The following is a 56,301-nucleotide window of genomic DNA, read 5'->3' as shown; positions in this document are numbered from 1 at the left end:
CTTCAAACGAACAACAGCAAGACAACAGATAAGGGTGGCCCATGGCTGGTGACGAGCGCGTCCTTGCAGGCGGGGCGAAGTACATCGACTTCCAGACCGACCCGTCGCGCTACCGACACTGGAAGCTCGACGCTGCGGGCGACGTCGCGACGCTGACCATGGACGTCGACGAGAACGCCGGCCTGTTCGAAGGCTACCAGCTCAAGCTCAATTCCTATGACCTCGGCGTCGACATCGAGCTTGCCGACGCCGTGCAGCGGCTGCGCTTCGAGCATCCCGAGGTCAAGGTGGTGGTGATGCGCTCGGGCAAGAACCGGGTGTTCTGCGCCGGCGCCAACATCCGCATGCTGGCGGGCTCGACCCATGCCCACAAGGTCAACTTCTGCAAATTCACCAACGAGACCCGCAACGGCCTGGAAGACTCCAGCGAGAATTCCGGGCAGAGCTTCATCACCGTCGTCAACGGTACCGCGGCCGGCGGCGGCTATGAACTGGCGCTCGCGACCGACCACATCATGATGGCCGACGACGGCGCTGCCGCCGTCGCGCTGCCGGAAGTGCCGCTGCTCGCGGTGCTGCCGGGCACCGGCGGGCTCACGCGCGTCGTCGACAAGCGCAAGGTGCGCCGCGACCATGCCGATTTCTTCTGCACCATCGAGGAAGGCATCAAGGGCAAGCGCGCCGTTTCCTGGCGCCTGGTCGACGAGATCGCGCCGAACTCCAAGCTCGAGGGCAAGCTGGCCGAGCGCGTCAAGGAATTCGCCGCGAAGTCGAAGCGCAACGGCGCCGGCAAAGGCATCGCGCTGGCGCCGCTGACGCGCACCATCGACGACAGCGCCATCCGCTATGGCTTCGTCAGCGTCGACATCGATCGCGCGGCGCGCATCGCCACCATCTCGATCAAGGCGCCGGAAACCACGGCGCCCGCCGACATCGACGGCATGATCGCGCAGGGCGCTGCGTTCTGGCCGCTGCAGGTCGCCCGCGAGCTCGATGACGCGATCCTGCATCTGCGCATCAACGAGCTCGAGATCGCGATGCTGGTGTTCAAGAGCCATGGCGACCGCGCCAATGTCGTGTCCTATGATGCGTTCCTGGAGGCCAACAAGGCGCACTGGCTGGTCAACGAGGTCAGGCATTACTGGAAGCGCGTGCTCAAGCGCATCGACGTCACCTCGCGCACGCTGGTGACGCTGGTCGAGCCCGGCTCCTGCTTCGTCGGCACGCTGGCCGAGCTCGTGTTCGCCGCCGACCGCTCCTACATGCTGATCGGCCAGAAGCAGGGCGACAACCGTCCGCCGCCGGCGATCGAGCTGACGGCGATGAATTTCGGGCCCTATCCGATGAGCCACGGCCTGACCCGGCTGCAATCGCGCTTCCAGGCCGATCCGTCGGATCTGGAGCGCGCGCAAGGCTCGATCGGCAAGGCGCTCGACGCGGAGGAGGCCGAGGAGGTCGGTCTCGTCACCTTCGCGCTCGACGACATCGACTGGGACGACGAGGTCCGCGTGTTCTTCGAGGAGCGCACCTCGTTCTCGCCCGACGGTCTCACCGGCATGGAAGCCAATCTGCGCTTCGTCGGCCCGGAGACCATGGAATCGAAGATCTTCTCCCGCCTCACGGCGTGGCAGAACTGGATATTCCAGCGGCCGAACGCGGTCGGTGAGGACGGCGCACTGCGCCGCTACGGCACCGGCCAGAAGGCGCAATTCGACATGACGCGAGTTTAAGGGAGCACGGCCATGAACATCATGAACGTCGATTACTCGACCAAGATTCCGAACAATGTGAATCTCGCCGAGGACCGCCAGGTGCTCAAGGCGCTGGAAGGCTGGCACCCCGGCTACATGGACTGGTGGAGCGACATGGGTCCGGACGGCTTCCAGGAATCGCTGGTCTATCTGCGCACCGCCTATTCGGTCGATCCGCGCGGCTGGGCCAAGTTCGACTACGTGCGGATGCCCGAATATCGCTGGGGCATCTTGCTCGCGCCGCAGGAAGAGAACCGCGTCATTCCGTTCGGCGAGGACTATGGCAAGCCGGCCTGGCAGGAAGTCCCCGGTGAGCACCGCGCCATGCTGCGCCGCCTGATCGTGATCCAGGGCGACACCGAGCCGGCCTCGGTCGAGCAGCAGCGCCATCTCGGCAAGACCGCGCCCTCGCTCTACGACATGCGCAACCTGTTCCAGGTCAATGTCGAGGAAGGCCGCCATCTCTGGGCGATGGTTTATCTGCTGCAGAAGTATTTCGGCCGCGACGGCCGCGAGGAGGCCGATGATTTGTTGCGCCGCCGCTCGGGCGACGCGGATTCTCCGCGCATGCTAGGGGCCTTCAACGAGGCGACGCCGGACTGGCTGTCGTTCTTCATGTTCACCTACTTCACCGACCGCGACGGCAAGATGCAGCTGCACTCGCTGGCGCAGTCGGGCTTCGATCCGCTGTCGCGCACCTGCCGCTTCATGCTGACCGAGGAAGCCCACCACATGTTCGTCGGCGAGACCGGCATCACCCGCGTCGTGCAGCGCACCTGCGATGCGATGAAGGAAGCCGGCATCATCGATCCGAACGACATCGCCAAGATCCGCGCGCTTGGCGTGATCGACCTGCCGACCATCCAGAAGAAGCTGAACCTGCATTATTCGCTGTCGCTCGATTTGTTCGGCTCGGAAGTGTCGACCAACGCGGCCAATGCCTTCAACGCCGGCATCAAAGGCCGCTACAAGGAGACCACGATCGACGACGACCACCAGCTCAAGAGCTCGACCTATCCGGTCATGAAGATGGTGGACGGCCAGATTAAGATGGTCGACGAGCCGGCGCTGACCGCGCTCAACATGCGGCTGCGCGACGACTACACGCAGGATTGCGTCAAGGGCATGCTGCGCTGGAACAAGGTGATCTCGACCGCCGGCATCGACTACAAGCTCGCGGTGCCGAACACTGCCTTCCACCGCCAGATCGGCGAGTTCAAGGACGTCCATGCGACGCCCGATGGCCTCTTGATCGACGACGCCACCTGGGCCAAGCGCAAGAACGACTGGCTGCCGTCGACCGCGGACGGCGACTTCATCGCCTCGCTGATGAAACCGGTGACCGAACCCGGCCAGTTCGCCTCCTGGATCTCGCCGCCCAAGGTCGGCATCGACAACAAGCCGGGCGACTTCGAGTATGTGAGGATCGAGAGCTGATCGGCGCGAGCATGATCCGGAAAAGTGTGAAGCGGTTTTCCGAAGAGATCATGCTCAAACAACGGATAGGTCATGATGCGAAAATCGCATCGTGACCTAACAGTTTCTTTCCGCAGGGAGAGAACAGGAAGGGGGCGAGCCGAAAAGGTCCCGGGGCTCGTCCCTTTCTTTTTGGTCAGATGCCGGTACGGAGGCGCGGCCTCAATCGTCATTTGTAGGTTCGTCGGGCCACATCTGCGCACCGTGAAGCACGCGCAAGATGCGAACAGTCTCACCGTCAACAAGGTGCGCCGTGACATAAGGTGTGCGCGGGATGACCAACTCGCGCGTGCCGGCAACACGCCCGGGCCGGCCACAGGAAAGTCGAGCAGGCGCCGCGCAGCATCGGCAATCTGTTCGTCAACATGGACCGCCGCGCGAGGATTCTCGGCCTCGATGTAGCTGAAAATGTCGTCGCGATCGGATAACGCGAAGCGCGACCAGACGAGTTTCACCGCTTACGCCCTGTCGCTTTTCGAAGCGCGGCGGCGCGGCGTTGCGCGAAATGCGCTTCGACCTCGGAATCATCGAGACCGGGCCGGGCATCCGCCAACGCCTGGTGCACCTTCTCGCGAAACCAGCTGTCGTAAGCCTGGCTGTTGCTCACGAGTTCCAGTGGAAGCATTCCTTCATTGGCCGTGCGTGTCAGCAGAATCCGCACGGCGTCGGATACCGTGAGGCCCATGTTCTCCAGAACCTCGGTGGCCTTTTCCTTTACGTCCGCATCGATGCGGGTTTGGACCAGGGCATTCGAAGCCATAGCGATCTCCTTCACTCGCATCCAATGTAATGCATTTGAATGACACGCGCCAGAGGCGTCACAGCCCTATGGAAGCGGTGAGCCAGCGACAAAAACGGCCCCGCCCTTCGGCGGAGCCGTTGCCGTAGGTCGGTCGCGCGGCCGCTTAGCCCGCGATCTCTAGCCCTGCCGTCGCATAGACCACGCCGCCATCAACCGCGACGGTGTTGCCCACGACATAGTCGCCGGCGCGCGAGGCGAGATAGATTGCGGTACCCGCCATATCCTCGTCGGTGCCGACGCGCTTCGCCGGCACGCGCTTGGCGACCTCGTCGGCGTGGTCGCGCGCGGCGCGGTTCATGTCCGACTTGAAGGCGCCGGGCGCGATCGCGGTGACGTTGATGTTGTCCTTGATCAGGCGGGTCGCCATGCGGCGCGTCAGATGGATCACCGCAGCCTTGCTGGCGGCATAGGAATAGGTCTCCATCGGGTTGACGAAGATGCCGTCGATCGAGGCGATGTTGATCACCTTGCCCGGCCTGTCGTGCGTCGCCGCCGCACGCAGCGGCTTGGCCAGGGCCTTGGTCAGGAAGAAGATCGACTTGACGTTGAGGTTCATCACCTTGTCCCAGCCGCTCTCCGGAAATTCGTCGAAGTCCGCGCCCCAGGCCGCGCCGGCATTGTTGACGAGGATGTCGAGCTTCGGCTCGCGCTTGATGATCTCGCCCGCGAGCTTGTCGCAGCCCTCGACGGTCGAGATGTCGATCGGCAGCGCGATGCATTCGCCGTCATAGGCGGCGGACAGCTCCTGCGCGGTCGCCTCGCAGGGACCTGCCTTGCGTGCGGTGATGTAGACCCTGGCGGCACCCTGCGCGAGGAAGCCGGCCGCGATCATCTTGCCGATGCCGCGCGATCCCCCGGTCACCAATGCGACGCGGCCCTTCAGCGAGAACAGATCCTTGAACATGCGCTCCTCCATTGCGTTGCCAGTGGTTCTGGGCGCGCCCGGGGAGCGAGTCAAGGAGAGGGAAGGGATCGGTAGCCCGGATGCAGCGGAGCGAAATCCGGCAAAATGCTATCCGCGGATGCGACTGTCCCGGATTGCGCTTCGCTGCATCCGGGCTACGAAGAGTAGCTTACGCCGCGTCGATGCGGCGAAAGCCGTTCCACACTGCGGTGGCGGCGCCTGATGTCAGCACCGGCAGCAGGCGCGCGTCCTGGTAATTGCCGTTCAGCGAGACCCGCTGCAACGCAGTCAGATGGTCGGCGCTTTCGGGAAACAGCATGCCGGGCCGCGTCGTCACCGCGGTCCGAAAGCCGATCGACCGGGCGAGGGCGAATTCACGCTGCCCGGCGGCGATCCGGTCGCCATAGGGATAGGCGAGATGCAATGCCGGCCGCTGCAGCGCATCCTCGATCCGCGCCCGGCTGGTCGCGAGCTCGAACGATGCGATGGTCTCGCTCTGCTTGGCGAGATTGCAATGGGTGATGGTGTGCGCGCCGATCGTCACCAGCGGATCCTCGGCGAAGCCGCGCAACTCGTCCCAGGACATGCAGAGCTCGCGCGCGATGCCGGTCTCGTCGACCCCGTGACGGGCGCACAGCGCGGATATCTCGGCCTGCATCGCCTGCTCGCCGGGCAGTGAACGCAGCCAGTCGTGGATGCGGCCGAAGGCAGTCCGCTTGGCCTGCGCTGTCGCGGTGTCGATCCGCGTCATGGTGCCGTCGATCGGCACCTCGATCGCGGACGCCGCCGCGATCACCCGCTCCAGCGCGATCCACCACAATCTGCCGCAGCCCTCGGCGAAATCGCTCGCGACATAGACCGTGAACGGGGCGCCGAACTCGCGCATCACAGGCAGCGCGAAATCGCGGTTGTCGCGATAGCCGTCGTCGAAGGTAAAGCAGGCGAAGCGCCGCGCGAAATTCCGTTCGGCGAGACGGCGATGCGCCTCGTCGATGCTGATTACGTCGACGTCGAGCGCGCGCAGATGCGTCAGCATCGCGCGCAGGAAGTCCGGCGTGACCTCGAGATGATGGTTCGGCTGGAACGCGTCGCCGCGCCGCGGGCGGACGTGGTGCAGCATGAAGATGGCGCCGACGCCGGCGAAGATCGGCCGCAGCAGGATATGCGCACCCGAGAAATACAACGCCTCCATGCCGGCACGGATCACGGTGTTGCGGAGTTGTTTCATGAGGGCGCGGGCCGGCCGATTTGCATTCCGCGGCAAACTTAGCGAAAGACCACTGAAGAAACTGTTATCCCGGTCCGACATGGCGCCCCCGCCATGGCGCGTCATTTGGGGTTTGACAGTCAGCCAAGGGTTTGTTTTCTCTCTGGTTCCCGACCCCGCAGGACGCTGAATGCACGGACTTTTCAAGTGGAGTAGCAAGTGGTGGCCTGGGGTGATTCCACTGGTCGTGCTTTGGGGTATCGCGGCCTGGACGAGCACCACAACGGTCGAAGCGGACCTTGCCGCGCGCTCTAATGCCGCACTGAAGGACACCGTCCTCGACAAGCGCCGCATCAGCGTCGAGGGCCGCGATGTGACGTTCGCGGCCAACGCCTTCTCTGAAGACGGCCGCCTCAGCGCGGTGGCGTCGGTCGAAGCCGTGCCCGGCGTGCGGCTGGTCAACGACGAGACCCGCCTTGTTCCCGAAGCCAAGCCCTTTGTCTGGTCCGCCGAACGCGACGTCGTGCGGGTCACGCTCGGCGGCAATGCGCCGCTGCCGTCGAGCAAGGGCAAGTTGACCGAAGCCGCGAAGGCCAGTCTCGGCGGCGTCGAGGTGGTGGATCAGATGGTGCTCGCCCGCGGCGCGCCGTTGCGGTTCGACGCGGCGGCGCTGCTGTTGCTCGACCAGATCGGCAAGCTGAAGGAAGGCAAGATCACGCTGACCGACAACAAGGTCAATCTCGCCGGCATGGCGCGCGAGCTCGGCGGACGCGAAGCGGTCGCCGCGGCGCTGAAGAACCTGCCGGAAGGCTATTCGATCGCCGCCAACGACATCAAGGCGCCGCCCTACGTGTTCCAGGCCTACAAGGACCCGGTCGCGGTGACGCTGACGCTGACCGGCTACGTGCCCGACAACAACGTGCATGCCGCGCTGGTCGCTGCCGCCGGCCGCAAGTTCTTCAGCGAGAAAGTGGTCGACAATCTCAAGGCCAGCATCGGCGCGCCGTCGGGTTTCGCGGCCGCGGTGGGGCCCGCGCTCGGCGCGCTGTCGCGGCTGTCGACCGGAACGCTGGTGGTATCGGACCGCGAGGTGAAGCTGTCGGGCGATGCGCTCTACGATGCCGCCGCCGGCCAGATCCGCGACGGGCTCGGCAAGGATTTTCCGCAGGGCTGGCAGTACAAGGCCGAGGTCACGGTCAAGCCGGCGGCGGCCCCCGTCGATCCCACGGTGTGCCAGCAGCTGTTTTCCGAAATTCTCTCGAAGGGCAAGATCCGCTTCGAGTCCGGCAAGGCCGACATCGTGCCGGATTCCGCCGGCCTGCTCGACCGCCTGATCGAGACCGCGTTGCGCTGCCCCAATGCGACGATCGAGATCGCCGGCCATACCGACAGCGACGGCGAGGAGGCCGCCAACCAGGCACTGTCGGAACGCCGCGCGCAGGCCGTGGTGGATTACCTCGTGCGCGCCGGGCTGCCTGCCAGCCGTTTCACGCCGATCGGCTATGGCAGCACGCAGCCGCTGGCCGGCAACGAGAGTGAAGACGGCAAGGCGCAGAACCGCCGCATCGAATTCGTGGTGAAGTAGCGATGACCGTGCTCGCGACATTCTTCTGGGGTTGGCTGCTCGGCGCGGCGCTGCTCGGCTTTTGCATGGGCTGGATCGCGGTGGTGCATCGGGCGCGGGGCGTCTCGAAGGTCTGGATGCGCTGGCTGGCGCTGCTCGCCGCCGCGCTGGTGGCGGCGTCGTTCGCGCGGATCGTGCCCGGTCGGTTCGGCTACTGGCTCGATCTCTTCCTGGTCATGTTCGCGCTCTATCTCGTCGGCTGCGCGATCGGCTCCTGGCTGCGCGACTGGGTGGTTTCGCGCAGCAAGCCCGCGAGCTGACCTCAATCCCCTGATCCGACAGGCCTGAGCGGCGTCGCCAAGCGCAGGGTGAACTGCATTCGTTTTAGCGCTTGACATCAATACGTACGTACGTATTAAATCCTGTCCATGCCAAAACCCTCTCTCCGCGATGCCATCCTCGACGCCGGCCTGACGGAAATGTTCCGGACCGGCTATCACGGCACCAGCGTGCGCGACGTCACCGCCGCCGCCGGCGCGCCGCAGGGCTCCTTCACCAACCATTTCCGCTCGAAGGAGCTGTTCGCATCCGAGGTGCTGGACCGCTACTTCGTCTATGTGCGCGGCCTCGTTGCCGAAGCGCTGGGCGACACGACGCTGACGCCGCGCGAAAGGCTGAGGAGCTATCTCGATCTGATCACCGGCAAGCTCGCGCATGACGGCTTCACCCGCGGCTGCCTGATCGGCGATTTCAGCCTCGAGGCGTCGGGCTCGAGCGAGATGCTGCGCGAGCAGCTCGACGACATCTTCCGGGAATGGCGCGCGCCGTTTGCGGCCTGCATCGCCGAGGCTCAGGCCACCGGCGAGATCGCCTCCGACTTCGATCCCGATCAGCTGGCCGATTTCCTGCTCGCATCCTGGCAGGGCGCGATGCTGCGCATGAAGGTCGAACGCAGCGAAGCGGCGCTGACGCGTTTCAAGACGATCGCATTCCAAACCGTGTTCAAGGAGTTGCCATGACCAGATCCCCCGATATCAGCCTGCATCATCGCGCCGTGCTTGGGTCTACGATGGCCTATCGCGAGACCGGCCGTAGCGACGCGCCGCACGTGCTGTTCCTGCACGGCAATCCGACGTCGTCCTACATCTGGCGCAACATCATGCCGCTGGTCGCCCCCGTCGGGCACTGCATCGCGCCCGACCTGATCGGCTACGGCCAGTCCGGCAAACCCGACATCGGCTATCGCTTCTTCGACCAGGCGGACTATCTCGATGCGCTGATCGACGAGCTGGGCATTGCCTCGGCCTATCTCGTCGCCCAGGATTGGGGCACGGCGCTCGCCTTCCACCTCGCGGCACGCCGTCCGCAACTGGTGCGCGGGCTCGCCTTCATGGAGTTCATCCGCCCGATGCGCGATTGGTCGGACTTCCACCAGCACGACGCCGCGCGGGAGACGTTCCGGAAATTCCGCACGCCGGGCGAGGGCGAAGCGATGATCCTCGACAACAATGCGTTCGTCGAACGCGTGCTGCCCGGCTCGATCCTGCGCACGCTCAGCGACGAGGAGATGGCTGCCTACCGCGCGCCGTTTGCGACGCGAGAGAGCCGCAAGCCGACCTTGATGCTGCCGCGCGAGCTGCCGATCGCCGGCGAGCCGGCCGATGTCGCCGAGGCGCTCACGGTGGCGCATGCGGCGCTCGCGGCATCGACCTATCCGAAGCTGCTGTTCGCGGCGACGCCCGGGGCGCTGGTGTCACCGGCCTTTGCCGCCGAATTCGCCAAGACGCTCAAGCATTGCGCGGTCATTCAACTCGGTGCGGGCGCGCACTATCTGCAGGAGGATCATCCGGAGGCGATCGGCCGTTCTGTGGCCGGCTGGATCGCCGGCGTCGAGGCCGCCTCCGCGCAGCGCCATGCCGCATGAGGGCACGGAGCGCGTGACATGAGGAATGTCTCCATCACCTATTGCCGGCCGTGCGGCTATGAGAAGCGTGCCAAAGAGGCCGCGGCGCTGTTGCGCGAGCGCCTCAGCGTCGATGCGACGCTGATCCCCGGCAAGGGCGGCATCTTCCAGGTCAAGCTCGGCGACGAGGTTGTCGCCAGGCGCACGAAGGGACATTTTCCCGATGCCGCCGAGATCGTCGCCGCGGTCACGGCCGCGCGGGATTGATGATCGGCGGAGCGCCTCCCGGCGGGTACGGAAGATCATTCTCTATTCGGCCGTGCCGGTACTTCACCGTAGTTTTCCGGATGGCCTTGCGGACCGTTCGGCGGGCTAACTGCCGCACGCGCATGTCAAGTCTTGTCGAAGGCGGCGGGAAACGCGCATATTTGTGCACCCGCTGTCATGAATCATCCGTAATATCTTGAAGATGCGCGTTTTATTGTCTTTTGACGAATTCCACTCCGGTTTAAAACGCGCTACACGGGCCAGGGCACAGCGAAGCGCCGGCGGAGATCGCCCGGGAGCCGTCGTCGCGGGATCGCAATTCGAGGTCTAGATGCTGGAAGCAATACGCAGGGCGATGGCGTTTCTGCGCCAGAAGCAAATCCTGCATCGGCTGGGTGTTGTCATCAGCATCGCCGTCATCGGCATCGCCTGCTACGTCCTTTATCACATGCTGCGCGGCATCGACACCAACGAGGTGCTCGAGGCCATCAAGAGCACCGAGCCGCGGCAGATTGCCCTGGCGGGACTGTTCGTCGCGGCGGGCTACTTCACGTTGACCTTCTACGATCTGTTCGCGGTGCGCGCGATCGGCCACGCCCATGTGCCCTATCGCATCAACGCGCTCGCGGCCTTCACCTCCTATTCGATCGGCCACAATGTCGGCGCCAGCGTCTTCACCGGCGGCGCGGTGCGCTACCGGATCTATTCGGCGTGGGGGTTGAATGCGATCGACGTCGCCAAGATCTGCTTTCTTGCCGGGCTCACCTTCTGGCTCGGCAATGCCGCGGTGCTCGGGCTCGGCATCGCCTACCACCCGGAGGCGGCCGCCAACATCGACCAGCTGCCGCCCTGGCTCAACCGGGCGCTGGCATTCGCGATCATCACCGCGCTGGTCGCCTATGTGGTCTGGGTCTGGACCCAGCCGCGGGTGGTCGGCCGCGGCCCCTGGACGGTGACCCTGCCGGGCGGCCCGCTGACGCTGCTGCAGATCGCGATCGGCATCCTCGACCTCGGCTTCTGCGCGCTGGCGATGTACGTGCTGGTGCCGGACGAGCCAAATCTCGGCTTCGTCGTGGTCGCCGTCATCTTCGTGTCGGCGACCCTGCTCGGCTTCGCCAGCCACTCCCCCGGCGGCCTCGGGGTGTTCGACGCCGCTATGCTGGTCGGCCTCTGGCAGATGGACCGCGAGGACCTGCTCGGCGGTATGCTGCTGTTCCGGCTGCTCTACTATATTGCGCCGTTCGTCATATCTGTAATCTTGCTGACGTTTCGGGAGGTTATTGTCGGCGCCCGACTCAAACGGCTGCCGCAGGCTGATTCGGGTCCCCGCGCCGAGCCGCACCATGAGGCGGTTCTGGTTCGCAAGCGCGGTGACTCCGGGGTCTGATGAAGCGGCCCGATGCCTCCCGAGGGAAGGTCGCTATGACCGCGCCTGGGCGAGACATGAACCGACGGGATGAAAGCCGCCGCGATGGCAATTGACGATTCGCATTCCTCCATCTTCTCGCCCTGGCCCGACCGGTTGCGCCACTCCGCGCTGATCCTGCTTGCCGCAGCGCTGGCCTTGAGCGTGGTGGTCGCGCTCGGCGAATTGTCGCTGGTGCGCGCCTGCGCCGTGTTCGTCTGCATCGCGGCCGCGGCGCTGGTGCCGTGGCGGCTGCATGATGCCGGAACCTCGCGCGAGGATGTCCGCGGCGTCAATCCGGTCGAGGCCGCCGCCGTCAGCGCGGTCGTCGCCGGCATGCCGGATCCGGCCGTATTGCTCGATCGCGCCGGCCGCGTCATCCATCTCAACGCCGCAGCGGCGCAGCTCGCGCCTGCGCTGCGCAAGAACGAACTGGCGCAATTTGCCCTGCGCTCGCCGGAGATCATCACCGCGCTGCGCGAGGCGATCGCGACCACCGAGCCACGCCGCGCCACCTACACCGACCACGTTCCGGTCGATCGCTGGATGGAACTGGTGATCACGCCGGTGCCGGTGCCGACCCAGTTCGGCGGCACCGAGAAGTGCATGCTGATGACCTTCCACGACCTGACGCCGCTGCGCCGGGTCGAGGAGATGCGAGCCGACTTCGTCGCCAATGCCAGCCACGAGCTGCGCACGCCGCTCGCCGCCTTGTCCGGCTTCATCGACACGCTGCAGGGGCCGGCGCGCGAGGACGCGCGGGCGCGGGAGCGCTTCCTCGGCATCATGCACACCCAGGCGACCCGCATGGCGCGGCTGATCGACGATTTGCTGTCGCTGTCGCGGGTCGAGTTGTCGGCCCATGTGCGGCCCGAGGCCTCGATCGACATCGTGCCGATCATCCGCCAGGTCGCCGACGGGCTCGAGGCACTGGCCAGCGAGCGCCAGGTCGAGATCGAGGTCGACCTGCCTCAGGCTCCGGTCATGATCGCCGGCGACCGCGAGGAACTGCTCCGCCTGTTCGAGAACCTGATCGAGAATGCCCTCAAATACGGCGCCTCAGGGGGGCGCGTCATAGTGTCGCTGAATCAGGCCGTTTCGGGTGCATCGGGCGAAGGGGCCCCCGAAATCCGTGTCATGGTACGGGATTTCGGCCCCGGCATCGCCCCCGAGCACCTGCCGCGGCTGACCGAGCGCTTCTACCGGGTCGACGTCGGCGACAGCCGCAACCAGGGCGGAACGGGCCTCGGATTATCGTTGGTGAAACATATTCTTAACCGTCATCGCGGGCGTCTTTTGATCGAGAGCGTGCCGAAGAACGGGGCCACTTTTACCGCCTGTTTTCCCCGGCCGAAGACCCCGTTACCAACTCAAAGCTAAGCGTTTTCAGAAGCTTAGTACTGTCATCCAACTGTCATCCAACCTTCGTAAAAGCAGCACCGACCGCTCCTAGATGGACCGGCGTGAGCGCGATCGGGCGCATTCGGCGCTTCGCTCACTGGATGGAGACCACCCATGAATTTCATCAAAGCAATCGTCGCAGCCGGCGTGATCGCCGCTTCGACGTCGGCCTTCGCTGCCGATATTACCGGCGCGGGCGCGACGTTTCCGTTCCCGATCTATTCGAAGTGGGCTGACGCCTACAAGAAGGAGACCGGCAACGGTCTGAACTACCAGTCGATCGGCTCCGGCGCCGGCATCAAGCAGATCCAGGCCAAGACCGTGACCTTCGGCGCCACCGACGCGCCGCTCAAGCACGAGCAACTCGAGAAGGACGGCCTCGTCCAGTGGCCGATGGTGATGGGCGCGATCGTCCCGGTCGTGAACCTCGAAGGCATCAAGCCGGGTGACCTGATCCTGTCGGGCGAAGTGCTCGGCGACATCTATCTCGGCAAGATCACCAAGTGGAATGACGCGGCGATCGCCAAGCTCAATCCGAAGCTGACCCTGCCGGGCGATGCCATCACCGTCGTGCGCCGTTCGGACGGTTCGGGCACCACCTTCAACTTCACCGACTATCTCTCCAAGTCGAACGCCGACTGGAAGTCCAAGGTCGGTTCCGGCACCGCGGTCGAATGGCCGGTCGGCGTCGGCGCCAAGGGCAACGAAGGCGTTGCCGGCAACATCAGCCAGACCAAGAACGCTATCGGCTATGTCGAGTATGCCTACGCCAAGCAGAACAAGCTGACCTACACCGGGCTGGTCAACAAGGCCGGCAAGACCGTGCAGCCGACCATGGCTGCCTTCCAGGCTGCCGCCTCGAATGCCGACTGGGCCAAGGCTCCCGGCTACTACGTGATCCTGACCGACCAGCCGGGCGAAGCCTCCTGGCCGATCACCGCGGCGACCTTCATCCTGATGCACAAGGACTCGACCGACAAGGCGGCCTCGCAGGAAGCGCTCAAGTTCTTCAAGTACGCCTTCGAGAAGGGCGACAAGGCGGCCGAAGAGCTCGACTACATCCCGATGCCGGACTCGGTCGTCAAGCTGATCGAGAAGACCTGGTCGTCGGACATCAAGAGCTAAGTCCGACGCTGCGACAGGGCCTGTGCCGACTCGATCGCGGCACAGGTCGAGCGACCAAGACCCGGTCTCCATCACTGCGGCAACAAGCGCGGGATCGAGGCCGGGGTTCGCGCCTCAAGGGGCGTGGCTGGAACGACGGCGCCCGGCCAAATGCGTCAGTGAAGATCGCTTCGGGGCGTAGCGGTTTGCGTGGCTTTTGCATACTAAAGAGGGGATTGGCGTGGCAGACATGGCTGTTCAGAGCGATGTGATGGAAGCCGCGGGACCTTACGATCGCGCCAAGGCCCTCAGCGCCTTCAAGCTCGGTGACCTCACCTTCTATTGGATCACCCGCATCTCGGCGATTTCGGTTCTGTTGATCCTCGGCGGCATCATCCTGTCGCTGATCGTCGGCGCCTGGCCGGCGATGAAGGAATACGGCATCGCCTTCCTCTGGACGCAGCGCTGGGCACCCTCGGCCGATCCGCCGGTGCTCGGCGCGCTCGGCCCGATCTACGGCACCCTGATCACCTCGGTCATCGCGATGCTGATCGCCATTCCGGTCGGCATCGGCATCGCCGTGTTCCTCACCGAGCTCTGCCCGCAAATGCTGCGCCGCCCGATCGGCATCGCGATCGAGCTGCTCGCCGGCATCCCCTCGATCATCTACGGCATGTGGGGCTTCTTCGTGCTCGGCCCGTTCCTGGCCAACACGTTCCAGCCCTTCATGATCCGGATCTTCGAGGGCGTCCCGGTGCTGGGCGCGGTGTTCGCAGGCCCGCCGTCCTATCTCAGCCTGTTCAACGCCGCGCTGATCCTTGCGATCATGGTGCTGCCCTTCATCACCGCGATCTCGGTCGACGTGTTCAAGACCGTGCCGCCGGTGCTGAAAGAGGCCGCCTACGGCATGGGCTGCACCACCTGGGAAGTCGTCCGCAGCGTCGTGATCCCCTACACCCGCGTCGGCGTGATCGGCGGCATCATGCTGGCGCTCGGCCGCGCCCTCGGCGAGACCATGGCGGTGACCTTCATCATCGGCAACTCGTTCCGGATCTCGTCGTCGATCTTCGCGCCGGGCACCACGATCTCGGCGGCGATCGCCAGCGAATTCGCCGAGAGCGACGGCCTGCACCAGTCCGGCCTGATCCTGCTCGGCCTGCTGTTGTTCGTGCTGACCTTCTTCGTGCTCGCCGGCGCGCGGCTGATGCTGATGCGGCTTGAAAAGAAGGCGGGGAAGTAACGCCATGAACCCGATCTACAAATCCCGCCGCCGCAGCGACATCGTCATCCGCGCACTCTGTGTCGGCGCGGCGCTGTTCGGCGTTACCTGGCTGGCGCTGATCCTGATCACGCTGCTCTATAACGGCCTTGCCGGCCTCAGCGTGCAGCTGTTCACCCAGAACACGCCGCCGCCCGGCTCGACCGAAGGCGGCTTGCTCAACGCCATCGTCGGCTCGGTCATCATGACCGTGATCGGCGTCGGCATCGGCGCGCCGCTTGGCCTGTTCGCCGGCACCTACCTCGCCGAATACGGCAAGCACGACAAGCTGACCTCGGTGATCCGCTTCATCAACGACATCCTGCTCAGCGCGCCCTCGATCATCATCGGCCTGTTCATCTATGGTGCGGTGGTGGTGCCGATGCGCGGCTTCTCGGCGATCGCAGGCAGCCTTGCGCTCGCGGTGATCGTGATCCCGGTCGTGCTGCGCACCACCGAGGACATGCTGCTCTTGGTGCCCAATCCGCTGCGCGAGGCCGCCTCCGCGCTCGGCCTGCCGCGTTCGCTGGTGATCAAGCGGATCGCTTATCGTGCCGCGCGATCGGGTCTGATCACCGGTGTGCTGCTGGCGACCGCCCGCGTCGCCGGCGAGACCGCGCCGCTGCTGTTCACCGCGCTGTCGAACCAGTTCTTCAGCCTGGATCTGACCAAGACGATGGCCAACCTGCCAGTGACCATCAACAACTTCGTGCAGAGCCCCTACGCCTACTGGAAAGAGCTGGCGTGGAGCGGCGCGCTGCTCATCACATTCACCGTGCTCGCGTTGAATATCGGCGCGCGTATCCTTGGTGCCGAAAGGGCCGCAAAATGACCGAGCTTTCCGTCTCCACGACTGCCGCAGGCCACATTCCCCAGGTTCCGCTGCCGGAAGCGCCGCCGAAAGTCACGGTGCGCAACCTCAACTTCTATTACGGCGAGCACCACGCGCTGAAGAACATCAACCTGGCGCTCGGCACCAACCGCGTCACGGCGTTCATCGGCCCGTCCGGCTGCGGCAAGTCGACCCTGCTGCGCATTTTCAACCGGATGTACGACCTGTATCCGGGTCAGCGCGCGGTCGGCCAGCTGATGCTGGACCAGACCAACATTCTCGACCCCAAGCTCGACCTCAACTTGCTGCGCGCGCGGGTCGGCATGGTGTTCCAGAAGCCGACGCCGTTCCCGATGACGATCTACGAGAACATCGCCTTCGGCATCCGCCTCTATGAGAAGATCTCGAAGTCCGAGATGGACGACCGGGTCGAGAAGGCGCTGCGCGGCGGCGCGCTGTGGAACGAGGTCAAGGACAAGCTGAACGCCTCCGGCCTGTCGCTCTCCGGCGGCCAGCAGCAGCGCCTGTGCATCGCGCGCACCGTGGCGGTGCGTCCCGAGGTGATCCTGTTCGACGAGCCGTGCTCGGCGCTCGACCCGATCTCGACCGCCAAGGTCGAGGAGCTGATCCAGGAGCTCTCCGAGGACTACACGATCGCGATCGTCACCCACAACATGCAGCAGGCGGCGCGCGTCTCCGATAAGACCGCCTTCATGTATCTCGGCGAGCTGATCGAGTTCGACGACACCAACAAGATATTCACCTCACCGAGCGATCGGCGCACCCAGGACTACATCACCGGCCGGTTCGGTTGACCGGCGCATGATCCGGAAAAGTGGAAACCGGTTTTCCGATCAGGTCATGCTAAAATTCAGGACACGAAACCATGATCCCCGGGATCATGGTTGAGGGAGACAAGCGATGGCTTCTGAACATACCGCCAAGGCATTCGACAGCGACCTGCAGGAGTTGACTCGCCTGGTCGCCGAGATGGGCGGCCTGGTCGAACGGATGATTACCGAGTCGGTCGACGCGCTGATCCGTCGCGACGTCGCGCTCGGCAAGCGCGTGGTCGCCGCCGACATCGAGATCGACAATCTGCAGCGCAACATCGAAGAGCGGGCGGTGCTGACGATCGCCCGCCGCCAGCCGATGGCGATCGATCTGCGTGAGATCGTCAGCGCGATGCGCGTCGCCACCGACCTCGAGCGGATCGGCGACCTCGCCAAGAACATGGGCAAGCGCGTCGCGGCGCTGGAGAGCGATTTCCAGCCGCTGAAGCTGATCCGCGGCCTCGAGCACATGACCGACCTCGTGCTGTCGCAGGTCAAGTCGGTGCTCGACGCCTATGCCGCGCACGACCTGCCGGCGGCGATGAACGTCTGGAAGGGCGACGAGGAGGTCGATGCGATCTGCACCTCGCTGTTCCGCGAACTGCTCACCTACATGATGGAAGATCCGCGCAACATCTCGTTCTGCATCCATCTGATGTTCTGCGCCAAGAACATCGAGCGGATCGGCGATCACGCCACCAATATCGCCGAGACCGTGTTCTACATGATCGAGGGCCAGCAGATCACCGACAAGCGCCCGAAGGGCGACATGACCACTTTTGCCACCACGGTGCCGGGCAACTGAGGCATGATCGGCAAGCACGGAACCGGCAAGAGCGAAACTGGATGATCCTCGCGACAAATCGTTTCCGCGGGGACTATGCTCAAGGAAGTAAGCGTTTCGGTTTGCGTCTGGGCAACGGATCACCACAGAGAAAGAACTTAAACCGATGAGCGCACGCATTCTGGTAGTCGAAGACGAGGAAGCGCTGACGACGCTGTTGCGCTACAATCTCGATGCGGAAGGCTACGATGTCGAGACGGTGGGGCGCGGCGACGATGCGGATACAAGGCTGAAGGAGCGCGTTCCCGACCTCGTGGTGCTGGACTGGATGCTGCCGGGCCTGTCCGGCATCGAACTGTGCCGCCGCCTGCGGGCGCGGCCCGAGACCAAGCAGCTTCCGATCATCATGCTGACCGCGCGCGGCGAGGAAAGCGAGCGCGTGCGCGGGCTTGCCACCGGCGCGGACGATTACATCGTCAAGCCGTTCTCGGTGCCGGAGCTGCTGGCGCGGGTGAAGGGCCTGTTGCGCCGCGCCAGCCCGGAGCGGCTTGCGACCGTGCTGACCTACGGCGACATCGAGCTCGACCGCGAGAAGCGCCGCGTGGCGCGCTCGGGCCGTCCGATCGATCTCGGGCCGACCGAGTATCGCCTGCTCGAATTCTTCCTTGAGCATCCCGGCCGCGTGTTCAGCCGCGAGCAATTGCTCGACAGCGTCTGGGGCCGCGACATCTACATCGATGAGCGCACCGTCGACGTGCATATCGGCCGCCTGCGCAAGCTGCTCAATCCGGGCCGCGAGCAGGATCCGATCCGCACTGTGCGCGGCGCCGGCTACGCGCTCGACGACCGCTTTGCCAAGGCCGAGCCGCAGCCGTAACGGCCATGCGGCATTCATAAACCGCAACACGGCGTCGTCCCGGCGAAACCCGGGACCCATACGCTGCGGCCAGCGCAATCGGCACGCGGCCAGACGGCTTTCTAACAACACCCATTCGTGGTTATGGGTCCCGGCCTGCGCCGGGACGACGCTGGTGATATAGCCGGGCTGGGTCACACAAAAAAATCCCCGCTTTCGCGGGGATTTGTCTTTGAGGTCTTCCGTCGTTTTCCCGAGTGCTCACTTGATCTGCGGTTTCGCCGACGGCCGGCGGCGATCGGCGGCGGGCTGGTAGGCGACGCGCGAGTGATGCGCGCAATAGGGCAGGCCGCCGAGCGCTTTGCCGCCGCAGAAGAAGAATTCCGGGCTCGAGGGATCGCCGACCGGCCAGTGACAGGTGGCCTCGTTGAGCTCGAGCAGCGACAGCCGCTGGCTCATCGGCACCACATTGTCGTAGGAGATCGGATCGGGCTCCATCTCGGCCTCGAAGGCGTGCGCCAGCGCGGTGTTGCCGCGCGAGACCGGGCGCGCCACCCGCATCATGTGCTGGGCGGGGCGGGCCTTGCGCTGCCGCGGCGCGGCCGTGGAGGGTGCCTTGGCGCGGCCGGAGAGGCCGAGCCGATGCACTTTGCCGATCACGGCGTTTCGCGTCACATTGCCAAGTTCCGCCGCGATCTGGCTGGCCGACAGGCCGGACTCCCAGAGCTTCTTCAGCTGCTCGACGCGATCGTCGGACCAGGTCAATACAGTCATCGCATTCTTCCCTTCGCGTAGCGCCGGCCAATCATTGGAGCGGCGCTGCGAGCCAATCTGGACAAATATCCCTGCGGCCAGAATCCCTTAGCCCTCGCCGGGCACGGTGTTGCGCCCGAACGTTTACGCGAGACACAAAGGCTACTTAGAGGGTCCAGTACCGCCGCACGAGATGTCGTACCCGACAGGCCAAACGCTACAATATGGCGTGACTCTGGCGCAAGAGTCCGCGGTCGTGCGTCCACATGTTCCCACACAGTTAAGCATCGCGATGAGGCTTTTCCACCGCACCGGAATGCTCCGGATTGCGCTCGTTTCGCATTGCAGGAAGGCCACTTCGTGGCGATTGACACTTACCGACCGCAGCATAGAATGCCCGCCACGTGCCGCCCGCAAAGGCGGCCGTTTTGTTTTCCGAAGCTGGCCGTTGCTGCGCTGGCGTCAAGGCGCGCGGCAATTGTCGGCTTAAAAACCGTCAGTGATCGTCATGACCAACGCTGCCACGTCGCATCTGCTCCCCGTCTTCGCCAGGGTCGATCTCGGTTTCGAGCGCGGTGAGGGCGCCTGGCTGATCGCAACCAACGGCGACCGCTATCTCGATTTCACCTCGGGCGTCGCGGTCAACGCGCTCGGGCACGCGCATCCGCATCTCGTCAAGGCGCTGCAGGAACAGGCGACCAAGCTCTGGCACATGTCGAACCTGTTCAAGAGCCCGGACGGCGAGGTGCTTGCCGCGCGGCTGTGCGAGCAGAGCTTTGCCGACTTCGTGTTCTTCTGCAATTCCGGCGCGGAAGCGATGGAGGGCGTGATCAAGCTGGTCCGCCACTATCACTTCTCCAAGGGCCATGGCGAGCGCTACCGCATCATCACCTTCGAGGGCGCCTTCCACGGCCGCACGCTGGGCACGCTGGCGGCGACCGGCTCGGCGAAATATCTCGAGGGCTTCGGCCCGCCGATGGACGGCTTCGACCAGGTGCCGCATGGCGACATCGACGCGGTGAAGAAGGCGATCGGTCCGCACACCGCCGGCATCCTGATCGAGCCGGTGCAGGGCGAGGGCGGCGTGCGCTCGGCGCCACAGGCGTTCTTCAAGGCACTGCGCGCGCTGTGCGACGAGCACGGCCTGCTGCTCGCCTTCGACGAGGTGCAGACCGGCATGGGCCGAACCGGCGAGCTGTTCGCCTACAAGCGCACCGGCGTCACGCCGGACGTGATGTCGCTGGCCAAGGCGCTCGGGGGCGGTTTCCCGATCGGCGCGGTGCTGGCGACCGCGCAGGCCGCGGCCGGCATGGCGCCCGGCTCGCACGGCTCGACCTTCGGCGGCAATCCGCTCGCGGTCGCCGCCGCCAATGCCGTGCTCGACGTCATGCTGAAACCCGGCTTCTTCGAGCATGTGCAGAAGATGTCGCTGCTGCTCAAGCAGAAGCTCGCCTCCGTCGTCGACCGCTATCCCGGCGTGCTGTCGGAGGTACGCGGCGAGGGGCTGTTGATCGGCGTCAAGGCCGTGGTGCCGTCGGGCGACCTGATCGCAGCGCTGCGCAGCGAGAAGCTGCTCACCGTCGGCGCAGGCGACAATGTGGTGCGGTTCCTGGCGCCGCTGATCGTGACCGAGTCCGAGATCGACCAGTCGATCACCGCGCTCGAGCGCGCCTGCGCGACATTGTCGGTGGCGCAGCCGAAGAAGGCGGCTGGATAATGAGCAAGCCGGTCCGTCACTTCCTCGATATCAACGAGCTGCCGCTCGGCGAACTGCGCAACATGCTGTCCGCCGGAGCCGCCATGAAGGCGAAGCTGAAGGCGCATGAGAAGGGCAGGAAGCCGCTCGAAGGCAAGACGCTGGCGATGATCTTCGAGCGCCCGTCGACCCGCACAAGGGTGTCGTTCGACGTGGGCATGCGCCAGCTCGGCGGTGAATCCATCATGCTGACCGGCGCCGAGATGCAGCTCGGCCGCGGCGAGACCATCGCCGACACCGCGCGCGTGCTGTCGCGCTATGTCGATGCGATCATGATCCGCATCCTCAACCATGACGCGCTGCTCGAGCTCGCGGCTCACGCCACCGTTCCCGTCATCAACGGCCTGACCCGGCGTTCGCATCCCTGCCAGGTGATGGCCGACCTCATGACCTATGAGGAAAACCGCGGCTCGATCGAGGGCAAGACCGTGGCCTGGACCGGCGACGACAACAACGTGCTGGCCTCCTGGGCGCATGCCGCCGAGCGGTTCAAGTTCCAGCTCAATGTTGCGACCCCGCCGGAGCTGTCGCCGAAGAAGCCGATGCGCGACTGGATCAAGGCGACCGGCGCGCCGATCATGCTCGGCACCGATCCGGAAGCCGCCGTGCGCGGCGCCGACTGCGTCGTCACCGACACCTGGGTGTCGATGGGCGACAAGGAGGGCGAGCACCGCCACAACGTGCTGCGGCCCTATCAGGTCAATGCCAAGCTGATGTCGCTCGCCAAGCCGGACGCACTGTTCATGCACTGCCTGCCCGCGCATCGCGGCGAGGAGGTCACCGACGAGGTGATCGACGGGCCGCAATCCGTGGTGTTCGACGAGGCGGAAAACCGCCTGCATGCGCAGAAGGGCATTCTGGCCTGGTGTTTCGACGCGGTCGCGTAGTCGGAGATCAGTAAGCGTTGTCGTCCCGGGCAAGCGAAGCGCGACCCCGGACCCATAACCATCGCTGTCAATCGTTGCGAAGGCTGGGGCACCAGCTTGATGCAAGCAACTCACATCGGTGGTTATGGGTCCCTGCTTTCGCATGCTTTCGCAGGGACGACGGAAACATCCGCGTTAGTGAACCCCTTTATTTCATGGTCCGAGACCCCAGATAGAGCGCCATGGTTTCACAATCCCCCGACATCAAAATCACGCCCGAGGCGCCGGTTCGCGCGCCCTCAGCGGTTCCGGTCGACGATGCCGTGCTGGCATTCGAGGTCGGCGCGCTGGACCTGCGCGGCCGGCTGACCCGGCTCGGCCCCGCGCTCGACGAGATCCTGCACAAGCACGATTATCCGCCCGCGGTCGGCAAGCTGCTCGGCGAGGCGATCGTGCTGACCACGCTGCTCGGCTCGTCGGTCAAGTTCGAGGGCCGCTTCATCCTGCAGACCCGGACCGAAGGTCCGGTCTCGCTCCTGATCGTGGATTTCCAGGCGCCCGACCGGCTGCGCGCCTATGCGCGCTACGACGCATCGCGCCTCAAGAATGGCCAGAGCTCGGGCGAGCTGCTCGGCAAGGGCCACCTTGCGATGACCATCGATCAGGGCTCCAACACCAGCCGCTACCAGGGACTGGTCGCGCTCGACGGCGGCGGCCTGGAAGAGGCGGCCCACGAATATTTCCTGCGCTCGGAGCAGATTCCGACGCGGGTGCGGCTTGCGGTCGGCGAGGAGATGCGCGGCGGCGAGGGCGGCAAGCTGCACTGGCGTGCCGGCGGCATCCTGCTGCAATTCCTGCCCAAGGCGCCCGAGCGCGCCAAGCAGGCCGATCTGCATCCCGGCGATGCGCCGGAAGGCACGGCCACGCATAGCGTGCCGGACGATGACGCCTGGGTCGAGGGCCAGTCGCTGATCTCGACCGTCGAGGACGTCGAGCTGATCGATCCCGATCTGTCCGGCGAGCGGCTGCTCTATCGCCTGTTCCACGAACGTGGCGTGCGTGTCTTCAACCCGCAAACGCTGCGCGCGCAGTGCTCCTGCTCGCGCGACGCGGTGTCGTCGATGCTGAAGAGCTTTGCGCCGAACGACCGCGCCGAGATGGTCAAGGACGGCAAGGTCGTCGTGACCTGCGAGTTCTGCTCGTCGGTGTATGAATTCACTCCGCAGGAAGCCGGCGTGGAGTAGACGCGTTCGTCATCGTAGCCCGGATGAAGCGCAGCGAAATCCGGGGCCGCTCCAACCGCGGATGCACCTGCCCCGGATTGCGCTTCGCTCCATCCGGGCTACGCAGGCGTCAGTTCAGCACCCTTTTGCCGCCCGGGCTCGGGCTGTCCAGCGAAAATGTCGGCACGTCGATGTCGAAGCGCTCGCCGGCTTCGGTGACCATCTGATAGCTGCCGGTCATGAATCCGGAGGCGGTCGGCAGCGGCACGCCGCTGGTGTATTCGAAGCGTTCGCCGGGCGCGAGCACCGGCTGCTCGCCGACCACGCCCTCGCCGCGCACCTCCTGGCGGCGGCCGGTGGCGTCGGTGATGATCCAGTGCCGCGTCCGCAGCTGCACCGTATCCGGGCCCGAATTGACGATCACGATCTTGTACGACCAGAAATATTCGCGCCGGTCGACCGACGAGCGCTCCGGCATGAAGTTCGGCTCGACGGTGACTTCGATCTGGCGGGTAACGGCGCGGTACATGCGGCTCAATCCGATGGTCCTGGCGCATGGTCCGCTTTCGACCGGATCATGCTCAAACAGGGCGCTATCATAGCCAATTGAACCGCCGGAACCAATCGCCTGCCAGGCCGCGAAAGGGCGGGCTTGGAAAGCCGGATTTGGGGCGGCCCGTTCATCGCGGTTTCAACATAGTTCCGCTCTAAAGCGCGGCCGCATGCCGCCGCACTCCGTGCTTTGTCGGCAACTCGCGGACCGATATTATCTTTTCAGCACGGCGTGCGGGGCGTCCGCGGCCGACACGGTGTTTGATGAGCTCGATTGCCGATCCCATAGCCGGTTCGCCGGTGGCTGACGTCAAGGCCGAAGTAAAGGCAGAGGCCGAGGCGAAGGTTGCTGCGCCCGCGATCACGCTGCCGGCGACCGGCGAGCGCGAGCTCCGCCTCGATCTGTTCCGCGGGCTCGCGCTGTGGCTGATCTTCATCGATCATCTGCCGACCAATCTTCTGACCTGGCTGACGATCCGCAATTACGGCTTCTCCGACGCCACCGAGATCTTCATCTTCATCTCCGGCTACACCGCGGCCTTCGTCTACGGCCGCGCGATGCTGGAGGGCGGCTTCGTGATCGCGACCGCGCGCATCCTGCGCCGGGTCTGGCAGATCTACGTCGCGCACGTCTTCCTGTTCACGATCTTCCTCGCCGAGATCTCCTATGTCGCGACCTCGTTCGAGAACCCGCTCTACAGCGAGGAAATGGGGATCATGGACTTCCTCAAGCAGCCCGACGTCACCATCGTCCAGGCGCTGCTGCTGCGCTTCCGTCCCGTCAACATGGACGTGCTGCCGCTCTATATCGTGCTGATGCTGTTCCTGCCGCTGATCCTGTGGCTGATGAAGTGGAAGCCCGACGTCACGCTCGGTCTCTCGGTCGTGCTCTACGCGCTGACCTGGCAGTTCGACCTTTATCTCTCGGCCTATCCGAACGGCTTCTGGGCGTTCAATCCGTTCGCCTGGCAATTGCTGTTCGTGTTCGGCGCCTGGTGCGCGCTCGGCGGGGCGCGGCGGATGTCGCGGATCCTGTCGTCGAACATCACGATGTGGATCTGCATCGTCTATCTGGTCGCGGCGTTCTTCGTGACCCTGACCTGGTACGTGCCGCAGCTCGGCCACATCATGCCGAAGGTGATCGAGCAGTGGATGTATCCGATCAACAAGACCGACCTGGACGTGTTGCGATTCGCGCACTTCCTGGCGCTCGCCGCGCTCACCGTGCGCTTCCTGCCCAAGGACTGGCCGGGCCTGAAATCGCCCTGGCTGCGACCTTTGATCCTGTGTGGCCAGCATTCGCTTGAGATATTCTGCCTCGGGGTCTTCCTCGCCTTCGCCGGTCACTTCGTGCTTGCCGAAGTATCTGGCGGTGCCGCACTGCACGCCTTGATCAGCGTCTGCGGCATCCTCATCATGTGCGGCATGGCGTGGATCATTTCGTGGTACAAGCACTCCGCCGACAAAGGCGCCTCGAAAAAAGGCGCCGCCGGCAACGCCGATCTGGCGGGAGGGGGAGCATGAAGTCCGCGCGGACGATGCTGGGCCTGACGCTGCTCGCAGCCTGCCTGACGGCCGGTTTGGCGGCGGCGCCCGCGTGCGCTGGCGACACCGCGGAGCCGCCCCCGCCGCCGCCCTGCGACGTGCCCGCCTATCTGCTTACGAGCGAGAGCTCGCTGCCCAAGGTCACCGACGCCATCAAGTCCAACCGGCCGCTCAACGTGCTGGTGGTCGGCAGCCGCTCCTCGACCATCCAGGGCAACGAGGCGAGCGCCTATCCGGCCACGCTGCAGGCGGCGCTGAAGGAAGCGTTGCCGTCGTCGACGATCGATCTATCCGTAGAATTACAGGGAAAGAGCACCGCCGAGGAGACCGCGGGAACTCTTGTTAAGCTTGTTGAAGCAAAAAAGCCTACTTTGGTTATCTGGCAGACCGGAACCGTCGATGCTATGCGAGCAATCGATCCCGACGATTTCCGTACCGCCATCAACGAAGGCGTTGTTGCGTTGCGGGACGCCGGGACCGACGTGGTGCTGGTCAATCTGCAATACAGCCCGCGTACGGAGACGATGATCTCTGCACCGCCCTATCTCGACAACATGAAGGTGGTGGCGCAGCAGCACGACGTTCCGCTGTTCGACCGGTTCGCGATTATGAAGCAGTGGAGCGACGCCGGATATTTTGACCTGTTCAGCACCTCGCATGGTGTCGATCTGGCCAAGAAGGTTCATGCCTGTCTCGGCCGCGCACTGGCGAAATTCGTGATCGATGCGGCCCATCTGGGCCCGGTGCAGCAGAATTAAGGAAGCAGAGTAAATGCGTTTTGCCTTCCCTTTTCGCGCTTCCGCAGGGCGAGGTCTCTGTGCCGTTGCGGTGCTGACGCTGCTCGCGGTCGCACCGTCGCGCGCGCAGACCGACCAGCATGCAGCGCTTTCGTCCGACGGCAAGACCGAGGCCGCAAAGCCTGATGCAACGCAGCCCGCTGCGACGGCTGACGCAACCAATCCGCCGCAACCCGGCGTCGCCGCGAAGGCGCTCGATAAGGTGAAGCAGGCCGCGAAATCCGCCAGCGACATCTTCCACCGCGTGCCCTGTCAGCAGCCCAAGGGCGTGCCGAACAGCACCGGTTCGCTGCCGCATGTCGCGGCCAAGCTCGCCGCCGGCAAGCCGGTCGTGATCATCGCATTCGGCTCGTCCTCGACCCAGGGCTATGGTTCGTCGGCGCCGGAATTCACCTATCCGAACCGGCTCGCCGGACAGTTGCGCCGGCAGTATCCGTCCGCCGACATCACCGTGCTCAATCGCGGCAAGGGCGGCGAGGACGCGCCCGAGATGATGAAGCGGCTGCAGACCGAAGTGATCGACGTCCATCCCGACATGGTGATCTGGCAGGTCGGCACCAACGCGGTGCTGCGCAACCTCGATCCGACCGAGACCGCCAGGCAGGTCGAGGACGGCGTGGCGCGCCTTCAGGCGTCCGGCGCCGACGTCGTGCTGGTCGATCCGCAATATTCGCCGCGCGTCACCGAGCGTCCCGAAAGCGCGCGCGGCATGGTGAAGCTGCTCGGCCGCATCGCCGCCCTGCGTCATGTCGGCATCTTCCCGCGCTTCGAGGTGATGCGCGACTGGCACGAGAAACAGGCGATCCCGATCACCGATTTCGTCATCGCCGACGGCCTGCACATGAACGACTGGGGCTATGCCTGCTTCGCCCAGCTGCTCGGCGACGACATCATCCGCTCGGTCGGCGCGATCAAGATCGGCGTCAACGTCCCCGCCGATGTGCGGACCTACCGGCCGATGTGATCGGGCTGCCCGGCCGCTCCAACCGTCATTGCGAACGAAGCGAAGCAATCCATTCGTCCGCTTGCGCTGATGGATGGATTGCTTCATCGCTTCGCTCCTCGCAATGACGGTTGAGGCGGTGCGCTCATTTCCATCACCGTCACCCTGAGGTGGCCGCTTCTTCAGCGGCCCTCGAAGGGTCGACGGCCCGACTTGGGGGGCCGTGCATCCTTCGAGGCTCGCTCCGCTCGCACCTCAGGATGACGGGACTGATACCCTCGCGGACTCTTGCCTCGACCATCTCGGCACTCACACACCAATCTTGACCTCGCCGCGGTAATCCGCTCCCTTGGCGCTTGCACCCAAGCCTTAAGGGAAACGCTCATGTCTTTCGTGCTGGCCATCGATCAGGGCACCACATCGTCGCGCGCCATGGTGTTTCGCGGCGACATCTCCATCGCCGCCGTCGCGCAGCAGGAGTTTCCGCAGCATTTCCCCGCCTCCGGCTGGGTCGAGCACGAGCCGGAGGACATCTGGACCTCGACCGTGATGGTGTGCCGCGAGGCGCTGGAGAAGGCCGGCCTCAAGGCGAAGGACATCGCCGCGATCGGCATCACCAACCAGCGCGAGACCACCGTGGTGTGGGACCGCGCCACCGGACAGGCCGTGCACCGCGCCATCGTCTGGCAGGACCGCCGCACCGCCGACATCTGCGCAAAACTCAAGGCCGAGGGCCATGAGTCGGTGATTTCGGCCAAGACCGGTCTGATCATCGATCCCTATTTCTCCGGCACCAAAGTCGCCTGGATCCTCGATCACGTGCCGGGCGCGCGCGAGCGCGCCGAGCGCGGCGAACTCTTGTTCGGCACCGTCGACTGCTATCTGCTGTGGCGGCTCACCGGCGGGAGAGTCCACGCCACCGACGCCACCAACGCCTCGCGCACGCTGCTGTTCAACATCCATACCGGCGCCTGGGACGATGACCTCATCAGGCTGCTGCGCGTACCGCGCTCGATGCTTCCCGAGGTGAAGGATTCCTCCGCCCGGTTCGGCGAGAGCACGGCGGACTTGTTCGGCGGCCCGATCGCGATCTCCGGGATTGCCGGCGACCAGCAGGCCGCGACCATCGGCCAAGCCTGCTTCGAGCCCGGCATGATGAAGTCGACCTACGGCACCGGCTGCTTCGCGCTGCTCAACACCGGCACCACGCCGGTGGCCTCGAAGAACAAGCTGCTCACCACCATCGCCTACCAGCTCGGCGGCCAGCGCACCTACGCGCTCGAGGGCTCGATCTTCGTCGCCGGCAGCGCGGTGCAGTGGCTGCGCGACGGGCTCGGCATCATCAAGCACGCCGCCGAGACCGGACCGCTTGCCGACAAATCGGACTCCATGCAGAGCGTCTACTTGGTGCCCGCCTTCGTCGGCATGGGCGCGCCGTACTGGAATCCGCGCGTGCGCGGCGCGCTGTTCGGGCTCACCCGCAACACCGGCCCGGCCGAGCTCGCGCATGCGACGCTGGAGAGCGTCTGCTACCAGACCTTCGATCTGTGGGCCGCGATGCGCACCGACTGGCCGGAGGCCAACGCCGCCAACACCGTGCTGCGCGTCGACGGCGGCATGACCGCCTCGGACTGGACCATGCAGCGGCTCGCCGATCTGCTCAACGCCCCGGTCGACCGCCCGATGATCCAGGAGACCACCGCACTCGGGGCTGCCTATCTCGCCGGCCTCGATGCCGGCGTCTATCCGGAGCCCGCCAAGTTCGCCGACAATTGGCGGCTCGAGCACCGCTTCCGGCCGGCGATGAGCCAGGCGACGCGCGAGCGCAAGCTCGCCGGCTGGGCCCGCGCCGTGAAGGGCGTGCTGGCGAGCGACGAGGGGGAATGATGAACTGATGCTGCGGCAAGCTCGCTGCACCTCTCCCGCTAGCGGGGTCAAGACGAGCGAAGCTCGCTCTTAGGTCGTAGTGCATCATCAGATGCGCTACGGGTGGGGTCTCTTTCCACACCAAGCAAGCGGCGACGCTACGGCTGCCGCTCAATCTCGCCAAGTGTGCGCAATAATCAATAACAACCATCGGAGAACAACATGAACACGGATCTCAACCGCGTCGCCAAGCTACTCACTGCCGCACTCTGCGCCGCAATACTTGTTGCACCCGCCACCGCGCGCGAGAAGCCGAGCCCGCTCGTCGCGGCGCGCGAGGTCAAGACCGACGTCGCCGGGCTGAAGGCGCCGGGGCAGATCCTGGTCGATGTCTGGGGCATCCCGCACATCTATGCCGGCAACGAGCACGACCTGTTCTTCCTGCAAGGCTTCAACGCCGCGCGCGATCGGCTCTGGCAGATCGATCTCTGGCGCAAGCGCGGGCTCGGCCTCTTGGCGAAGGATTTCGGCCCTGCCTATGCCGAGCAGGACAAGGCGCTGCGTCTGTTCCTCTATCGCGGCGACATGAATGCGGAATGGGCCGCCTATGGCCCGAAGGCGAAATCCTATGCGGAGGCGTTCGTCGCCGGCGTCAACGCCTATGTCGCCGACGTCCAGGCGGGCAAGCGCGCGCTACCGATCGAGTTCAGGATCGCAGGCACGATGCCGGATTTGTGGTCGGCAGAGGATGTCGTGCGCGTCCGCAGCCATGGCCTGACCCGCAACGTCGCCTCCGAGGTGAAGCGCTCGCGGGTCGCCTGCGCTGCCGGCCTCGATGCCGATCGTTTCCGCGTCAAGCTGGAGCCCACCTGGACCACCAGGATCCCCGATGGGCTCGATCCCTGCAGCGTGCCGAAGGCGGTGCTCGCCGCCTACGATCTTGCCACGCGGCCGGTGAAGTTCGCCGCGCCGAAGGACCAGAAGGCGGCGCTGGCGCATGATCCCGACACCTACCTCGCCGAGGCCGACCAGCAGCGCGACACCATCGGCTCCAACAACTGGGTGATCGCGGCATCGCGCACCGCGACCGGACGTCCGATCCTCGCCAACGATCCGCATCGCGAGCACTCGGTGCCGTCGCTGCGCTACATCGTCGGCCTCAACGCGCCCGGCATCTCCGTGATCGGCGCCGGCGAGCCGGCGCTGCCGGGCATCTCGATCGGCCACAACGACACCATCGCGTTCGGGCTGACCATCTTCAACGTCGATCAGGAAGACCTCTACGTCTACGAGCTCAACCCCGACAATCCGAACCAGTACCGCTACGGCAGCGGCTGGGAGGACATGCGGATCGTGCATGAGAAGGAAGCGGTGAAGGGCGAGGCCGACCGCGATCTCGAGCTGAAGTTCACCCGCCACGGCCCGGTGATCTTCGTCGACGCCGACAACAAGCATGCGTTCGCCGTGCGCTCGATCTGGTTCGAGCCGGGCACCTCGGCCTATTTCGGCTCGTCCGACTACATGACGGCGAAGAATTGGAACGGCTTCCTCGGCGCGATGCGGCGCTGGGGCGCGCCGTCGGAGAACCAGGTCTATGCCGACACGTCAGGCAATATCGGCTGGGTCGCCGCCGGCAAGACGCCGCGCCGCGCCAGTTTCGACGGCCTGATGCCGGTGCCCGGCGACGGCCGCTATGAGTGGCAGGGCTTTCTGTCGCTCGACGAGTTGCCGAAGCTGTATCAGCCGAAGCAGGGCTTTATCGCCACCGCCAACCAGATGAACCTGCCGGCGGATTATCCGGTGGGTGAGCGCAGGGTCGGATTCGAATGGGCCGACAGCGCGCGCTGGCAGCGCATCACCGAGGTGCTGCAGGCCAACAGCAAGGTGACGCTGGCGGACGCGATGGCGCTGCAGAACGACGACACCGGCATGCTCGCGCGGCGCCTCGTCGCGCTGCTGAAGCCGCTCACGTCGGATGATGCGAACGTCGGGAAGGGCCTCGATCTGCTCAAGGCGTGGGATGCGCGTGATGCGGCCGATAGCGCGGCCGCCGCGGTCTATGAGGTGTGGATCGCAAACCATCTCGGGCCGGTGCTGCTCAAGACCACCGCGCCGAAGGCAGCCGAGCTGATTGCGCCGGAGGCCTCCAGCATCTCCGCCATTGTCGGCTATCTCGAAAAGCCGGACGTGGCGCTCGGCAGCGATCCATCAGCCGAGCGCGACCGCTTGCTGCGCGACAGCCTCGGCGAGGCGGTCGCCGATGTTGCCGACAAGCTAGGTCCCGATGCGTCGACCTGGCGCTGGGGCCGGCTGCATGTTGCGCAATTCAATCACGCGCTGATGCCGCTCGCCGACAAGGCGACCGCGGCGCAGATGCAGGTCGGCCCGCTCGCCTTTGGCGGCGCCGCCAACGTGCCGCGCGCCGCCACCTATCGCCGCTCCGACTATCATCTGATCTCCGGCGCTTCATTCCGCATGGTGCTCGATGTCGGCAATTGGGATGCGAGCCGCGCCGTCAACACGCCGGGCCAATCCGGCGATCCCTTCAGCGGCCACTACCGCGACCTCGCGCCGCTATGGGCGACGGGCCAGTATGTGCCGCTGCTCTACAGCCGGCCGGCGGTGGAAGCCGCAACCGCGGAAGCGATCACGCTGACGCCGAGGTGAGGGGGCGGTCACCCAAAACTCCACTGTCGTCCCGGGCAAGCTCCGCGCGACCCGGGACCCATAACCACAAATGCCGATTGTCTTGCGATGTTGGGGCCGCAGCGTGCCTTATCAACTCAACCCTGTGGCAATGGGTCCCGGCCTTCGCCGGGACGACACCCGAGTGTTCGGCACTGCCGTAGCCGCAACCGCGGACGCGATCACGCTGACGCCGAGGTGCGGAGGCGAGTGCGTCTCATCGGCTGCGCCACAAACTCCGCCGTCGTCCCGGCGAAGGCCGGGACCCATAACCACGAATGCCAATTGTCCTGCGATGTTGGGGCCGCAGCAGCGTCGTTCAACAACGTAGTCCTGTGGTAATGGGTCCCGGCCTTCGCCGGGACGACGTCAAACGTGTGGCGAGCACCGCGCTCACTTTTCCTGCTTCTCCTGAAAGCGGAAGCGCGACCCTGGATTCATCCATGCGAATGCCGACGCGGACTGCGGCGGCCAGCCACTATTCACTTCGTGCCATCAACGCGGCGGCGCATCTGGATCACTACAAGTTGACGTTTGCGATTTGCGCACGGACTTCCCGCAACACTGTGCGCGGGCGTCCAAGAAGCGTTGGCTTCTGCCTGTTAGTCTGACCGATCGTGATCGCCGCCGGCCTGTGACGGTTCTCACATCCGGCGCGAGCACGCATTTTCTGGAAGCGATTGAAAGCTCAGCTGGTTACTTCACAGGAGCTGACCATGACGAAAACTATTCTTGTTTCGATCGCAGTTGTTTGTCTGTCCACGGCGGCACTCGCCGATGCACGCACGGCACAACACCGGACCCACCAGCGTCTCGTGATGGGTACCGCACTGAGTCCTGCCGTGCTCAATGCCAACGCCAGTCTCAATGGCGATGTCAGCGACCGCGCGATGCGCATACGGAGTCTTCGCGAGTCCGGCTACAACCCGAAGAACGATTTCGACGCCAACGGCAACGTATGGGTCGGCAACTAACCGGGTACGGGAGGGCCTGGGGAGCCCTCCCTCAAAGCGCGTTCAAACTGGTTTATCCCGCTCGTTGGACCTGGCCGCTCGAATGAGCAGCGGTGGATGCGCTTATTACCTCGTCTGCTTCTCCTGACCAGGCATTGCGCGCAGCGTTGCATTGCATCCGCGGCGACGTGCGGTTATGTCCCGCCGACAGCCTGCAAACAGAGGTCGCGATGCTGCTGCCCAACGGTTACTCCGACATCCCCCATGGCAAGATCGCTGCCGTCGTCACCCATCTGGAAATGACCGCGCTTCCGCCGCTGCGCGACGATCCGCCCGGCGCGTGGCGCCTGCGCAAGGTCGATCGGCCAGCGCTCGACTGGTATCGCGATATCTATCGCCGGGTCGGCGAGGAGTGGCTGTGGTTCACCCGCACCGGGCTCGATGATTCCGATCTCGCCTCGAGGATCCACGGCCCCGGCAACGAGCTCTACGGGCTGGCCGTCGACGGCCAGGATGAGGGCCTGCTCGAACTCGATTTCAGCGTGGCCGGCGAATGCCAGCTGCTCTATTTCGGCGTCACCGCAAAATTCATCGGCACCGGCGCCGCGCGCTTCCTGATGAACCGCGCGCTCGAGATTGCCTGGTCACGCGACGTCAGCCGCGTCTGGGTGCACACCTGCACCTTCGACCATCCCTCGGCCGTCGCATTCTACCAGCGCTCCGGCTTCCGTCCGTTCCTGCGGCAGATCGAGGTGGCGGATGATCCGAGGCTCGACGGCAAATTGCCGCGCGATGCGGCGAGGCACGTGCCGGTGATTGGGTAGCTCGCCTAACGGACCGGATCAGGATCCGGTTGCAATGCGGCGCGGCCCATCTACGATGGTGCAAAGTGCAACCTTTGTCCCCGGCATTCGCACACTTCGAAATCTCTGTTTTCGAGGCGGCTTGCTGCGGCATGACCGACGAGATGACAGATGTTTTTGATCGGCCAGTACGACTCGCCCTTTGTCCGTCGGACCGCGATCGCGCTGCGGCTCTATGGGTTGCCGTTCGAGCATAAGCCGTGGTCGACCTTCGGCGATGCGGAGAAGGTTGCGGCCTACAATCCGGTGCGGCGGGTGCCGACGCTGGTGCTCGATGACGGCGAGGCGCTGATCGAGAGTAGTGCGATCCTGGATTATCTCGACGAACTGGTCGGGCCGGACAAGGCGATGATCGCGCGCTCAGGCGCCGAGCGGCGCAAGCATCTGCGCATCACGGCGCTGGCGACCGGGCTTGCCGACAAGGCGGTGAGCCTTGTCTATGAGCGCGTGTTGCGCAAGGAGCAGTTGAAGCTCTGGGTCGAGCGCTGCGAGGCGCAGATCGCGGGCGTGCTCGCGGTGCTGGAGCAGGAGCGCGCGGCGGTGCCGACGCCGTACTGGCTGGGCAATCGCATCGGTCATGCCGACGTCGCGGTGGCCTGCGCGCTGCGCTTCACCGGCGAGGCGCATCCGCATCTGTTCGACGCGCGCTATCCGGCGCTCGAGGCCCACGCCACGTGCTGCGAGGCGCTGCCGCCGTTCCAGGAGATCGTGCAGCCGCTGGCGCCGCCGAGCGGTTAGTGGATGGCGCGACCCGCGCTGATTGGCGTGTACCCCTCGCGCGCGGATGTCGCGAGAACGCATGATTATGACTCACAAGCGGCACCACACATTTGCTGTCGTCCCTGCTTTCGCGTGCTTTCGCGGGGACGACGGTTGTGTTTGCGGCGCGCCCGCCAATCTCCCTCAGCAACGCCACGCACTCGCCCGCGACCCCGAGGCGCGCGCTTCGGGCTACCCATTGCTGGTCCGATCTTCTATGGTGAACCGTTCGGGTCGCATGGAGCGAACTCGATAATTCCATGATATCAAAGGCTTAAGGCTCGGATCGAAGCCTTTGGAGGGCGGTTTGACGCGGTATATTTCGACCAGGGGTGAGGCCCCGGTGCTCGGCTTCTGCGATGTGATGCTGACCGGGCTTGCCCGTGACGGCGGGCTCTACGTGCCCGAGACCTGGCCGCAACTGTCGCCCGAGACCATCGCCACCTTCTTCGGCCGTCCCTATTGGGAGGTCGCGGTCGAGATCATCCGTCCGTTTGTCGCCGGCGAGATTTCCGACGCCGAGCTCGGCCGCATGGCCAACGAGGCCTATGCCACCTTCCGCCATCCCGCGGTGGTGCCGCTCGCCCAGGCCGGGCCGAACCAGTTCCTGCTCGAGCTGTTCCATGGACCGACGCTGGCGTTCAAGGACGTCGCGATGCAGCTGATCTCGCGGCTGATGGATCACGTGCTGGCCAAGCGCGCACAGCGCACCACCATCGTGGTCGCGACCTCGGGCGATACCGGTGGCGCCGCGGTCGAGGCTTTTGCCAATCTCGACAATGTCGACCTCGTCGTGCTGTTCCCGAACGGCCGCATCTCCGAGGTGCAGCGCCGCATGATGACGACGACCGGCGCCGCCAACGTCCACGCGCTCGCGATCGAAGGCACCTTCGACGATTGCCAGGCGCTGGTGAAGGCGATGTTCAACAACCATCGCTTCCGCGACCAGGTGGCGCTGTCGGGCGTCAACTCGATCAACTGGGCGCGCATCGTCGCGCAAGTGGTCTATTACTTCACCTCGGCGGTCGCGCTCGGCTCGCCGCAGCGCACCGTCGATTTCACGGTGCCGACCGGCAATTTCGGCGACATCTTCGCGGGCTATGTCGCCAAGCGGATGGGGCTGCCGATCCGGAACTTGCGCATCGCCGCCAACGTCAACGACATCCTGGCGCGCACGCTGAAGACCGGCATCTACGAGGTGCGCGAGGTGCACGCCACGACGTCGCCGTCGATGGACATCCAGGTGTCGTCGAACTTCGAGCGGCTGCTGTTCGAGGCAAGCGGCCGCGACGCCGATCAGGTCCGTCGCCTGATGGCCTCGCTGAAGCAGTCCGGCCGCTTCGTGCTGCCGGATGCGACGCTGGCCGCCGTGCGCCGTGATTTCGACGCCGGCCGTGCCGACGAGACCGAGACGGCGGCCGCGATCCGCGCCGCCTGGCGCGAGGCGGGCGATCTGGTCGATCCCCACACCGCGGTGGCGCTCGCGGTCGCCGACCGCGACACCTCGGATTCCAGGATCCCGAACATCGTGCTGTCGACCGCGCACGCGGCCAAATTCCCCGACGCGGTGGAAGCCGCCTGCGGGGTGCGTCCGCAGCTGCCGGTCTGGCTCGGAGGCCTGATGAGCAAATCCGAACACATCACGGTCATGAAGAATGATTCTGCCGAGGTCGAGCGCTTCGTGCTGTCGGTCAGCCGTGCTGCCAAGCAGGGAGTTGCCTGATGGGCGTTGAAATCACCAAGCTGCCGAGCGGGCTGACAATCGTCACCGACACCATGCCGCATCTGGAAACCGCGGCGCTCGGGGTCTGGGCCGGCGTCGGCGGGCGTGACGAGAAGCCGAACGAGCACGGCATCTCGCATCTGCTCGAGCACATGGCATTCAAGGGCACGGCGCGGCGCTCCTCGCGCGAGATCGTCGAGGAGATCGAGGCGGTCGGCGGCGACCTCAATGCGGGGACCTCGACCGAGACCACGGCCTATTATGCGCGGGTGATGAAGGCCGACGTGCCGCTGGCGCTCGACGTGCTCTCCGACATCCTCGCCAACCCGTCCTTCGTGCCGGACGAGCTGGAGCGCGAGAAGAGCGTCATCGTGCAGGAGATCGGCGCGGCGCAGGATACGCCCGACGACGTCGTGTTCGAGCATCTCAACGAGCTCTGCTATCCGGAGCAGCCGATGGGGCGCTCGCTGCTCGGCACCGCCAAGACGCTGAAGGTCTTCGATCGCGACATGCTGCGCGGCTATCTCTCGACGCATTACCGCGCCCCCGACATGGTGGTCGCGGCCGCCGGCGCGGTCGATCACGCGCGGATCGTCGAGGACGTCACGCAGAAGTTTGCGAGCTTCGACGCCACCCCGGCGCCGAAGCCGCAGGTCGCGATGTTCGGCAAAGGCGGCTCGCGGGTGGTGCATCGCGATCTCGAGCAGGCGCATCTGACGCTGGCGCTCGAAGGCGTGCCGCAGACCGACCCGTCGCTGTTCTCGCTGCAGGTCTTCACCAACACGCTCGGCGGCGGGATGTCGTCGCGGCTGTTCCAGGAGGTGCGCGAAAAGCGCGGGCTGTGCTACTCGATCTATACCTTCCACGCGCCCTACACTGACACCGGCTTCTTCGGCCTCTACACCGGGACCGATCCGGCCGATGCGCCGGAAATGATGGAAGTCATCGTCGACGTCATCAACGACGCGGTCGAAACCCTGACCGAGGCCGAGGTCGCCCGCGCCAAGGCGCAGATGAAGGCCGGCCTGTTGATGGCGCTGGAAAGCTGTTCATCGCGGGCCGAACAATTGGCACGCCATGTGCTAGCCTATGGCCGGCCGCAGACGGTGGAAGAACTGGTGGCCCGGATCGACGCGGTCAGCGTCGAATCGAGCCGCAACGCCGCCCGTGCCCTGCTGGCGCGCAGCCGGCCCGCCGTTGTCGCGCTCGGCAGCGGCAGGGGTCTGGACACGGCGGTGGCTTTTGCGGAAGGATTGACGAATTCGAAGGCAAAGACGCTGTTGCATTGAGTATTCTGCTTACCTCGCCCCGCGCTTGCGGGGAGAGCATAGGCCGCCTACCGGCGGCCGTTGACGGACATACGCCGAGGCGGAACCTCAGCTATGGCCGAAGGCTTCGGGTGAGGGTAGAGCCGCAAGACCGAATCTGCGGTAAGACCCCTCACCCCGACCCTCTCCCCGCAAGGGCGGGGCGAGGGAGAAGTGGCGGGGAGTGTTGGGCCATGGCCCTGTTTCGTTTGCCGTCCAATGGACCCGCTGCACTGATGCCGCGCGGTCACGGGCTCTTGCTGCGCGCGCCGCAGATGTCGGATTTCCCGCAATGGGCGCAATTGCGCGAATTCAGCCGCGCCTATCTCACGCCATGGGAACCGATCTGGCCCTCCGACGACCTGACCCGCGCCGGCTTCCGCCGCAGGCTGCGCCGCTACACCGAGGACATCGCCGCCGACCGCTCCTATCCGTTCATCATCTTCCGCGAATCGGACGGGGTGATGATCGGCGGCATCACGCTCGCCAACGTCCGGCGCGGCATCGTGCAGGCCGGCACGATCGGCTACTGGGTCGGGCTGCCGCATGCCCATCGCGGCTACATGACGACGGCGCTGCGGGTGCTGCTGCCCTCGCTGTTCGGCGAGCTCAATCTGCACCGCATCGAGGCGGCCTGCATTCCCTCCAATGCCTCGTCGATCCGCGTGCTGGAGAAGTGCGGCTTCACCCGCGAGGGTCTGGCGCGGCGCTATCTCTGCATCAACGGGATCTGGCAGGACCACCTGCTGTTCGGCCTGCTGCACGAGGATTTCCGCGGCTGATCCGTAAGCCTTTTTACGGATGGCGGTGCCGCCTTCGATGCCTTGGGTTCGCCGCCATTGCCTTGCTATAACGGCCGCGAAACAGGGAACCCGGTTGGGAAATTTGAGGACATTGATGGGTGAAAGGGTGATCAGGTTCGCGCTCGCAGCGGCGGTATCGATCGGTCTCGGTGCCACTTTGTTGCCTTCGGCAGCTCTTGCGCAGTCGCTGAGCGACCGCTTCAAGAGCCTGTTCGGCGGCGGCTCGTCCGACCAGGACAAGCCGGCGACGCCCGCAGCGCCGCAGCAGCTCAACGATGCCGACGCCGAACTGACCTGCCCGCCGGTGCAGATCCGCTCCGGAGCCTCGACCTATTCGGTGGCCGCGAACGGCAAGGAAGCGGTCGGCAACGACGTCAAGTTCCTGGCCTCGATCACGCGCACGGCGCGGCAATGCAATCTGAACAGCGGCCAGATCACGGCCAAGATCGGTATTCAGGGGCGGATCATTGTCGGTCCCCAGGGCGCGCCACCGAGCATTCAGGTGCCGCTGCGCGTTGCCGTGGTGCAGGGCGGCGTCGGCGAGAAGACCATCATGACCAAGGCCTACACCACCACGGTGCAGATGGACGAAAGCGGCAGCGTGCCGTTCAGCCTGGTCGCCGAGGACGTCGTCTATCCGGCGCCGTCTCCGGCCGACAACGACAATTACATCTTCTATATCGGCTTCGACCCGCAGGCCCTGAAGCCGGAGCCCAAGGCCCGCGCGCCGCACAAGAAGAAGTAACAGCGCGTTTTCGAGCGAAGTGGACGCCGGTTCGCGTGACGAAAACGCGTCAAACGGACGAATTTGGACAAAACAAAAGGCCGGCGCGATGAGCTCGCGCCGGCCTTTTTTAAGGAGTTCAGATAGCGTCAGTTCAGCTTGGAGCGGACTTCGGCGATGCCCTTGCCGACGAGGTCGTCGGCAACCGAGCCCTTGACCGACTGCGACAGGATGGTCGAGGCGGCCGTCACCGCGGCGTTGGCCGCGGCGGCGCGGACATCGGCCACGGCCTGGGCCTCGGCCTGGGCGATCTTGCTCTCGGCGGTCTTGGTCCGCCGCGCGACAAAATCTTCCATCTTGGTCTTGGCTTCGGCCGCGATCCGTTCGGCTTCGACCTTGGCGTTGGAGATGATCTCCTCGGCCTCGCGCTCCGCGCTGGCGCGGCGCGCCTTGTACTCGCCGAGCAGCTTGTTGGCCTCGTCCTTCAGACGGCGGGCGTCTTCCAGCTCGGCCTTGATGCGCTCGGCGCGGTGGTCGAGCGCCGTCAGCAGGGTGCGATGAACGCCGAGATAGCCGAACACGACCAGCAGAAGGACGAAGGCGATCGCAACCCAGGTTTCCGGTTCGTAAAACATCGTCTATCCCTTCAGCGACGCGTCGACGGCGCTGTTGACCGCATTGGCGTCCGGCGTGACGCCGGCAAGTTGCTGGACGATGGCGCCGGCCGCATCCGCCGCGATGCCGCGGACGTTGCTCATGGCGTTGGTCCTCGTCGTTGCGATCTGCTTCTCGGCGTCGGCGAGCTTTGCCGCCAGCTTCTCTTCCAGCGCCTTGCGCTCGGCTTCCGAGGCCGCGTTCAGCTTTTCGCGGGTCTCGTTGCCGATCGCCTGCGCGTTGGCGCGCGCATTCGCCAGCTCGGTCTCGTAGGCCTTCAGCGCCGCGTCGGACTCGTCCTTCAGCTTCTGCGCCTCGGCCAGATCGCCCTCGATCTTGTTCTGACGTGCATCGATCGTCCCGCCGACGCGCGGCAGGGCGATACGCGACACGATCAGGTAGAGCGCGACAAATGCAATCGCCAGCGAGACCAGCTGCGAGGCGAAGTTGGACGAATCGAACGGCGGAAAGGCTCCGCCGTGATGTCCGCCGTCGGTCTCGGTGTGGGCGCCGGCTTTCTGGCCTTTTGCCTCGCCATGACTCTCAGCCATGGTGTTCTCCTGTTGCTGTCATGCGCGCCGCCCTTGGAACGAACCTTGGGCGGCGCGAAGGGGTTACCGCAAAGCGGAACCGCGTTACCGCAGAGCGGAACCGGCGTGCCGCTCAGAGCGGAACGAACAGCAGGAGCAGCGCGATCAGCAGCGAGAAGATGCCGAGCGCTTCGGTCACGGCGAAGCCGAAGATCAGGTTGCCGAACTGGCCCTGAGCGGCCGACGGGTTACGCACCGCAGCGGCGAGGTAGTTGCCGAAGATGATGCCCACGCCGACGCCCGCGCCGCCCATGCCGATGCACGCGATGCCCGCGCCGATAAGTTTTGCTGCTGCCGGTTCCATATGTAGCTCCTTGAGAAAGATAGACAGATTGGTGGGTGGAGATTCCCCGGACCGCTTAGTGTCCCGGATGAATGGCGTCGTTGAGGTAGATGCAGGTCAGGATCGCGAACACGTAGGCCTGCAGGAACGCGACCAGCAGTTCGAGGGCATACAGCGCAATCGTGAGCGCCAGCGGCAGCACGCCGCCGACCCAGCCGAGCGCGCCCAGCGAGAAGCCGAGCATCGCGACGAAGCCCGCGAACACCTTCAATGCGATGTGGCCGGCCAGCATGTTGGCGAACAGACGAACGCTGTGCGAGACCGGCCGCAGGAAGAACGACAGGATCTCGATGAACATGACCAGCGGCAGGATGTAGATCGGAACGCCGTGGGGGACGAAGATGCTGAAGAATTTCAGGCCGTTCTTGTAGACGCCGTAGATCAGGACGGTGAAGAACACCAAAAGCGCGAGCGCCGCGGTGACGATCAGGTGGCTCGCGATCGTGAAGGTGTAGGGGATGACGCCGACCAGGTTCGAGACGCAGAGGAACATGAAGAGCGAGAAGATCAGCGGGAAGAACTTCATGCCTTCCGCGCCAGCCGTGCTGCGAATCGTGGTGGCGACGAACTCGTAGGAGATCTCGGCGACCGACTGCAGCCGTCCCGGAACCAGTTCCCGGCCGCTCGCCAGCATCAGCAGCGCAATCAGCAGCACCGCGATGAGCATGAAGAGCGAGGAATTGGTGAAGGCGATCGTGTGATTGCCGATGTGGCCGAGCGTGAAGAGGGGCTCGATATTGAACTGGTGGATCGGGTCGATTTTCATCCGCGCGGCTCTTGGTCCACCGGCTATCGTGCCGGTAATCGAATTTCAAATGTCGTGACTTCCCGCCAGCGCTCAGCGCTTGCCCGAGGCCACGCCCGCGGACCTCACCACGTTGACCACCCCGGCGACGAAGCCGAGCAGCGTTAACACGATGAAGCCGAATGGCGACGTCGACAGCAAACGGTCGAACCCCCAGCCAATCGCCGCTCCGACGGCAACGCCCGCGATCAGCTCCGAGGAAAGACGAAAACCGAGCGCCATAGCCGAAGCTCTGGCCGCACTGTCCCCGCTTTCATTACCGGATTGATCAGTCTTGCTCCTGCGGCTGTCGCGAATTTCTGACAACCGATGATCGAGACTTCCGAGCCTTGCGGAAAGCGCAGCTTCGTCAGGAGGCGATTGATCGCGACTTCCATTTGCGCCGTCGTTGGTGTTCTCAGCCATGCTGGAAACACTAACCGATGCCGCGGATGATGGAAATTGCGCCCGTCCCCGTCAAAAGCCGCGCGGACCATACTTACCGCGTCTAATCAAGTCAAGATTGCGTCGTAACCAGTTATTGCTTTGATTCTGCTGGTTTTATTTGGAGATATTCAAGGTCAGAGTGACGCAGTGATCGCAGTGCAACAGCTTGCGTGGCATTGAGCGATATTGCGTGGCTATTCCCGCTCTGCTGGGATCGCCGAAAGTCCCGTCCTCTCACGCAGTCAGGTTCCGCATGTCGCGCCAGATCGATTACTACTTCTCGCTGCAATCCCCCTGGGCCTATATCGGCCACAAGCCCTTCGTTCGACTCGTAAGCACTTACGATCTCAAGGTAAATTACCGGCCTGTGCTGCTGGTCGATCTGTTCTCCGAGACCGGCGGACTGCCGCTCGCCAAGCGCCATCCGGTGCGGCAGCGCTATCGGATGATCGAGTTGCAGCGCTGGCGCGACAAGCGCGGACTGAATTTTCATTTGCAGCCGGCCAACTGGCCGTTCAACGGGCGCCTTGCCGATGGCGTGGTGATCGCGATGCTCGAGGCCGGCCTCGACCCCGAGCCGTTCTTGCAACGGGCCTATCCCGCGGTGTGGGAGCAGCAGCTTAATCTTGCTGATCCTGCGACGCTGGTGAAGCTCGCCGACGATGCCGGTTTGCCCGGCCGGCAGCTGGTCGAGCGCTCGAGCACTGAAGCGATCAGCGCGGCCTATGAGCAGAATCGCCAGAATGCATTGGACGCCGACGTGTTCGGCTCGCCCGGATATGTGCTCGATGGCGAGGTGTTCTGGGGCCAGGACCGGATCGAATTGCTTGAAGACGCGTTGAAGTCAGGCCGCAAGCCCTATAGCTCTGTGGTCTAGGGCAGGAATCAGGTTGAGGCGGAGCAAGCCATGCCCATCGCGATGTCACCGTCGAAATTGTCCATCGCAATTGCTGCCATCCTGATCGCAAGCGGCGGCGCGGCGATCGCGCAAACCGTGCCGGACACCGAGAATGGCCGCTACGCCTTATCACCCGCCGGCGATGGTTTCCTGCGGCTCGACACGCGCACCGGCGCGGTGTCGACCTGCACCAATTCCAGCGCCGGCTGGGCCTGTTACATGGTGCCGGACGAGCGGGCGGCGCTGGATGCCGAGATCGGGCGCCTGCAAGCCGACAATGACAAGCTCAAGGATGAGCTCGCCGCGCGCGCACCGTCGGCCAAGACCGACGAAGCGTTGCCGAAATCCGATCTGCTGAAGAAGCCGGAGCCCAAGACCGAGCCGAAGGTCGCCGAGGGCGAGCGCAAGATCGAGATCCCGCTGCCGAGCGACCGCGACATGGATCGCATGATGTCGTTCGTGGAGCGGGCCTGGCGGCGACTGATCGAAATGGCCAACCGCGTGCAGCGCGACGTCAATGGCGGCAAGATTTGATGTTGTGCTGGCGCTGTCTCTCCAGCGTCGTCCCGGCCTAGTGCGCAATTGCGCACGGGAGCCGGGACCCATAACCGCCGCTGGGAGTTGGGTGGCCAAGCTGGCAACTCCAAATCTTCGTAACTGAGGGGCCGCGGAGTATGGGTCCCGGCCTTCGCCGGGACGACATAGTGAGAGTTACAGATGAACTCATCGAGGACCATCACGCACTCGGCGCCATCCTCCGTCGCGGCAACCAGCATCGTGTCGTCGCGCCTGGCGGTCGAAACGTCGGGCGCCGGCTTTACCGACATCACGCGCGAGGTCGCCAAATTCCTGCGCGAGGCGCGTGCCGGCGAGGGTGTGGTCACGCTGTTCATCCGCCACACCTCGGCCTCGCTGACGATCCAGGAGAATGCCGATCCGACCGTGCTGGTCGATCTGAAGACGGCGCTCGACCGCGCAGCGCCCGAAGACGGCGGCTGGCGTCACGACACCGAAGGCCCTGACGACATGCCGGCGCACATCAAGACCATGCTGACGGCGACCTCGCTGCAGGTCCCCGTGCTCGACGGTCAGATGGCGCTCGGCACCTGGCAGGGCATCTATCTGATCGAGCATCGCGCCCGTCCGCACCGGCGCGAGATCGTGCTGCAATTCATCGGCGCCACGCGCTGACGCGCGCGACCTGTCTTTTAAGACGCGGCCTCCAAATGACATCGGCCACGGATCGCTCCGCGGCCGATGCATTCTGATCGCGATGTCGACGGTCAGGTCTTGGTGATGTCGACGTCCTTGGTTTCCGGAATGAACAGCGCGCCGACCACGACGGTGATTGCGGCGAAGATGACCGGATACCAGAGACCGGAGTAGATGTCGCCGGTCGAGGCGGTGATCGCGAACGCGGTCGCCGGGAGCAGGCCGCCGAACCAGCCGTTGCCGATATGATAGGGCAGCGACATCGAGGTGTAGCGGATGCGGGTCGGGAACAGTTCGACCAGCATGGCGGCGATCGGGCCGTAGACCATGGTGACGTAGAGCACCAGGATGAACAGCAGGCCGATGACCGCGGCCACCTGCGGACGGAAGACATCGAACGGGTGCGACATCTTCACGATGCCGGCGTCACCCGGCTTCGGATAGCCCGCCGCCTGCACCGCCGCGAGGATTGCGGGGTTCGACGTCTTGGCGTCCGTATACGGCACTTCCTTGTCGTTGATCAGGATCTTCACCGGCGAGCCGGCCGGGCCCGGCACCGTCGAATATTTCACCGACGATTGGGCTAGGAAGGCGCGGGCGGTGTCGCAAGGCGCGCTGAAGACGCGGGTGCCGACCGGATTGAACAGATCGCCGCAGCCGGCCGGATCCGCAACCACCTGCACCTTGACCGTCTCATAGGCCTTCTCCAGCGCCGGATTGGCGTTGGTCGTGATCATCTTGAAGATCGGGAACAGCGTGAGTGCGCCGATCAGGCAGCCCGCCAGGATGATCGGCTTGCGGCCGATCTTGTCCGACAGCGCGCCGAACACCAGGAAGAAGCCGGTGCCGAGCAACAGAGACCAGGCGATCAAGAGGTTGGCGGTGTAGCCGTCGACCTTCAGGATCGATTGCAGGAAGAACAGCGCGTAGAACTGGCCCGTGTACCAGATCACCGCCTGGCCCATGGTCAGGCCGAGCAGCGCGAGGATCACGATCTTGGCGTTGCTCCAGGTCGCGAAGGCCTCGGTCAGCGGCGCCTTGGAGGTCTTGCCCTCCTCCTTCATCCGCTGGAACACCGGCGATTCGTTCAGCCGCAGCCGGATCCAGACCGAGATGCCGAGCAGCAGCACCGACACCAGGAATGGAATGCGCCAGCCCCAGTCGGCGAAGTCCTTTTCGCCGGTGAGGGTTCGCGTGAACAGGATCACCAGCAGCGACAGAAACAGTCCAAGCGTTGCCGTGGTCTGGATGAACGAGGTGTAGTAGCCGCGCTTGCCGGGCGGGGCATGCTCAGCGACATAGGTCGCGGCACCGCCATATTCGCCGCCGAGCGCGAGGCCCTGCAGTAGGCGCAGCGAGATCAGGATGATCGGCGCCGCGATGCCGATGGTCTTGGCGTTGGGCAACAGGCCGACGATGAAGGTCGACAGACCCATGATCAGGATGGTGACGAGGAAGGTGTATTTGCGGCCGACGATGTCGCCGACCCGGCCGAACACGATCGCGCCGAACGGGCGCACCAGGAAGCCCGCGGCGAATGCCAGCAATGCGAAGATGTCGCGGGTCGCCGGCGGATAGTCCGAGAAGAACTGCGCGCCGATGATGCCGGCCAGCGAACCGTAGAGATAGAAGTCGTACCACTCGAACACGGTACCGAGCGACGACGCGAGGATGACGAAACGCTCATCCTTTGTCATGCCGGCGGGCCGCGCCGAAGTTGCAGTCATAGTGGACATCTGGATTGCTCCCCCCGAAATATTGCTGCCATGCTCGCCCCCGGCTGGCGGGTGAGGCCCGAATAGGCCCTCGGCTTGAGATGAAGGTAACATCGCAGTGAAACCCGCCCCAATAAGACTTTTGGCCTTTTCAGGATCGAACCTATCTTCTGAAGGAAGAGCAGGATGGAACGCCTCCGCAGGCGTCTATTGCGGCGCACAAGCTGCGCGGGTTAACCGCGTTGGCATCTGGTATTATCAAGCGCTTGCGTGATACTGCCGCGCGGGCGAAAACCGAGCGACGCGGGTTTGCCTAAAGCCCGCTTGTGGGACTGAGATGACTGCTGCTGCCAATACTCATCTTGTCATCGCCGACGACCATCCGCTGTTCCGCGATGCGTTGCGTCAGGCGGTGTCGAGCGTCGTGAGTTCGGCCACGATCAGCGAGGCCGGATCGTTCGAGGATCTGACCGCGCTGCTGGAACGGGACTCCGAGGTCGACCTGATCCTGCTGGACCTGAGCATGCCGGGGATCAGCGGTTTCTCCGGCCTGATCTATCTGCGGGCGCAGTATCCGGCGATTCCGGTGGTGATCGTATCCGCCAGTGACGATGCCGGGACCATCCGCCGCTCGCTCGACTTTGGCGCTTCCGGTTTCATCCCCAAGCGCTTCGGCGTCGAGACGCTGCGGGATGCCATCATGAAGGTGATGGAGGGCGACGTCTGGGTGCCGCCGGACACCGATCTGTCGGCGGCCGGCGATCCCGACATGACGCGGCTGCGCGACCGGCTGGTGACGCTGACCCCGCAGCAGGTGCGGGTGCTGATGATGCTGTCCGAGGGGCTGCTCAACAAGCAGATCGCCTACGAGCTCGGCGTTTCCGAAGCGACCATCAAGGCCCATGTCTCGGCGATCCTGCAGAAGCTCGGCGTCGAAAGCCGCACCCAAGCCGTGATCGCCGCCGCCAAGATCGCCGGCGGCCAATGGCGCCAGGGCACGCCGCCGACGTAGTCCCGAGCAACTCCAGCTGTGGTTGCCGGGCTCGGGCCACGGCATTGCGAGCCGGCGGGTGGCGCGAAAGCGCGCCCGATGGCACGCTTTCGCGAAGCCATCCAGATCCCATTCAAACTGCGCATCGGTCGAAAACCGAGTATCCTGTCCGGCACCGGCCCGTGAGAGGCCGCGTGCTTTTGGGGAGAACGCCATGATTTCCATCACTCGCGTCGCCGGACTATCTCTGGCTGCGGCAATCCTTCTCGGTATCAGCTCTTTCAATTGCGCTCAGGCCAAGCCCTTGATGATCGTCGGCCTGGACGAGAAGCTGTTGTGGGACGACGACGGCAAGCCGGTGCTGTCCCCGCCCGGCAAGGATCAAGTGCTGATCATCGATCTCGCCGATCCCGAGAACCCGAAGATTGCGGCCTCTCTCCCATTGAAGAACTCGGTAGTCGGCCCCCCGGTCAACGTCGCTATCGATCCGACCGGAACCGTGGCGCTGGTCGCGGATTCGGTCGACGTGGTGAAGGAAGGCGACGCTCTGAAGCAGGTGCCGGATAACAAGATCTATGTGATCGATCTCAAAGCGACCCCGCCCAAGCTGGCAGCGACCATTGCCGGCGGAAAGCAGCCATCAGGGTTGAGCTTCAGTCCCGATGGCAAGATGGCGTTGGTTGCCAACCGCGGGGACAATTCGATCAGCGTGCTTTCGGTCAACGGCACTGACGTCAAGATCACCGACACGATATCGATGCCAGACAGTGTCGCACATGTCGCGTTCGCGCCAGACGGCAAGCACGCGCTGGTCGCGCGTTTTCCCGGGCACAAGATATCGGTGCTCGATATCGCCGGCGACAAAGTCACCTACGCCAAGATAGACCTGCCGGCCGGCCAATGGCCTTACAACGTCGCAGTGACCCCGAACAGCAAGATCGCGTTGACGTCGGACAATGGCAACTCAGGCGCGTCGGACGGCAGCGTCGACACGGCCAGCGTCATCGATCTCGAAGCGAAGCCGCCGCGCATCATCGATCGCGTGGTGGTCGGCGATGGACCGGAGGGGCTTGGCGTCAGTCCGAAGGGGGATCTCGCAGTCTCGGTGATCCTGCGCGGCTCGAACATGAAGAATGCGTTCTTCCATGAGAAGAACGGCAGCGTCTCGGTCCTGAAGATCGACGGCAAGAAAGTGACCAAGACCGGAGATATCGAAGTCGGCGGACTGCCTGAGGCCGCGGTCTTCACGCCTGACGGAAAATACATCCTGGTCGGGAACTACCTCAGCCAGGATTTCTCGATCCTCAAGGTCGACGGAACCAACGTCACCGACACAGGCAAGCGCTTTCAGGTGCCAGGGCACCCGGCGTCGGCCGGAATGGGGCCGAACTAACCCGACGCTTGGCGATCTTGCTGGAGCATGTGATTTTCGGTTGAGCCGGCCACTGCGCAGGCTCGCTTCACCTCTCGCGCTTGCGGGAGGGAGCGCCGTGTCTTTGCCGTGCCTTCATGATGCGATTCGATCCAGTCGCATCATGATCCAATGCGAGATGCGCGCCCGGATTGCGCCGCGGCGCGCTACTCCGCCGCCACCATCTGCTGGGTGCGCCATTGTCCGAGTAGGGCGCGGAGCGAGGCGGGTTTCACCGGCTTGTTCAGCACCGCGATGTTTTCCTCGCGCGCGGCGGCGCGCACCGCAGGGCTGCGGTCGGCGGTGATCAGGATCGCCGGAATGCCGTCGCCGAAGCGGCGGCGGATCTCGCGGATCGCGGCGACGCCGTTGCCGCGGTCGAGATGGTAGTCGACCAGGACGCCGGTGACGCGGCCACCGGCGGCCTCGATCGCGCTGATCGCGCCGTCGGCGTCGAGCACCGCGATCACCTCGGCGTCCCACGCCGTCAGCAGCGTCTTCATGCCGTCGAGGATGGCGGGATCGTTCTCGATGCAGACAATCAGCGAGCCGCTCATCGGCGTCTTCGACAGCGGCGTCGCGGTGGTGACGGCCGCAGTATGGTTGACCGCGGTCGCGACCGGCACGGTGACCGAGAACGCCGAGCCGCCGCTGACATTGGCCGAGATCGCGATGCGGTGGTTGAGCACCCGCGCCAGCCGCTCGACGATCGACAGGCCGAGGCCGAGGCCGCGGGCGATCCGGGCGCCCTGCTCGAGGCGGTGGAACTCCTTGAAGATCTCGCCGCGCTTCTGCACGGGAATGCCGACGCCGGTGTCGAAGATGCTGATCTGGAGCGTGGTGCCGCGGCGGCGGCAGCCGATCAAGACGCGGCCGCGCGGGGTATATTTGATCGCGTTGGAGATGAAGTTCTGCAGCAGCCGGCGCAGCAGCGAGCGGTCGGATTCGACCGGCAGCGAGCACGGCACGAAGCGCAGGTCGAGGCCCTTGTCGCGGGCGATCGGCATGAACTCGATCTCCAGCGAGCGCATCAGGTCGGCCATCCGGAAGCTCGTGATCGCCGGCGTCATGGCGCCGGCATCGAGCCTGGAAATGTCGAGCAGCGCGCCCAGGATGTCCTCGATCGCCTCGAGTGAGTCGTCGATGTTCTCGACCAGGCGCGAATCCTCGCCGCCGTTCTGGCGCTCGACCAGGCTCGTGACGTAGAGGCGCGCCGCATTGAGCGGCTGCAGGATGTCGTGGCTGGCGGCCGCAAGGAAGCGTGTCTTCGAGGCGTTGGCGTCTTCCGCGATGCCCTTGGCGAGCGCGAGCTCCGAATTCAGCCGCGTCAGCTCCTCGGTGCGGTCGCGCACCCGCTTTTCCAGCGTCGCGTTGGCGCGCTCCAGCGCCTCCGCCGCCTCGAAGCTCGGCGTGACGTCGGAGAAGGTGATGACGAGCCCGCCGCCCGGCATGCGGTTGGCACGCACCTCGATCACCAGATGGCGGTCGGTGAAGCGTTCCAGATAAGGCTCGCCCTCGGTGGTGTAGGCGCGCAGGCGGGCCTGCAGCAGGCTGTCGCCGTCGCCGGACGCAGGCGGACTGATCGCGCCCATGAATTCGAGGATTTCGGACAGCGGGATGCCGAGCTGCACCAGATGCTGCGGCAGCCCCAGCAATTCGGAGAACTGGCGGTTGGAACAGATCAGCTGCAGATCGGCGTCGAACACCGCGATGCCCTGGCGCACGTGATTGAGCGCGGTCTGCAGGATCTCGCGGTTGAAGTGCAGGGCGGCGTGGGAGTCGTCGAGCAGTTTCAGCGCGGCCTTGGCCGACACCGTGCGCCGTTGCAGCAGCAGCGACATCACAAGGCGCGAGGACGCGGCCCCGATCGAGGAGGCGATCAACCGCTCGGCATGCTGCAGCAACTCGAAATCGGCCGGAGCCGACGCCAGCAGCACGATGTTGCGGTCGACGGCGAAGGAGGCGAAGGCCTCGCGGGTGCGGTCGGGGCCGAGATATTGCGTCACCGTGCTCTGGATATCCTCCACCGTCACCGTGGTGCGCCAGCGCCGGAAGCTGGGCGCGATCGGGGCCAGCGCGTTGGGCACGAACACGTCGGCCTGCAACAACTCGATCGAGGACGGCGCGCGCGCCAGCGAGAACAGCAAATAGGTGAGGATGTTGAGCGCAAGGCTCCACAGCACGCCGTGCAGCAGCGGCGGCAGGTCGGCGCCGAACAGCGCCTGCGGCCGCAACGCCTCGATCCCGAACGGCCCGTGCTGCAGCAGCATCAGGCCGGTGGTCGAGGTTTCCAGGAAGCTCGGGATGAACAGCGTGTAGAGCCACGTCGCGAAGCCGACCAGCATGCCCGCCATGGCGCCGCGTGCGGTGGCTCTGCGCCAGAACAGGCCGCCGAAGAACGCCGGCGCCAGCTGGGTGATCGCGGCAAACGACAGCAGGCCGATCGCGACCAGCTGGGTGTTGCCGAGCGCGCGATAGTAGAAATACGCCAGCACCATGATGGCGAAGATCGAGAAGCGGCGCGCCTTCAGCAGGAAATCGCCAAAGTCCTTCTGGCCGGCGCTGGCGTCGTCGCTGCGCGGCAAGACCAGCGGCAGCACGATGTCGTTGGAGACCATGATCGACAGCGCGACGCATTCGACGATCACCATCGCGGTCGCCGCCGACAGCCCGCCGACGAACACGGCGAGGCTGAGCAATTGCGAATTGCCCTCGATCGGCAGCGCCAGCACGAACATGTCGGCATCGACCGCGCCGAACGGGAAGATGACGAGGCCGGCGATCGCGATCGGAATCACGAACAGGTTGATGGCGATGAGGTAGAGCGGGAACAGCCAGCGCGCCCGGGTGACTTCGGCGGGCGTCGAATTCTCCACCACGCTGACATGGAACTGGCGGGGCAGCAGCATGACCGCGCAGAACGACAGCAGCGTCATGATCAGGAAATTGCCGATCGACGGCACATATTCGATCGCGCGCACCGCCTCCGGCGTCTTCAGGGCGCGCTCGTAGAGCTCGACCGGCGAGAACATCCAGAAGGTGACGAATGCGCCGGCGGCGATGAAGGCGACCAGCTTGACGATGGACTCGGCCGCGATCGCCAGGATCAGGCCGTGCTGGTGCTCGGTCGCGTCGGTGTGGCGGGTGCCGAACAGCACCGCGAACACCGCCATCGCCAGCGTGACCATCAGCGCGATGTCGCCGATCACGGGGATTTTCGAGAACGCCTGGTCCTCGCTCAGGATGGTCTCCAGCGACGCCGCCACCGCCTTGAGCTGCAGCGCGATGTAGGGCACCGAGCCGATGATCGCGATCAGTGCCACGGTCGCCGCCACCGCCTGGCTCTTGCCGTAGCGCGCGGCGATGAAGTCGGCGATCGAGGTGATGTTCTGCGACTTGGCGAGCGCGATCACCCGGCGCAGCAGCGGCGTGCACAATCCGACCATCACGATCGGGCCGACATAGATCGCCAGGAAGTCGATGCTGGTGCGGGTGGCGAAGCCGACCGAGCCGAAGAAGGTCCAGGAGGTGCAGTAGATCGCCAGCGACAGCGGATAGATCCACTGGCTGGCGCGGCCGCGCTCGCCCGGCGAGCTGCGGTCGCCGCGGCTGGCAATGAAGAACAACAATCCGATGTAGGCGAACGCCGTGGCGATTACGCCCCAGTCGTGCAGCATCGCTGCTCATCTCCTGTCCCGGCCGCTGGGGAAGGGCCGGTTGTCAGGATTATAACGCAAAGGACCGGCCGCGCGATGCACGGCCGGCCCAAATTCGGGGTCGGAAGCGGATAGGGTTACTCGGCGGCCAGCGACTTCTGGTGCAGGGGCAGGCCGAGCCGGTCCCAGACCTGGAGCAGCGCCTCGGCCAGCGCGTCGATCAGGCCGTCGTCATGGTAGGGCGAGGGCGTGATGCGCAGCCGCTCGGTGCCCTTGGCGACCGTCGGATAGTTGATCGGCTGGATGTAGATGCCGTGGTCCTCGAGCAGCAGGTCGGAGGCCCGCTTGCACTTCTCGGGATCGCCGACGAACAGCGGCACGATATGGGTGTCGCTCGACATGACCGGCAGGCCGGCGGCGGTCAGGATCGCCTTGGTGCGGGCGGCACGGTCCTGGTGGCGCTCGCGCTCCCAGTTCGAGGTCTTCAGGTGCCGGATCGCAGCCGTCGCGGCCGAGCAGATCGCCGGCGGCAGTGCGGTGGTGAAGATGAAGCCCGGCGCATAGGAGCGCACCGCGTCGATGACCTCGGCGCGGCCCGCGATGTAGCCGCCGAGGCAGCCAAAGGCTTTTGCCAGCGTGCCCTCGACGATATCGATCCGGTGCATCGCGCCGTCGCGCTCGGCGATGCCGCCGCCACGCGGGCCGTACATGCCGACCGCATGCACTTCGTCGAGATAGGTCATGGCGCCGTATTGCTCGGCGAGATCGCAGATCTTGCCGAGCGGTGCGACGTCGCCGTCCATCGAATAAAGGCTCTCGCAGACGATCAGCTTCGGCCGGTCGGGACCGGCGGCGATCAAGAGCTCCTCGAGATGCGCGACGTCGTTGTGGCGGAATATCTGGCGTTCGCAGCCGGCCTGGCGCACGCCTTCGATCATCGAATTGTGGTTCAGCGCGTCCGACAGGATCAGGCAGTTCGGGATCAGCTTGGCGAGCGTCGAGATGCCGGTCTGGTTCGAGACATAGCCCGAGGTAAACAGCAGCGAGGCTTCCTTGCCGTGGAGGTCGGCGAGTTCCGCCTCGAGCTGCACCAGCGGATGATGGGTGCCCGCGATGTTGCGGGTGCCGCCGGCGCCGGTGCCGACCCGGGTCGCGGTCTCGACCATGGCACCGACCACCTTGGGATGCTGGCCCATGCCGAGATAGTCGTTGGAGCACCAGATCACGACGTTGCGGCTGCCCTTCGGCGAATGCCAGGTGGCGTGCGGGAAGCGGCCCGCGATCCGTTCGAGGTCGGCAAACACCCGGTAGCGCCGCTCGTCGTGCAGGCGGTTGAGGGCGGTATTGAAGAACTGGCTGTAATCCATCGGCAAACCCAGAAAGCGGAACCTGACCGGAACGACTGCTTCTTCTTAGAGCTTTTCCAGCTCTAATGTCCATGCATTGACCCACATCTGGGCATGCGTCGCAGTTGGGCAAATTGCCCTAGCCGGGGCCGTTCGGCTCGATTTCGGTCAAATCGCCGGGCGATGCCTTGCCGCCCGGCCGGGTTCAGGTGGTCTTGAAGCGCAGCATGCCGTCGGCGTGCATTTCGGCCGTCAGGCGGCCCTCGACCAGCATGTAATTGACATGGGCGACCAGCTCACCGGCGGCGAAGCCCATCTGGTGCTCGTCCAGCACGTGCTTGTGGAACACCACGGGCACCAGCTCCTTGGAGGTCTGCGGCACCTCGCGGCAGGCCTCGGCGATCAGCCGGCAGCGCTCCTCATGGTGATCGGCGAGCTGCTTGATCCGGGTCTTCAGCCCGTAGAACGGCACGCCGTGGCCCGGCAGCACCATCACGTCGTAGGGCAGGGTGGTGGTCAGGCTTGCCAGCGAGGCCAGATATTCGCCGAGCGAGTTCTGCTCCGGCTCGACCGCCCAGACGCTGACATTGGGCGAGATCTTGCTGAGCACCTGGTCGGCGGACAGGAACAGCTTGTCGGCCGCGCAATACAGCATCACCTGGTCGAGCGCGTGGCCGCCGCCGGTGATCACCTTGAAGCGCCGCGTGCCGATCACGACCTCGTCGCCATGGGTGAGGCGGTGATAGGACGGCGGCAGCACCGACACGCGCTTCAGATAGTCCTGGCCACGGCCGAGCAGCTTCTCGGTGAGGTCCTCGTCCATGCCGTGGCGGCGGAAGAACAGCCGCTGCGCGTTGCGCCGCTCCTCGGTGCCGCGGTTCTGGTGATAGACCGACTGCAGATATTCCACCTGCGACATGAACAGCGGGCAGCCGAAGCGCTCGGTGATCCAGCCGGCGAGACCGACATGGTCGGGATGCGAATGCGTCACGATCAGGCGGGTGACCTTGACGTGTTTCAGCGGCCCCTCGAACAGCGTGGTCCAGGCCGCGATCGATTCCTCATTGCCGAAGCCGGCATCCACCATGGTCCAGCCGTCGCCGTCGGCGAGCAGATAGATGTTCACATGGTTGAGGCGGAACGGCAGCTTCAGCCGCGCCCACAGCACGCCGGGAGCCACCTCCACGACCTGGTCGTGGCCGGGATGGTTCTCCCAAGGGTATCGCAGTGCCTCCGCCGAGGAGTGCACGGGGTCGGTCTTCGTATGCATGCTACCGGCTTAGCGGCACACGGGCCGCCGCGCCAGCCGAAAAATCAGATAGTCGTCCGGAGAATGGGACGAGAAATCGCCGGAATTCCGTAGATGGGGTAACGGGCCGGCCGCCCGCTCGCTACGGCGCAATTTGGAAGCGCGCTCGCGAGCGGCCTGTTGGTTGGAAGGCGGTCGTCCCTCAAACTGATGGTGTTCAACGGAGTCGGGCAAGCCCGCTCCAAGCATCATTAAGGGACGACCATGTACCACTATGCAGGAATTGACGTGTCTTTGGAATGCTCGAGCGTTTGCCTTGTCGATGGGACAGGCAAGATTTTGCGCGAGACGAAGGTTGCGAGCGAGCCGGCGGCGCTGATCGCCTGGTTCCGGTCGCTGGGTCTGGTACTGGAACGGATCGGGCTGGAGGCAGGCCCCTTGTCGCAATGGCTGTATGCGGGTCTGCGAGACGCAGGGCTTGCGGTCGAGCTGCTGGAAACGCGGCACGTTCGCGAAGCCTTCAAGTCGATGCCGGTGAAGACGGACCGCAACGATGCCCGCCGGATCGCGCAGTTGATGCGGCTCGGCTGGTTCCGGCCGGTGCACTGCAAGTCGGTCGCGGCGCAGGAGACCCGCGCCATCCTGACGGCGCGCAAGCTGCTGCAATCCAAGCTTCGCGATGTCGAGAACAGCCTGCGCGGCATACTTCGCGGTTTTGGCCTGAAGGTCGGTGCGACCACCGAGCGCACGTTCGCCGGACGCATCCGCGAGCTCGTGACCGGCCATCCCGGACTGGAGTTGGTCGCGGCGGCGCTGCTCCAAGCCCATGCGGTGCTGCTGCGGGAGTTCAAGAGCCTGGACAAGCACACCCAGAAGCTCGCCAGGACGCATCCATCCGCCAAGCTCCTGATGACAACGCCGTCCGTTGGTCCGATCGTGGCGCTCACCTATGCCGCGGCGATCGACGACCCGAAGCGCTTCCGCTCCTCGAAGGCCACGGGAGCCCACTTTGGGCTCACCCCGAAGAAGTACCAGTCCGGTGAGACCGACTACACCGGCCGCATCAGCAAGATCGGGGATGCCTCCGTGCGCGAGGCACTCTACCAGGCAGCTCACGTCATGCTGACCAAGCCGGTCAAGAATTGCTCGGCATTGAAGAGCTGGGCGATGCGGATCGCCCGGCGCGCAGGCATGCGCAAGGCCAAGGTAGCGCTGGCTCGCAAGCTCGCCGTGATCCTGCATCGCATGCTCGCCGACACCAAACCGTTCAACCCGATGACCAAGGCCATCTAGCCAGGAGCAGCAATCGGTTCCGGGCGGGCCACGACACCAGGCTCTCCCCGAGCGAAGTCCCTCCGCTGGGACGATGGATCCGGTCAGGCCGCCATCCGGGAAGTGGCTCACGACCACGCAATCCGTAGATTGGCCGGCCGGCTCCTCAATGCACCCCATCAGGCGACGGCCTTCGCGCCGATCCCGTACAGAAGCAAGTGCCCGGCGAGTGGATGACGCGAAAAGGGATTGACTAACCAAGGCCCGTTACAGAAGCCCGGATGAAGCGAACGGTCTTGCGAATACGTGCCCGTCATTCCGGGGCGCCTCGAAGAGGCGAACCCGGAATCTCGAGGTTCCGGGTTCTATGCTTCGCATAGCCCCGGAACGACGCTGTACCTACGCCGCGCGGATGTTCGACAGGAAGCCGTCGATCTCCGAGCGCAGCACGTCGGCCTCGCGGCGCAGTGCGTCGGAGGCGCTCAGCACCTCGCCGGCGGCGGTGCCCGCCTCGGCCGACGCGGTGGACACGCCGACGATGTTGCTCGACACCTCGCTGGTGCCGCCCGCCGCATGCTGGATGTTGCGGGCGATCTCGCGGGTCGCCGCGCCCTGCTGCTCGACCGCGGCGGCGATCGCGGTGGTGACGTCGTTGATCTCGCCGATCGTGCTCGAGATGTTGCGGATCGCGGAGACGGCCGTCGTCGTCACCTCCTGCATGCTGACGATCTGCTGGCGGATTTCCTCGGTCGCCTTCGCGGTCTGGCTCGCGAGGTTCTTCACCTCGGAGGCGACCACGGCAAAGCCGCGGCCGGCCTCGCCGGCGCGCGCCGCCTCGATGGTGGCGTTGAGCGCGAGCAGATTGGTTTGCGAGGCGATGGTCTGGATCAGGTCGACCACGACGCTGATGCGTGCGGCATTGTCGGCAAGCCCCTGCATCGTGCTGTCGGTGGCGCTGGCTTCCTCCACCGCCTTGCGGGCGATCTCCGCCGAGGTCACGACTTGGCGGCCGATCTCCTGGATCGAGGACGACAGCTCCTCGGTGCCGGCCGACACCGTCTGCACGTTGACCGAGGTTTCCTCGGCGGCCGACGCGACGGCGTTGACCAGCGCGCTCGACTGGTCCGCGGTCGCCGACATGCTCTGCGCAGTCGACTGCATCGAGTTCGCCGCGGTCTGCAGGCTGCCGAGCGCGCTGCGGACGTTGGATTCGAACGTGACGATCTGCGCTTCCATGCGCGAGGCGCGCTCCGCCTTGGCGCTGCGGT

The 56,301-nt window shown here is 65.1% G+C and carries 51 protein-coding genes and 1 pseudogene (1 of these 52 cut by a window edge); 36 read left to right on the top strand and 16 right to left on the bottom strand.

The genetic code is table 11. From position 1 onward, the window contains the following. Positions 1-41 precede the first annotated feature (41 nt). Both boxC and boxB read left to right on the top strand, forming a co-directional pair. A complete protein-coding gene (gene boxC / locus ACVMB1_RS30510) occupies positions 42-1,730 on the top strand; it encodes a 2,3-epoxybenzoyl-CoA dihydrolase (protein ID WP_141339772.1) in 1,689 nt (562 codons plus the stop codon). A gap of 21 nt (positions 1,731-1,751) precedes the next feature. After that, entirely contained in the window at positions 1,752-3,188 is a 1,437-nt protein-coding gene (boxB, locus tag ACVMB1_RS30505) for a benzoyl-CoA 2,3-epoxidase subunit BoxB (RefSeq protein WP_200844636.1), read from the top strand. Between the two features lie 201 nt (positions 3,189-3,389). Here the strand turns inward: boxB and ACVMB1_RS30500 are convergent. From ACVMB1_RS30500 to ACVMB1_RS30485, 4 genes and pseudogenes are all read right to left on the bottom strand, one after another. Then, positions 3,390-3,682: pseudogene (locus ACVMB1_RS30500) on the bottom strand (type II toxin-antitoxin system RelE/ParE family toxin). Beyond that, positions 3,679-3,987 (bottom strand): type II toxin-antitoxin system RelB/DinJ family antitoxin, encoded by a 309-nt coding sequence (locus ACVMB1_RS30495; RefSeq protein ID WP_141339770.1) that lies wholly within the window; start codon positions 3,985-3,987, stop codon positions 3,679-3,681. The pseudogene ACVMB1_RS30500 and the gene ACVMB1_RS30495 overlap by 4 nt, the downstream one beginning before the upstream one ends. 145 nt (positions 3,988-4,132) lie before the next feature. Then, a complete protein-coding gene (locus ACVMB1_RS30490) occupies positions 4,133-4,933 on the bottom strand; it encodes an SDR family NAD(P)-dependent oxidoreductase (RefSeq protein WP_141339769.1) in 801 nt (266 codons plus the stop codon). 169 nt (positions 4,934-5,102) lie between these two features. Then, positions 5,103-6,161 carry a polysaccharide deacetylase family protein gene (locus ACVMB1_RS30485; RefSeq protein WP_141339768.1) on the bottom strand — a complete coding sequence of 353 codons (1,059 nt, stop codon included), beginning with the start codon at positions 6,159-6,161 and terminating at the stop codon, positions 5,103-5,105. 169 nt (positions 6,162-6,330) lie between these two features. Between ACVMB1_RS30485 and ACVMB1_RS30480 the strand changes: the two genes are divergently transcribed. From ACVMB1_RS30480 to phoB, 13 genes are all read left to right on the top strand, one after another. Beyond that, positions 6,331-7,725 (top strand): OmpA family protein, encoded by a 1,395-nt coding sequence (locus ACVMB1_RS30480; protein ID WP_141339767.1) that lies wholly within the window; start codon positions 6,331-6,333, stop codon positions 7,723-7,725. Between the two features lie 2 nt (positions 7,726-7,727). Next, on the top strand, positions 7,728-8,024 hold the full coding sequence (locus ACVMB1_RS30475) for a hypothetical protein (protein ID WP_057019456.1): 297 nt from the start codon (positions 7,728-7,730) through the stop codon (positions 8,022-8,024). A gap of 108 nt (positions 8,025-8,132) precedes the next feature. Next, complete coding sequence (locus ACVMB1_RS30470) at positions 8,133-8,723, top strand: TetR/AcrR family transcriptional regulator (RefSeq protein ID WP_141339766.1); 591 nt, start codon at positions 8,133-8,135, stop codon at positions 8,721-8,723. After that, positions 8,720-9,628, top strand: coding sequence for a haloalkane dehalogenase (locus ACVMB1_RS30465; RefSeq protein ID WP_141339765.1), 909 nt, complete (start codon positions 8,720-8,722; stop codon positions 9,626-9,628). The genes ACVMB1_RS30470 and ACVMB1_RS30465 overlap by 4 nt, the downstream gene beginning before the upstream one ends. A gap of 18 nt (positions 9,629-9,646) precedes the next feature. After that, positions 9,647-9,874: a SelT/SelW/SelH family protein gene (locus tag ACVMB1_RS30460; RefSeq protein ID WP_141339764.1), complete on the top strand. Its 228-nt coding sequence runs from the start codon at positions 9,647-9,649 to the stop codon at positions 9,872-9,874. Positions 9,875-10,205: 331 nt separating this feature from the next. Then, on the top strand, positions 10,206-11,261 hold the full coding sequence (locus tag ACVMB1_RS30455) for a putative bifunctional lysylphosphatidylglycerol flippase/synthetase (protein ID WP_026192163.1): 1,056 nt from the start codon (positions 10,206-10,208) through the stop codon (positions 11,259-11,261). Positions 11,262-11,345: 84 nt separating this feature from the next. Next, positions 11,346-12,659, top strand: coding sequence for an ATP-binding protein (locus ACVMB1_RS30450; RefSeq protein ID WP_057019526.1), 1,314 nt, complete (start codon positions 11,346-11,348; stop codon positions 12,657-12,659). 135 nt (positions 12,660-12,794) lie between these two features. Then, positions 12,795-13,805 (top strand): phosphate ABC transporter substrate-binding protein PstS, encoded by a 1,011-nt coding sequence (pstS, locus tag ACVMB1_RS30445; protein ID WP_076830985.1) that lies wholly within the window; start codon positions 12,795-12,797, stop codon positions 13,803-13,805. A gap of 229 nt (positions 13,806-14,034) precedes the next feature. Then, complete coding sequence (pstC, locus tag ACVMB1_RS30440; RefSeq protein WP_076830982.1) at positions 14,035-15,024, top strand: phosphate ABC transporter permease subunit PstC; 990 nt, start codon at positions 14,035-14,037, stop codon at positions 15,022-15,024. 4 nt (positions 15,025-15,028) lie between these two features. Further along, entirely contained in the window at positions 15,029-15,874 is an 846-nt protein-coding gene (pstA, locus tag ACVMB1_RS30435; protein ID WP_050386784.1) for a phosphate ABC transporter permease PstA, read from the top strand. Further along, the gene (gene pstB / locus ACVMB1_RS30430; RefSeq protein ID WP_076830980.1) at positions 15,871-16,689 is read left to right on the top strand and encodes a phosphate ABC transporter ATP-binding protein PstB; all 819 of its coding nucleotides are present in this window, start codon (positions 15,871-15,873) and stop codon (positions 16,687-16,689) included. The genes pstA and pstB overlap by 4 nt, the downstream gene beginning before the upstream one ends. Before the next feature lie 106 nt (positions 16,690-16,795). After that, positions 16,796-17,512 (top strand): phosphate signaling complex protein PhoU, encoded by a 717-nt coding sequence (phoU, locus tag ACVMB1_RS30425; protein ID WP_016844066.1) that lies wholly within the window; start codon positions 16,796-16,798, stop codon positions 17,510-17,512. Between the two features lie 145 nt (positions 17,513-17,657). After that, positions 17,658-18,368: a phosphate regulon transcriptional regulator PhoB gene (phoB, locus tag ACVMB1_RS30420; RefSeq protein ID WP_016844067.1), complete on the top strand. Its 711-nt coding sequence runs from the start codon at positions 17,658-17,660 to the stop codon at positions 18,366-18,368. Positions 18,369-18,608: 240 nt separating this feature from the next. Here the strand turns inward: phoB and ACVMB1_RS30415 are convergent, their stop codons facing one another. Next, positions 18,609-19,121: a GcrA family cell cycle regulator gene (locus ACVMB1_RS30415; RefSeq protein WP_076830977.1), complete on the bottom strand. Its 513-nt coding sequence runs from the start codon at positions 19,119-19,121 to the stop codon at positions 18,609-18,611. A 487-nt stretch (positions 19,122-19,608) separates the two neighbouring features. On the opposite strand from ACVMB1_RS30415, the gene ACVMB1_RS30410 reads away from it, so the two are divergent. From ACVMB1_RS30410 to ACVMB1_RS30400, 3 genes are all read left to right on the top strand, one after another. Then, the gene (locus ACVMB1_RS30410; protein WP_076831076.1) at positions 19,609-20,817 is read left to right on the top strand and encodes an aspartate aminotransferase family protein; all 1,209 of its coding nucleotides are present in this window, start codon (positions 19,609-19,611) and stop codon (positions 20,815-20,817) included. Further along, positions 20,817-21,743, top strand: a complete 927-nt coding sequence (gene argF, locus ACVMB1_RS30405) for an ornithine carbamoyltransferase (RefSeq protein WP_028342316.1) — start codon at positions 20,817-20,819, stop codon at positions 21,741-21,743. The genes ACVMB1_RS30410 and argF overlap by 1 nt, the downstream gene beginning before the upstream one ends. A 221-nt stretch (positions 21,744-21,964) precedes the next feature. Next, entirely contained in the window at positions 21,965-22,966 is a 1,002-nt protein-coding gene (locus ACVMB1_RS30400) for an Hsp33 family molecular chaperone (RefSeq protein ID WP_076830974.1), read from the top strand. A 109-nt stretch (positions 22,967-23,075) separates the two neighbouring features. On the opposite strand, the gene apaG is transcribed toward ACVMB1_RS30400, so the two are convergent. Beyond that, on the bottom strand, positions 23,076-23,474 hold the full coding sequence (gene apaG / locus ACVMB1_RS30395; RefSeq protein WP_076830971.1) for a Co2+/Mg2+ efflux protein ApaG: 399 nt from the start codon (positions 23,472-23,474) through the stop codon (positions 23,076-23,078). Between the two features lie 287 nt (positions 23,475-23,761). Between apaG and ACVMB1_RS30390 the strand changes: the two genes are divergently transcribed. The 12 genes from ACVMB1_RS30390 (at position 23,762) to ACVMB1_RS30335 (ending at position 38,486) form a co-directional block, all read left to right on the top strand. Further along, positions 23,762-25,021, top strand: coding sequence for an OpgC domain-containing protein (locus tag ACVMB1_RS30390; protein ID WP_076830969.1), 1,260 nt, complete (start codon positions 23,762-23,764; stop codon positions 25,019-25,021). After that, the gene (locus tag ACVMB1_RS30385) at positions 25,018-25,800 is read left to right on the top strand and encodes an SGNH/GDSL hydrolase family protein (protein WP_141339786.1); all 783 of its coding nucleotides are present in this window, start codon (positions 25,018-25,020) and stop codon (positions 25,798-25,800) included. Before ACVMB1_RS30390 ends, ACVMB1_RS30385 begins: the two co-directional genes overlap by 4 nt. Before the next feature lie 13 nt (positions 25,801-25,813). Next, positions 25,814-26,803, top strand: coding sequence for an SGNH/GDSL hydrolase family protein (locus ACVMB1_RS30380; RefSeq protein ID WP_076830966.1), 990 nt, complete (start codon positions 25,814-25,816; stop codon positions 26,801-26,803). A gap of 363 nt (positions 26,804-27,166) precedes the next feature. Next, a complete protein-coding gene (gene glpK, locus ACVMB1_RS30375; protein WP_076830963.1) occupies positions 27,167-28,669 on the top strand; it encodes a glycerol kinase GlpK in 1,503 nt (500 codons plus the stop codon). A 201-nt stretch (positions 28,670-28,870) separates the two neighbouring features. Continuing rightward, positions 28,871-31,315, top strand: coding sequence for a penicillin acylase family protein (locus tag ACVMB1_RS30370; protein WP_076830960.1), 2,445 nt, complete (start codon positions 28,871-28,873; stop codon positions 31,313-31,315). A 734-nt stretch (positions 31,316-32,049) separates the two neighbouring features. Then, the gene (locus ACVMB1_RS30365; RefSeq protein ID WP_141339761.1) at positions 32,050-32,307 is read left to right on the top strand and encodes a hypothetical protein; all 258 of its coding nucleotides are present in this window, start codon (positions 32,050-32,052) and stop codon (positions 32,305-32,307) included. Positions 32,308-32,516: 209 nt separating this feature from the next. Next, a complete protein-coding gene (locus tag ACVMB1_RS30360; RefSeq protein WP_076830957.1) occupies positions 32,517-33,110 on the top strand; it encodes a GNAT family N-acetyltransferase in 594 nt (197 codons plus the stop codon). A 150-nt stretch (positions 33,111-33,260) separates the two neighbouring features. Continuing rightward, positions 33,261-33,887: a glutathione S-transferase family protein gene (locus ACVMB1_RS30355; RefSeq protein ID WP_076830954.1), complete on the top strand. Its 627-nt coding sequence runs from the start codon at positions 33,261-33,263 to the stop codon at positions 33,885-33,887. A 328-nt stretch (positions 33,888-34,215) separates the two neighbouring features. Next, a complete protein-coding gene (gene thrC, locus ACVMB1_RS30350; RefSeq protein WP_076831073.1) occupies positions 34,216-35,631 on the top strand; it encodes a threonine synthase in 1,416 nt (471 codons plus the stop codon). After that, complete coding sequence (locus tag ACVMB1_RS30345) at positions 35,631-36,920, top strand: M16 family metallopeptidase (RefSeq protein ID WP_076830951.1); 1,290 nt, start codon at positions 35,631-35,633, stop codon at positions 36,918-36,920. Before thrC ends, ACVMB1_RS30345 begins: the two co-directional genes overlap by 1 nt. A 212-nt stretch (positions 36,921-37,132) precedes the next feature. After that, the gene (locus tag ACVMB1_RS30340) at positions 37,133-37,720 is read left to right on the top strand and encodes a GNAT family N-acetyltransferase (RefSeq protein WP_026191927.1); all 588 of its coding nucleotides are present in this window, start codon (positions 37,133-37,135) and stop codon (positions 37,718-37,720) included. A gap of 115 nt (positions 37,721-37,835) precedes the next feature. Next, positions 37,836-38,486, top strand: a complete 651-nt coding sequence (locus ACVMB1_RS30335; protein ID WP_076830948.1) for a hypothetical protein — start codon at positions 37,836-37,838, stop codon at positions 38,484-38,486. Positions 38,487-38,614: 128 nt separating this feature from the next. Here ACVMB1_RS30335 and ACVMB1_RS30330 read toward each other — a convergent pair whose 3' ends face one another. The 5 genes from ACVMB1_RS30330 to ACVMB1_RS30310 form a co-directional block, all read right to left on the bottom strand. Further along, positions 38,615-39,100: a F0F1 ATP synthase subunit B family protein gene (locus ACVMB1_RS30330; protein ID WP_076830947.1), complete on the bottom strand. Its 486-nt coding sequence runs from the start codon at positions 39,098-39,100 to the stop codon at positions 38,615-38,617. Between the two features lie 3 nt (positions 39,101-39,103). Beyond that, entirely contained in the window at positions 39,104-39,670 is a 567-nt protein-coding gene (locus ACVMB1_RS30325) for a F0F1 ATP synthase subunit B (protein WP_076830944.1), read from the bottom strand. Between the two features lie 112 nt (positions 39,671-39,782). Next, positions 39,783-40,013: a F0F1 ATP synthase subunit C gene (locus ACVMB1_RS30320; RefSeq protein WP_016847054.1), complete on the bottom strand. Its 231-nt coding sequence runs from the start codon at positions 40,011-40,013 to the stop codon at positions 39,783-39,785. A gap of 55 nt (positions 40,014-40,068) precedes the next feature. Next, a complete protein-coding gene (locus ACVMB1_RS30315; RefSeq protein ID WP_016847053.1) occupies positions 40,069-40,818 on the bottom strand; it encodes a F0F1 ATP synthase subunit A in 750 nt (249 codons plus the stop codon). A gap of 72 nt (positions 40,819-40,890) precedes the next feature. Further along, the gene (locus ACVMB1_RS30310; RefSeq protein WP_028338953.1) at positions 40,891-41,262 is read right to left on the bottom strand and encodes an AtpZ/AtpI family protein; all 372 of its coding nucleotides are present in this window, start codon (positions 41,260-41,262) and stop codon (positions 40,891-40,893) included. Positions 41,263-41,536: 274 nt separating this feature from the next. On the opposite strand from ACVMB1_RS30310, the gene ACVMB1_RS30305 reads away from it, so the two are divergent. From ACVMB1_RS30305 to ACVMB1_RS30295, 3 genes are all read left to right on the top strand, one after another. Then, entirely contained in the window at positions 41,537-42,160 is a 624-nt protein-coding gene (locus tag ACVMB1_RS30305; protein WP_057019439.1) for a 2-hydroxychromene-2-carboxylate isomerase, read from the top strand. 30 nt (positions 42,161-42,190) lie between these two features. After that, positions 42,191-42,715 carry a hypothetical protein gene (locus ACVMB1_RS30300; protein ID WP_076830938.1) on the top strand — a complete coding sequence of 175 codons (525 nt, stop codon included), beginning with the start codon at positions 42,191-42,193 and terminating at the stop codon, positions 42,713-42,715. Between the two features lie 183 nt (positions 42,716-42,898). Next, positions 42,899-43,372 carry a secondary thiamine-phosphate synthase enzyme YjbQ gene (locus tag ACVMB1_RS30295; protein ID WP_076830936.1) on the top strand — a complete coding sequence of 158 codons (474 nt, stop codon included), beginning with the start codon at positions 42,899-42,901 and terminating at the stop codon, positions 43,370-43,372. 92 nt (positions 43,373-43,464) lie between these two features. Here the strand turns inward: ACVMB1_RS30295 and ACVMB1_RS30290 are convergent, their stop codons facing one another. Further along, entirely contained in the window at positions 43,465-45,129 is a 1,665-nt protein-coding gene (locus tag ACVMB1_RS30290; RefSeq protein WP_035631004.1) for an MFS transporter, read from the bottom strand. Positions 45,130-45,445: 316 nt separating this feature from the next. On the opposite strand from ACVMB1_RS30290, the gene ACVMB1_RS30285 reads away from it, so the two are divergent. Then, positions 45,446-46,120: a response regulator gene (locus ACVMB1_RS30285; RefSeq protein ID WP_057019436.1), complete on the top strand. Its 675-nt coding sequence runs from the start codon at positions 45,446-45,448 to the stop codon at positions 46,118-46,120. A gap of 193 nt (positions 46,121-46,313) precedes the next feature. Beyond that, positions 46,314-47,492, top strand: a complete 1,179-nt coding sequence (locus ACVMB1_RS30280; RefSeq protein WP_076830933.1) for a beta-propeller fold lactonase family protein — start codon at positions 46,314-46,316, stop codon at positions 47,490-47,492. A gap of 185 nt (positions 47,493-47,677) precedes the next feature. Here the strand turns inward: ACVMB1_RS30280 and ACVMB1_RS30275 are convergent, their stop codons facing one another. The 3 genes from ACVMB1_RS30275 to ACVMB1_RS30265 all read right to left on the bottom strand — a co-directional run bounded on the left by ACVMB1_RS30275 (position 47,678) and on the right by ACVMB1_RS30265 (position 53,782). Next, complete coding sequence (locus ACVMB1_RS30275; protein WP_456849642.1) at positions 47,678-51,187, bottom strand: PAS domain-containing hybrid sensor histidine kinase/response regulator; 3,510 nt, start codon at positions 51,185-51,187, stop codon at positions 47,678-47,680. A gap of 116 nt (positions 51,188-51,303) precedes the next feature. Then, a complete protein-coding gene (gene hemA / locus ACVMB1_RS30270) occupies positions 51,304-52,533 on the bottom strand; it encodes a 5-aminolevulinate synthase (RefSeq protein WP_076831070.1) in 1,230 nt (409 codons plus the stop codon). Between the two features lie 184 nt (positions 52,534-52,717). Continuing rightward, complete coding sequence (locus ACVMB1_RS30265) at positions 52,718-53,782, bottom strand: MBL fold metallo-hydrolase (RefSeq protein ID WP_026191925.1); 1,065 nt, start codon at positions 53,780-53,782, stop codon at positions 52,718-52,720. A gap of 243 nt (positions 53,783-54,025) precedes the next feature. On the opposite strand from ACVMB1_RS30265, the gene ACVMB1_RS30260 reads away from it, so the two are divergent. Further along, positions 54,026-55,054, top strand: a complete 1,029-nt coding sequence (locus tag ACVMB1_RS30260; protein WP_057016162.1) for an IS110 family RNA-guided transposase — start codon at positions 54,026-54,028, stop codon at positions 55,052-55,054. A gap of 378 nt (positions 55,055-55,432) precedes the next feature. On the opposite strand, the gene ACVMB1_RS30255 is transcribed toward ACVMB1_RS30260, so the two are convergent. After that, on the bottom strand, positions 55,433-56,301 hold the 3' end of the coding sequence (locus tag ACVMB1_RS30255) for a methyl-accepting chemotaxis protein (protein ID WP_456849640.1). Its footprint extends 1,276 nt past the window's final position; only the last 869 of its 2,145 coding nucleotides appear in the window; its start codon lies beyond the right edge, outside the window; the stop codon is at positions 55,433-55,435.

The organism is Bradyrhizobium sp. USDA 4504, from assembly GCF_054063995.1.
This window is presented reverse-complemented; position numbering and strand designations above follow the sequence as displayed.

Excerpts from the sequence above, each read along its gene's own strand:
- boxC (WP_141339772.1), top strand. The coding sequence starts at position 42 with ATGGCTGGTGACGAGCGCGTCCTTGCAGGCGGGGCGAAGTACATCGAC.
- boxB (WP_200844636.1), top strand. The coding sequence starts at position 1,752 with ATGAACGTCGATTACTCGACCAAGATTCCGAACAATGTGAATCTCGCC.
- ACVMB1_RS30495 (WP_141339770.1), bottom strand. The coding sequence starts at position 3,987 with ATGGCTTCGAATGCCCTGGTCCAAACCCGCATCGATGCGGACGTAAAG.
- ACVMB1_RS30490 (WP_141339769.1), bottom strand. The coding sequence starts at position 4,933 with ATGTTCAAGGATCTGTTCTCGCTGAAGGGCCGCGTCGCATTGGTGACC.
- ACVMB1_RS30485 (WP_141339768.1), bottom strand. The coding sequence starts at position 6,161 with ATGAAACAACTCCGCAACACCGTGATCCGTGCCGGCATGGAGGCGTTG.
- ACVMB1_RS30480 (WP_141339767.1), top strand. The coding sequence starts at position 6,331 with ATGCACGGACTTTTCAAGTGGAGTAGCAAGTGGTGGCCTGGGGTGATT.
- ACVMB1_RS30475 (WP_057019456.1), top strand. The coding sequence starts at position 7,728 with ATGACCGTGCTCGCGACATTCTTCTGGGGTTGGCTGCTCGGCGCGGCG.
- ACVMB1_RS30470 (WP_141339766.1), top strand. The coding sequence starts at position 8,133 with ATGCCAAAACCCTCTCTCCGCGATGCCATCCTCGACGCCGGCCTGACG.
- ACVMB1_RS30465 (WP_141339765.1), top strand. The coding sequence starts at position 8,720 with ATGACCAGATCCCCCGATATCAGCCTGCATCATCGCGCCGTGCTTGGG.
- ACVMB1_RS30460 (WP_141339764.1), top strand. The coding sequence starts at position 9,647 with ATGAGGAATGTCTCCATCACCTATTGCCGGCCGTGCGGCTATGAGAAG.
- ACVMB1_RS30455 (WP_026192163.1), top strand. The coding sequence starts at position 10,206 with ATGCTGGAAGCAATACGCAGGGCGATGGCGTTTCTGCGCCAGAAGCAA.
- ACVMB1_RS30450 (WP_057019526.1), top strand. The coding sequence starts at position 11,346 with ATGGCAATTGACGATTCGCATTCCTCCATCTTCTCGCCCTGGCCCGAC.
- pstS (WP_076830985.1), top strand. The coding sequence starts at position 12,795 with ATGAATTTCATCAAAGCAATCGTCGCAGCCGGCGTGATCGCCGCTTCG.
- pstC (WP_076830982.1), top strand. The coding sequence starts at position 14,035 with ATGGCTGTTCAGAGCGATGTGATGGAAGCCGCGGGACCTTACGATCGC.
- pstA (WP_050386784.1), top strand. The coding sequence starts at position 15,029 with ATGAACCCGATCTACAAATCCCGCCGCCGCAGCGACATCGTCATCCGC.
- pstB (WP_076830980.1), top strand. The coding sequence starts at position 15,871 with ATGACCGAGCTTTCCGTCTCCACGACTGCCGCAGGCCACATTCCCCAG.
- phoU (WP_016844066.1), top strand. The coding sequence starts at position 16,796 with ATGGCTTCTGAACATACCGCCAAGGCATTCGACAGCGACCTGCAGGAG.
- phoB (WP_016844067.1), top strand. The coding sequence starts at position 17,658 with ATGAGCGCACGCATTCTGGTAGTCGAAGACGAGGAAGCGCTGACGACG.
- ACVMB1_RS30415 (WP_076830977.1), bottom strand. The coding sequence starts at position 19,121 with ATGACTGTATTGACCTGGTCCGACGATCGCGTCGAGCAGCTGAAGAAG.
- ACVMB1_RS30410 (WP_076831076.1), top strand. The coding sequence starts at position 19,609 with ATGACCAACGCTGCCACGTCGCATCTGCTCCCCGTCTTCGCCAGGGTC.
- argF (WP_028342316.1), top strand. The coding sequence starts at position 20,817 with ATGAGCAAGCCGGTCCGTCACTTCCTCGATATCAACGAGCTGCCGCTC.
- ACVMB1_RS30400 (WP_076830974.1), top strand. The coding sequence starts at position 21,965 with ATGGTTTCACAATCCCCCGACATCAAAATCACGCCCGAGGCGCCGGTT.
- apaG (WP_076830971.1), bottom strand. The coding sequence starts at position 23,474 with ATGTACCGCGCCGTTACCCGCCAGATCGAAGTCACCGTCGAGCCGAAC.
- ACVMB1_RS30390 (WP_076830969.1), top strand. The coding sequence starts at position 23,762 with ATGAGCTCGATTGCCGATCCCATAGCCGGTTCGCCGGTGGCTGACGTC.
- ACVMB1_RS30385 (WP_141339786.1), top strand. The coding sequence starts at position 25,018 with ATGAAGTCCGCGCGGACGATGCTGGGCCTGACGCTGCTCGCAGCCTGC.
- ACVMB1_RS30380 (WP_076830966.1), top strand. The coding sequence starts at position 25,814 with ATGCGTTTTGCCTTCCCTTTTCGCGCTTCCGCAGGGCGAGGTCTCTGT.
- glpK (WP_076830963.1), top strand. The coding sequence starts at position 27,167 with ATGTCTTTCGTGCTGGCCATCGATCAGGGCACCACATCGTCGCGCGCC.
- ACVMB1_RS30370 (WP_076830960.1), top strand. The coding sequence starts at position 28,871 with ATGAACACGGATCTCAACCGCGTCGCCAAGCTACTCACTGCCGCACTC.
- ACVMB1_RS30365 (WP_141339761.1), top strand. The coding sequence starts at position 32,050 with ATGACGAAAACTATTCTTGTTTCGATCGCAGTTGTTTGTCTGTCCACG.
- ACVMB1_RS30360 (WP_076830957.1), top strand. The coding sequence starts at position 32,517 with ATGCTGCTGCCCAACGGTTACTCCGACATCCCCCATGGCAAGATCGCT.
- ACVMB1_RS30355 (WP_076830954.1), top strand. The coding sequence starts at position 33,261 with ATGTTTTTGATCGGCCAGTACGACTCGCCCTTTGTCCGTCGGACCGCG.
- ACVMB1_RS30345 (WP_076830951.1), top strand. The coding sequence starts at position 35,631 with ATGGGCGTTGAAATCACCAAGCTGCCGAGCGGGCTGACAATCGTCACC.
- ACVMB1_RS30340 (WP_026191927.1), top strand. The coding sequence starts at position 37,133 with ATGGCCCTGTTTCGTTTGCCGTCCAATGGACCCGCTGCACTGATGCCG.
- ACVMB1_RS30335 (WP_076830948.1), top strand. The coding sequence starts at position 37,836 with ATGGGTGAAAGGGTGATCAGGTTCGCGCTCGCAGCGGCGGTATCGATC.
- ACVMB1_RS30330 (WP_076830947.1), bottom strand. The coding sequence starts at position 39,100 with ATGTTTTACGAACCGGAAACCTGGGTTGCGATCGCCTTCGTCCTTCTG.
- ACVMB1_RS30325 (WP_076830944.1), bottom strand. The coding sequence starts at position 39,670 with ATGGCTGAGAGTCATGGCGAGGCAAAAGGCCAGAAAGCCGGCGCCCAC.
- ACVMB1_RS30320 (WP_016847054.1), bottom strand. The coding sequence starts at position 40,013 with ATGGAACCGGCAGCAGCAAAACTTATCGGCGCGGGCATCGCGTGCATC.
- ACVMB1_RS30315 (WP_016847053.1), bottom strand. The coding sequence starts at position 40,818 with ATGAAAATCGACCCGATCCACCAGTTCAATATCGAGCCCCTCTTCACG.
- ACVMB1_RS30310 (WP_028338953.1), bottom strand. The coding sequence starts at position 41,262 with ATGGCTGAGAACACCAACGACGGCGCAAATGGAAGTCGCGATCAATCG.
- ACVMB1_RS30305 (WP_057019439.1), top strand. The coding sequence starts at position 41,537 with ATGTCGCGCCAGATCGATTACTACTTCTCGCTGCAATCCCCCTGGGCC.
- ACVMB1_RS30300 (WP_076830938.1), top strand. The coding sequence starts at position 42,191 with ATGCCCATCGCGATGTCACCGTCGAAATTGTCCATCGCAATTGCTGCC.
- ACVMB1_RS30295 (WP_076830936.1), top strand. The coding sequence starts at position 42,899 with ATGAACTCATCGAGGACCATCACGCACTCGGCGCCATCCTCCGTCGCG.
- ACVMB1_RS30290 (WP_035631004.1), bottom strand. The coding sequence starts at position 45,129 with ATGTCCACTATGACTGCAACTTCGGCGCGGCCCGCCGGCATGACAAAG.
- ACVMB1_RS30285 (WP_057019436.1), top strand. The coding sequence starts at position 45,446 with ATGACTGCTGCTGCCAATACTCATCTTGTCATCGCCGACGACCATCCG.
- ACVMB1_RS30280 (WP_076830933.1), top strand. The coding sequence starts at position 46,314 with ATGATTTCCATCACTCGCGTCGCCGGACTATCTCTGGCTGCGGCAATC.
- ACVMB1_RS30275 (WP_456849642.1), bottom strand. The coding sequence starts at position 51,187 with ATGCTGCACGACTGGGGCGTAATCGCCACGGCGTTCGCCTACATCGGA.
- hemA (WP_076831070.1), bottom strand. The coding sequence starts at position 52,533 with ATGGATTACAGCCAGTTCTTCAATACCGCCCTCAACCGCCTGCACGAC.
- ACVMB1_RS30265 (WP_026191925.1), bottom strand. The coding sequence starts at position 53,782 with ATGCATACGAAGACCGACCCCGTGCACTCCTCGGCGGAGGCACTGCGA.
- ACVMB1_RS30260 (WP_057016162.1), top strand. The coding sequence starts at position 54,026 with ATGTACCACTATGCAGGAATTGACGTGTCTTTGGAATGCTCGAGCGTT.